We start from the raw sequence: 57,671 nt of genomic DNA on the forward strand, positions 1-57,671 counted from the left end.
TGTTATTTGCAACACTGTATATTCATACATATACTTGCAGTCACTATCATGAGGAGGACGCCACTATGGCCGTTGAGATCAAGTATGTTGTCGTGCGTGGGGGAGTGGAGAAGATGACCTTTGCCAGCAAGAAAGAGGCGGATGCCTATGACAAGCTGCTGGATACCGCCGATGAACTGATGACGCTGCTGGCCGGGGCACCTGTCCAGCTGGCGCCCGAGCAGCAGGAGAGCCTGGCCTTTTACCTGGCCGAGCAGCGGGATCTGCTGCAGAACGTGTTGCGCGGTGGCAAGGGGCAGGGGATCAGCCCCAGGGAAGACAAGGTGGACGCCGAGAAGCCCAAGGGAAAATCCCTCAAGAGCGTGGCCTGACAAGGGAAGGGCGGGGCAGGGCGTCCAGCCCTGGGCCCCGCACCACAATATTCATACAGGGTACATTTCAAGTCACTCTTGTCGCTATTTACCCCGAGAAATTTCCAACAAGAGTGCATATACATTGAATAATAACCATATTCTATCCTGAGCTGTGTCCGACAGGGGAAGCCTTGACGACTGATCCCCGGACCATCTGGCATCTCCTGATGCCGATAACCCCATTTATCGGCATCAGGATTGCGCGACACCAGGCCAGCCTCACTCAACAAGACTCACAAGCACCATCATGACTCATCCGTCACTGCCGCCCGCCATGCCGCTATTCGACAATCTGCTCCATCTGGAGGCGGGCAATCCTCAGGTCAACCAGTATCTGTCCACCCTCAGCCTGGGCAATGTCCCCGATGCCGGCCTCGTCTATGAGCTGGCCGTCGACTGGCTGCTGGAGCAACGCCACAGCGAGAACAACTACAAGACCTACCGCAGCGAGCTGACCACCTTCCTGCATTGGTGTTTCTGCGAGGTGGCCATCAGCCCCAAGGATCTCACCAGGCGCATCATGATGCGCTATCTCGACTACTGCCAGGCACCGCCACAGAGGCTTATCGCATACCGAAACGTGGCTCAGTTTGTGCTCGACAAGGAGTGGGGAGAGCGGTTGCCCAACCCCTTGTGGCGACCGTTTCTCGGCAAGCGGGAGCTGGGCCGCGAGTTGCCATACCGCCTGAGCGAGCAGGCGATGAAGACCAAGCTCGCCATACTGTCGGCCTTCTTCCAGTTCCTGATCCAGGAGGAGTACATGGATCGCAATCCGGCGCTCCTGCTGCAGCGGATCAAGCGACCGGACAATCAGGATGCCGGTGAAGAGGCCCAGTCCTTTACCGAATTGCAGTGGTCCTATGTGATGCAGGCCGCCGAGCGGCTGGCAACCGAATGCCCGGCCCAGCATGAGCGCAGCCGGTTTCTCATCTGCCTCATGTACGCCTGTTATCTGCGTATCTCCGAGGTGGCGGCCAGACCGGGCTTCAGCCCCGTCATGAGCCAGTTTCGCCGCGACAGCAAGACCGGGGTCTGGGGATATGACATTCCTCGCAGCAAAGGCGGCAAGCGTCGTACAGTGGCCGTCTCCCAGGCGTTGCTGGATGCATTGGCACGCTATCGCACCTTTCTTGGGCTCTCGCCGCTGCCAACCCCGGGCGAACAGACGCCGCTCTTCGTTCGCCACAAGGCGGCGGCCCATGGCCGGGAGCAAGGCGAGCTCAACGCCAATCTGGGGATCCGCCAATTGCGGGATCTGGTGATGGCGGTCTTTGAGCAGGCCGCCAACCTGGCCGAGCAAGATGGTTTTGATCAGGACGCCGCCGAGATGCGCACCCTGACGCCGCACTCCATCCGCCATACCGGCATCACCCACGACATCAACCTGCATGGCCGGCCGCTGTCACACGTACAGGCCGACGCGGGACACGACAGCATAGACACCACATCCAAATACCTGCATACCGGCAACAGCGAACGCCACGAGAGTGCCAGCCATAAGCCGCTGGATCGCCTGCATGAATGAGTACCCGTGTACAGACTGTGCAAAGTGTGGCCAAGTGCATCAGTTAAGCGTGAGGTGGCGGGAAAACATGCCCGCCAGTCGCCCCAGACAAAACCGCGCATAATGTATATTATGTTAAATGACATGTGCTTGTTTCCTGTTACCGCCAATTGAACTGTGTATAATGGAAACAATTGATCCTATCCCCGACCGGATGTCTTAAGTGGCTGAATTAACATCAGAACAATTAAAACCCGCTTTCACTATTGAGCAGTTCCCCACACTCAGCGAGCTCGAACCCATCCCTTTTGCCGCCCTGCAACCCAGAGCCATTTCCGGCATCAAGCGACTGGCCAGTTTTGATGGTGACTGCCTGGTCATGCTGCTCAACGGCTTCCCGGGTGCGGATTATGAGAGCGTCTGCCAGACCTTGATCGCCTCTTCCAATGGCAAGGATGGCGACCTGTTCGATCTCTGCTACACCGAGAACCTCAACAACCCGTTCAAGCCTATCTGGCTACGCCTGCAACCCGGTACCGGGTTTGAATTCTGCGAGATGGTTGGCGAGCTGCTCAAGCTGATGAGCCATCATCTGGATGCCGAGCGCCTGGTCACCCGCATCATCCGCAAGCAGGAAAATGACCCCAAGATCGTGGACTTTCTCTCCGATCTGGCGGCGCACGTGGCCCAGGGGCTCGAATTCCAGCACCCGGTGCTCATCAACCTGCTGATCCATCACGAAGAGCAGCAAGCGCCCGTCATCTATGGCCGGGATTTGAACTGGGACACTCTGTTTGGCTCCATCAACTACCAGACCGAGCAAGGCTCCGTCTATGCCAACCAGCACTTGCTGGAGCCGGGGCTGCTGCGGGAAGCCAACGGCGGCTACCTCATCTTGCAACTCGACGAGCTGCTCGATCAGCCCCATCTCTGGTTCAAGCTCAAGAACGCCATGCAAAAAGGCGAGCTGGACTGGAATGCCTATCAGGAAGGCAAGACCCTGACCCCCTTCTTCACCCCAGAGGCCACGCCTATCCGGTTCAAACTGATCCTAGTGGGTGACCGGCTGGATGTGGCCGAGTTCCAGATGCTGGACAGGGACATGTCCGAGCGTATCTTCCTGCGCGCCGATCTGGTGTCCGAGGTGAACATCGAAGAGGACTTGCCCGAGTTTCTGCAATACCTGGCCTGGCTGCGGCTGCGCTGGAACCTGCTGGACTTCACTCCGGGTGCCCTCCTCGCCCTGTGTCGCCATGCCAGTCGTCTCTGTGACCATCAGGAGTGGCTCTCCCTCTCGGAGGTGCAGCTCAGCGCCATCATGCGCATGGCTGACAGCCTGGCCCGGGAGCTGGAGGCGGAGAAGGTGACCGACGAGCACATACTGCTCGCCCTGGAGGAGCAGGATTACCGTCTCAACTACCTGGTGGAGCAATCCGATCAGGGGGTCATCGATGGCCAGATCCTGCTGCAGACCGACGGTGAAGAGGTGGGGCAGATCAACGGCCTCTCCGTCATCCAGGTGGCCGGTCATCCCTATGACTTCGGTGAACCGGTGCGACTGACCGCCACTGTGCATCTGGGGGATGGCGATGTGGCCGACATCGAGCGCAAGGCTGAGCTCGCCGGCCACATTCATGCCAAGGCGATGATGATCATCCACGGCTATCTCTCCAACAAGTTCGGCGCAGAGAACCCCTCGCCGCTCTCGGCAAACCTGGTATTCGAGCAGTCCTATCACGAGATTGACGGCGACAGCGCCTCCCTGACCGGTCTGTGCGCCCTGCTCTCTGCCCTCGCCCGCCAACCGATCTCCCAGCGTTTCGCGGTGACCGGTGCGGTCGATCAGTTCGGCAACGTGCAGGCTGTGGGTGGCGTCAACGAAAAGATCGAAGGCTTCTTCCGGGTGTGCAAGATCCACGGCATCACCGGCAAGCAAGGCATCATACTGCCCGGTACCAACGCCCAGCAGCTCAACCTCTCCGATGAGGTGATTGCCGCCGTCGAAGCGGGCCAGTTCCATATCCACCCGGTGGATCATGTGGAAGAGGCCATCGAATTGCTGACCGGCTGTGTGGCCGGCGAGCCTGACATGCCGGACACCCTGTTTGGCCGGATCCAGGACAGACTGGATGAACTCAATGGCACTGCCCCCAAGAGTGGCGTGCTGCGCAACCTGCTGGGCCGTCTATTCGGCCTCTAAATAAAGTGATCGGAGTTGTTTAGCGAACAACTGTAAGCTAAATTGGCCCGGCTTTGACCCATATGAAGGATAAACAGCGTGACCCTAGATAACGACACCACTAATACCCACCTCTCCCTGTGTGAACAAGGTAAAGAGTCGTTTACCCGTGAAGAGCTGCTTGCCTGCAGCCGTGGCGAATTATTTGGTGAGGGTAACAGCCAACTGCCCGCCCCCAACATGCTGATGATGGATCGCATCGTCAAGATCAATGACAACGGTGGTGAACACGGCAAAGGCGAAATCCTGGCCGAACTCGATATCACCCCGGATCTCTGGTTCTTCGACTGCCATTTCCCTGGCGACCCCGTCATGCCGGGCTGTCTGGGGCTCGATGCCATGTGGCAGCTGGTCGGTTTCTTCCTGGGCTGGAAAGGCGGTCCGGGCAAGGGACGCGCTCTGGGCGTTGGCGAGGTTAAATTCACCGGCCAGATCCTGCCGACCGCCAAGAAAGTGACCTACAAGATCACCTTCAAGCGCGTCATCAACCGCAAGCTGGTGATGGGCATTGCCGACGGCGTGGTCGAGGTGGATGGTCGTCCCATCTACAGCGCGACCGACCTGAAAGTGGGCCTGTTCAAAGACACCACCGCATTCTGATCTGCTCTGACCCTGTCAGAGAGTGACAACGTAAAGGGGCCGCCATGGCCCCTTTCCTTTTGTAATGAGTGATGAAGTCTCGGTTACTTCATGAAGAGGCCTGAGCCTCGCCCCTCCATGGCGTCGCGCCAACCACCAAGCCAGTGCCCTCTGGCATCCAGGCATTGATACGGACACGCTTCTTTCTGTTTGCCGACTACGCCAGCCTGATAACCACGAGCGCGAGCTCTCTCCAGACGGTCCCGTTTCTGTCTCTTCATCATCTACGACCCTCTTCGTGGAACAAAAAAAGCGACCAAGTTTTCACCGGTCGCTTTCATCTTTACCCCAGGGGGGGAGCAGGGTCAAACAAAAAATTCCATGCTATTCAGACGTTGTGACACAAGATACTGAACTGCATTAATTTTTGATGACACATTTTTATCGCTGGTAACGGCGCAGCCAGGCGAAGGGCAAGGCCAGCAGAGTCAACCAGAACAGGCTGCCACCACCGCCATCTTCACCATCCTGACCGGTCTGGTTGTTGACAGGCGCATTGCTGACCACGTAGTTGGCCGGCGTGTTGCCCTGATAGTCCGCCACGGCCGGCGTCAGCTTGACGGCGACCACGGTCGCGTTGGTGCGCAGGTTCAGATCGCTCTCGCTGTTGTAGCGATAGGCGGTGGCGGCTATGGTGCCATCACTGCTGATGCCGCTGGCATAGGCGATGTGGTAATACTTGCCATTCTGGGCACACTGCTTGGCGCCGGCATCATCCAGACCACAGATCAGGTCGTTCAGGTACCAGTTGTTGCTCGGGGACGCCGCATTGAGCAGGAAGGCTTCCTGCATGCGGTTGGTGCCGTTTGCCACAGGCTGGGTCTGATGACGGGAGTCACGCCAGCCGACCACCATGTTGTGATCGTTGATGGCCGCGCCCTCTGAGCCGGAGCCGGAGAGCGGCTTGTCCTGCAGGGGGATGCTGGCTGCCGTGCCCGGGTTGTTCAGATTGAACAGGAACATCTCGGTCGGCCGGTTCTGACCCTTGTTGATGCTGTAACGCTGGTTACCGATCACATAGCCATTCTCGTTGACAGACACGGCCCAGCTATTTTGCAGCACACCGTCATCCTTGCCCGGCTCGCCATCGGGCAGCGGGATGATCTTGGTGGCTCCCACAGTGCCGGCATCGAGGTCCAGGGTCCAGTAGCTGGCCAGGTTGCGGCCGTCGAGATCCCCCGACCCTACCTCACCGGTGGAGCTGTAGCCCACGCCGTACAGGGTGCCATTGAATGTCGCCGCACCGAATGCAGAGGCGGTCTGCAGCACTTCGTCGCGCTGACGACCATAGTCGGGGGCCTGTATCAGCTTGTTGAAGCCACCCGAGCCATTGAGCAGCCAGAAGCTGGCCTGGGTATCGACCCCGGGGCAGTAGCGGAATTCACCATACTCATCGTCATTGCCGGCGAAACACCAGTTATAGAAGTCACCGCCCACGTTGTGGCGGTACTTGCCGCTGGCGGCAGTCCCGGTCACCAGGTACTGGCCGTTGTCCAGCTTCTTGATGCTGGTCGGAACGCTCAGGCTGTGGGTGCCGGCGGCATCTTTCAGCTCGACCGGGTTGCCGTCATTGACGATGGCAAAGGCGGTGCGCATCTTGCCATCCATCTTGTAACCCGCGCGATCGGTCGGGGCATCCCCCAGAGCCGTCACCAGGCCATCGGTCTGAGTGGTGGCGACATAGCCGATGCCGCTGCGCTGATCGACACCATCGAGGAAATCGCGGCGCCACTGGTAGGCAAATCCGGGGTTGTCATCCCAGAAGGAGTCACAGACAGAGCTTGAAAGGAAGCAACCCTGCTCGAAGCGGAAGCGATCGACCAGGAAGTCGGCAGAGCGCACGGTCGAGAAGTACTCGGCCATGTTGTTCTTGGTGTTGATCCCGATGAGTCCGCTGCCATCGGTACTGATCCCGCTGGCATATCCTTTGACTTCGTCATCGACAATGGTGAAGAAGGAGCTTTGTGCCGCCTGCGCGTTGAGGCTGGCGCCGACCAGGATGGCCAGCATGGATAATTGCTTTTTCATCTACTTCCTTAGTCTTGATGTTTCAACGCTTCCAACTCCTCCCAACGGGAGAAGGCGTGTTCCAATGCGGACTCTGCCGCATGCAATGCATCCAGTTTGGACTGGGTCTGCTCCGCCGGCAGGGAGAAGAACCCGGGATGGTTGATCTCCGCCTGCAGGGCATCGAGTTCCGTTTCCAGCTGTTCCAGCCGGGCTGGCAGATTATCCAGCTCCAGTTGCAGCTTGTAAGAGAGTTTGCGTGTTTTTTTCACCGGCTCAGCCGCCAACGCGACAGGCTCTGCCACCTTGGCCGCAGCCGCCTTGGTCGCCTGTTGCTGACTCTGCAGAGCCCGGGTGGCCATCATGTCGGCATAGCCGCCCACGTAGTCGCTGATCCGCCCGTCCCCTTCAAACAGCCAGCAGCCGGTCACCGTATTGTCGATGAAGCGGCGATCGTGGCTGACCAGCAGCAGGGTACCGGGGTAATCGGTCAGCAGCTCTTCCAAAAGTTCCAGCGTTTCGACATCCAGGTCGTTGGTTGGTTCATCCAAAATCAACAAGTTACTGGGTTTGAGGAACAGCTTGGCCAACAGTAGACGGTTTTTCTCGCCCCCTGACAAGGCCTTGACCGGGGTCCGCGCCCGTTTGGGCTCAAACAGGAAGTCCTGCAGATAGCCCAGGATGTGGCGGGAGCGGCCACGCACCATCACTTCCTGCTTGCCCTCCCCCACGTTGTCCACCACGGTCTGCTCGGGATCGAGCTGCTCGCGGTACTGATCGAAATAGGCCACTTCCAGGTTGGTGCCGCCCTTGACCCGCCCGCGACTCGGCTCGAGCTGACCCAGCAAGAGCTTGATGAGGGTGGATTTGCCGCAGCCGTTGGGGCCGACCAGGGCAATCTTGTCGCCCCGCAGCACCTGCAGATCCAGCCCCTGGAACAGGGTGCGATCGCCAAAGTCCAGGCCGAGCCCTTCGGTCTCGAACACCAGCTTGCCGGAGCGGTTGACGTCGTCCAGCTGCAGCTTGGCCTTGCCCTGCAGCTCGCGGCGCTGGGAACGCTCCATGCGCATCGCCTCGAGGGCGCGCACCCGGCCTTCGTTGCGGGTGCGGCGGGCCTTGATGCCCTGGCGTACCCACACCTCTTCCTGGGCCAGCTTGCGGTCGAACTCGGCGTTTTTCAGCTCCTCGACCCGCAGCCACTCCTCCTTCCCTTGCAGGTACTGATCGTAATTGCCGGGCCAGGAGGTGATGGCGCCCCGATCGAGATCGATGATCCGGGTCGCCAGCTTGTGGATGAACTCCCGATCGTGGGAGATGAAGACGATGGCGCCGCGAAAATCCTTGAGGAACTCTTCCAGCCAGTTGATGGCGTCGATGTCCAGGTGGTTGGTCGGCTCGTCCAGCAGCAGCAGATCGGGGTCGCAGGCGAGCGCACGGGCCAGGGCCACCTTGCGCAGCCAGCCACCGGATAAACTGTCGAGGGTCACGTCGGGATCCAGCCCCAGCAGGGTCAGCACCTGATTGATGCGGGTCTCGAGCTGCCAGCCGTTCTGGTAGTCGAGCTGCTCCTGCAATTCGCTCATCTTGCGGATGTTGGCGTCGGAGGGATCGTGCCCCAGCTCCAGGGAGATGTGGTGGTACTGCTTGAGCAGCTCCCCCACCCCGGCCAGCCCTTCGGCGGCATAGTCGAACACGGTCAGCTCGCTCGAGGCGGGAGGATCCTGCTCGAGACGGGTCACCTTCAAGTCCTGCTGCAACACCAGACGGCCGTCATCCAGAGACAATTCGCCCGCGATGACCTTCATCAGGGTGGACTTGCCCGCCCCGTTGCGTCCCACCAGACAGAGGCGCTCGCCGCGCTCTATGGTCAGCTCGGCATTGTCGAGCAGCGGGAAATCACTGAACGACAGACAAGCGCCGTGCAATGTCAAAAGTGCCATGTTTGTTCCTTGTTACTTATGAAAAAACGGGCGGCAGACTCTGCCCCCGTTTCATCGTCAAATCAGTCTCACCCCTGATGGGCAAGCCAGTCCTTGAGCTGTGTCAGGGTGAAGGGCCAGCCCAGTTCGCGGCCGGCGTCATCCCGCAGCACCGGGATGCGCACCCGGTAGGCCGCAAGCCACTGCTCGTCCTCCAGAATGTCACACTGGCGAGTACTGGCGGCAAGGCCGGCCTCCTCCACCAGCGCCCAGGCCTGTTCGCACAGGTGGCAGCCGTCGGTGTGAAACAGGGTCAGCATCAGGCCTGCGTCTCGGCGTGGGTGATGATCCAGCAGTTGTGGATATGCTGGTTGCGCTCGAAATCCTTCGGCCGGGTCTTGCCGGTGATGTTCTGGGCCTTGAGGCCAGCGGCCTCGAGACCGGCCAGATCCATCTTGAAGTGACGCTTGTTGTTGGAGAACACCAGGGTGCCGTCCGCCGCCAGCAGGCGCTTGAGGTGCTGCATCAGCAGCAGGTGATCCCGCTGCACGTCGAAGCTCTCGTCCATCCGTTTGGAGTTGGAGAAGGTGGGCGGATCGATGAAGATGAGATCGTACTGCTCATCCGCTTCCGACAACCACTTCAGGCAGTCGGCCTGGACGAACTTGTGCTGGCGGCCCACCAGCGAGTTGAGCCGCATGTTGTCCTGCGCCCAGTTGAGGTAGGTGTGGGACATGTCCACCGTGGTGGTTTCGCTCGCCCCGCCAAGGCCTGCGTGCACGGTGGCACTGCCGGTGTAGGCGAACAGGTTCAGGAAGCGCTTGCCGCGGGCCATCTGACCCAGCATGCGACGGGTCTGACGGTGATCGAGGAAGAGGCCGGTATCCAGGTAGTCGTAGAGGTTGACCCACAGACGGGCGCCGTACTCCTGCACCTCCATCCGGTGCTGCTCTTCGGAGAGCTTCTGGTACTGCTGCTTGCCTTCCTGACGCTCGCGCACCTTGAGGATCACCTTCTCGCCGTCCATGCCGGTCACCTTGATGGCGGCCTGCACCATATCGAGCAGGCGCTGACGGGTCTTCTGGGCGGGGATGTCCTTGGGCGCGGCGTACTCCTGCACCACCAGGTAGTCCCGATAGCGGTCGATGGCGGCGTTGTATTCCGGCAGGTCGGCGTCATAGAGGCGATAGCAGTCGATCCCCTCCTTGCTGGCCCACTTCTCCAGGGTCTTCAGATTCTTGCGCAGACGGTTTGCAAAGTCCTGGGCGACCTCTTTCTGGGAGGCCACGGAGTCGAGGGCAATCTGGTAGTTGCGCAGCTGGCACTCCAGCGCTCCGTTGAACAGACGATACTGCTTGTCCGCCCGCAGGCGCAGGCAGCTCAGCAGCTCAGGGGAGGCAGACAGTATGGTGACCTTCCAGCCCTGGAAGCTGCGGCGCAGGGCATCGCCCAGGGCCTGGTGCACTTCCAGCAGGGCCGGGAACTCCCCCAGACGCTCGCCATAGGGCGGGTTGGAGATGAGCATGCCGATCTCGCGGGCCTCCCCTTCCACGGCAGACATCGGCAGCGGGTTCTCGAGCGCGGTCACGTCGGCCTGCTTGAAGGTGATGAGGTGGGCCACCCCGGCCGCCTTGGCGTTGTCACGGGCCTTCATCAGCACGCGAGGGTCGGCATCGCAGCCAAACAGCTTGGCTTCGCAGCGCTGCATGCCGCGCTTGGCACGCACCTGGGCTTCCATCATCAGGCTCTGCCACAGTTCGCCATCGTGTTGCAGCCAGCGATCGAAACCGAAGCGTTCCCGGCGCAGGGCCGGCGCCATGTCGGCGGCGATGAAGGCCGCTTCGATGAGCAGGGTACCTGAGCCGCACATGGGGTCCATCATGGGCTCGCCGGTCCAGCCGCTGCGGGCGATCATGGCGCAGGCCAGGTTCTCTTTGAGCGGCGCCTCGCCTGTGCCCTGACGGTAGAAGCGCTGGTGCAGCGCCGGGCCGGACAGGTCCAGGGTGATGTTGGCCTTGCACTTGCCCAGGTGCGCCATGATGCGGATGTCCGGCGACTTCTTGTCGACGTCCGGGCGCACGTGGCCACGCTTGGTGAAGCGGTCGACGATGGCATCCTTGATCTTGAGCGCGCCGTACTGGGTGTTGCGAATGGCCGGGTTGGTACCGGTGAAGTCCACGGCTATGGTGGCGGTGCCGGGGAAGTGCTCTTCCCAGGGAATGGTGTGGGCGCCGAGATAGAGATCCAGATCGTCGTTCATCTGGAATTCGGAGAGCACCAGCACGATGCGGGAGGCAAAACGGCTCCACAGGCAGGCCTTGTAGCCAATGGCCAGTTCGCCTTTGAAGTGGACGCCGGCCACGGTCTCACGGACCTGTTCCGCGCCCAGGGTGGTCAGCTCGACGGCCAGCAGGTTTTCCAGCCCCTTGGGGCAGGTTGCAAAAAATTCTTTCATCACGCTCACGGGGATGCCATAAAAATAGTGCCGCATTATACCTTATCGGCCCGCACTCGGCATCCGAACCTTGGGGTTCGCGCGAATATAAAGGGGGCTGGCCGGCGCAATTCCCCCCGTCCTTGCTCTTGTTGCAGGCACAGAGGGCGCGGGCAAGACGATGCAACTCAATATCCAGTGCAGAAGGGATCACGTCAAACGGCGACGAAGTGACCCAGGGAAGCTGCCGCAACGGTATGGGAGAGATGAGCAATAAATAACCGGTTTCGGTTATTTCGAGGGCGTATGAATATCAACCAAAAATAACGTGCAGAGGCAGTATCAGCTGACCTGTCGATATTGTGCCTGGGCACGGGTCCTGGTCTGCATCCGGTTATTCATCACCTTGATCACCGCGAACCTTGGCAGGATCTTGCTGGCGGTCAGCACCAATTCCTCGGTCAGGTTCAGGCAGACGCTCGCCTGATCGCCGGCCTCGATGACCATGAACTCTCCCCTGCCATGGGGAGTCTCCATCCACACCAGGGAGCCCATATCAGTCAAGCAATGAGCCTGCTGTTCATGAAAGAACCAGCTTTGTGGCATCAGGGGTTTATAAAAGCGGCTGACGGCGATGGCATTGAGTACCAGCTGAACCTGATGGGGAACACTCCAATCGAGTTCGGCGGCCTTGTCCATCAGCTGATAATAGAGGGCAGCATCGTCGACACAAAAAGGCTGGGTCGTGAAGGAGCTGGGGACGAGTTGTCGCCCCTTATATTCGGTGGCGAATATCATGCGATCGGATAAATCCAGCATCAGACGGTCATCCTGAGCATCATAATGCCACTGCCAATTGTCATTGGGTTGGATACACATGGAGTTGCCCTTACTTAAGCCGTTTCTCGACTTTATTCCATGTCGAGAATTTGAGCAACTTTAAATAAGGGCAACCGGTTATCTTTTAAATATGGGTAACGATCTCTTTGACCAGACTCGGGCCCTTATAAATAAAGCCACTGTAAATCTGGACCAGACTGGCACCCGCCGCTAATTTCTCCCGGGCGGCCATGGCGCTGTCAATACCGCCCACCCCTATGATAGGCAGAGCCCCATTGAGGGCCTTGGCCAGCAGGCGGATCACCTCTGTGCTCTTGTGCTGGAGCGGACGACCACTGAGACCCCCTGCTTCACCGGCATGGGGCATGTCATAAATCATGTCGCGCTCCAGGGTGGTATTGGTGGCGATGACCCCATCGATCCCGTTTTTGATCAAGGAGGCGGCAACCTGATTAATTTCATCCAGGCTGAGGTCGGGGGCAATTTTAACGGCTAGCGGCACGTACTTCTTATATTGCGCGGCCAGCTCCTGCTGGCGAACCTTGAGGGCAGCCAGCAATTCATCCAGCGCCTCGCCATATTGCAGCGAACGCAGCCCCGGGGTGTTGGGGGAAGAGATATTGACGGCAATATAACCGGCATGATCATAAACCTTGTCCATGCAGATCAGATAATCGTCCTTGCCCTGCTCGAGGGGGGTGTCCTTGTTCTTGCCGATATTGATGCCGATCACCCCCTGATATTTGGCCTCTTTCACCTTGGCCACCAGATGATCGACACCCTTGTTGTTGAATCCCATGCGGTTGATGATCCCTTCCGCCGGAATTACCCGGAACAACCGCGGCTTGTCATTTCCGCTCTGGGGCTTGGGGGTCACAGTGCCTACTTCAATAAAGCCGAACCCCATGGCACCAAATGCGTCGATACACTCCCCGTCTTTATCGAGGCCGGCCGCCAGTCCCACCGGATTGGCGAAATTAAGCCCCATGACAGTGACGGGGCGTTGGGGGAGTGAATGACGGAAGAAACAATCGAGCGGTGTACCGAGAAGGCGGGGCAAATACTTGATGGAGAGATCGTGTGCCTGTTCGGGATTGAGTTTGAACAGAAAATGCCTGGCGAGGGGGTACAGCATGTTTGCTCCTTAAAAAAGCCCCGGCAACTGGCCGGGGCTTTTGGGGTTATGCCGAGGTTCGGCAATTCAACTGGAGCAGGTTCAACTCTCGCAAGGCCACCGAGAACTTGGCGAACTCGTGGGTGCTGGTGGTCTTGAAGTCGGCCAACATATGGGTCCAACGGGACAAGAGTTGCTCATGCTCCGAAATCCAGTCGGCCAGTATGGTAGCGCATTCTCCCTGCTCTTTGCACCCTTCCAGTACCACTGAGGTGAGGCTGCGTTGCTGCCAGTCCAGATCCTCGCGGAAGGAGGCCCGCGCCATCGCCTGCCAGTGGTTGCCCACCGGCTGATGGTTGATCTGCTCGAGGAACCAGTGCAGATCCAGCTTGGCGCCGAGGCGATAGTAAACGTTGGCGGCGCGCAGGATGTCGGTCTTGTGCTCCGCGGCAATCTGCGCCAGATCCAGGCTGGAGAACAGGCTGCTCATGTGGGCCACCCGACGGGCGATGGCTTCCGGTACCTGTTTGGCCACCAGGGCGGCGACGGCCTGGCGATGCTCGGCCACTTCGCTCTCGTCCATCACCTCGTAGAGGTGCTCCCCCAGGGTCTCGAAGGCCGGGCGGAAGAAGGCGATGTTCTCGCCGATGCTCCAGCTGCGGTTGCGGGCACGCAGGAACCAGCGAGTGGCCCGGCGCACGATGCGGCGGCTGTAGAACATCAGCTCGAGCTGGGTGTTGGCGTCCACCAGGTTGTCACAGCCTTCGATGTCGCGCCACAGGGTACCCAGACCGAACACCTCCCGGGCCATGGCGAAGCAGCAAGCCACTTCGGCCACCGAGGCACCGGTCTCGTCCTTCATCCGGCTGGCGAAGTTGAGCCCCATGTCGTTGACCAGTATGTTGGCCACCCGGGTCGCGATGATCTCGCCCCGCAGCGGGTGCTGAGCCAGCTCGGCACCGAACTGCTGCTGCAACTGGGCCGGGAAGCTGGTGACCAGCATGTTGGCGAGGAAGGGCTCCTCGGTCACTTCCGGGCAGTTGAGCTGCTCTTTCAGTACCATCTTGCCGTAGGCCACCAGCACCGCCAGCTCGGGACGGGTCAGCCCCTGCCCTGCCGCCATCCGCTCGGAGAGCTCCTCGTCGGAGGGCAGGAACTCCAGCGCACGGTCAAGCTTGCCTTCGCGCTCCAGCCCCTGGATGAAGCGTTGCTGCTCTTTCAACTGCTCGGCACCACGGAAGGCGGTGACCGAGATGGACTGGGACTGGCGATAGGCGTTGGTGATGACGATCTGGGCCACGTCGTCGGTCATCTCGCACAGCATCTGGTTGCGCTGCTTGAGGGTCATGTCTCCTGCGGCCACCAGCTGGTTCAGCAGTATCTTGATGTTGACCTCGTTGTCGGAGCAATCCACCCCGCCCACGTTGTCGGTGAAGTCGGTGTTGATGTGACCGCCCTGGCTGGCGTACTCCACCCGGCCAAGCTGGGTGAAGCCGAGGTTGCCGCCCTCGCCCACGATACGGGCACGCAAGTCACGGCCATTGACCCGCAGCACGTCGTTGCTGCGATCCCCCACGTCGGCGTCGCTCTCGCGGGCGCTCTTCACATAGGTGCCGATGCCGCCGTTCCAGAGCAGGTCGACATTGAGGCAGAGCAGCGCCTTGATCAGCTCGTTCGGGGCCATGCTGGCCTTGTCGGTGCCGAGCAGGGTCTGAATTTGCGGGCTCAGCTTGATGGACTTGGCGGAGCGCAGGAAGATGCCGCCCCCTGCCGAGATGAGCTCCCGGTTGTAGTCATCCCAGCTCGAACCCGGCAGCTCGAACAGGCGCTTGCGCTCGACGAAGCTTTTGGCCGCATCGGGAGTCGGGTCGATGAAGATGTGCATGTGGTTGAAGGCGCCCACCAGCTGGGTGTGCTCGGAGAGCAGCATGCCGTTGCCGAACACGTCGCCGGCCATGTCACCTATCCCCACGCAGGTGAAGTCGGTGGTCTGGCAGTTGACGCCGATCTCGCGGAAGTGACGCTTGACCGATTCCCAGGCGCCGCGCGCCGTGATGCCCATCTTCTTGTGGTCATAACCGACCGAGCCGCCTGAGGCGAAGGCATCGCCCAGCCAGTGGCCGTATTCCTGGCTTATCTCGTTGGCGATGTCGGAGAAGGTGGCGGTGCCCTTGTCGGCGGCCACGACCAGGTAGTAGTCATCCTCGTCGTGACGCACCACGGATTTGGGCGGGATCACCTCCCCCTTGATGATGTTGTCGGTGACATCGAGCAGGCCGCGAATGAACAGGCGATAGCAGGCCTTGCCCTCTTCCTGGATGACGGCACGGGGCGCCCCCGCCGGCATCTGCTTGCAATAGAAGCCGCCCTTGGCGCCGACCGGCACTATGACGGTGTTCTTCACCTGCTGCGCCTTGACCAGACCCAACACCTCGGTGCGGAAGTCCTCCTTGCGATCGGACCAGCGCAGGCCGCCACGGGCCACCTTGCCCCAGCGCAGATGCACCCCTTCCACCCGCGGCGAGTAGACGAAGATCTCGAATTTCGGCAGCGGCAGCGGCATGTCGGTGATGCTGGAGGGGGCCAGCTTGAAGGAGATGTAGGGCTTGGCCTGACCCTCCTGATCCGGCTGGTAGTAGTTGGTGCGCAGGGTGGCGTCGATCATCTCCATGTAGCGGCGGATGATGCGATCGTCATCCAGGTTGGCCACCTGATCCAGCTTGGCGGCGAGCTGCTCGTGCAGCTTGGCCTGTACCTTGGCATCCTGCTTGATGGCGGGATTGAGGCGCTGCTCGAACAGGGTGAACAGCAGCTCTGCGATGTCGGGGTAACGGGTCAGCGTCTCCTCGATATAGGACTGGCTGAAGGAGACGCCGGTCTGGCGCATGTATTTCGCATAGGCGCGCAGCACAGAGACCTGACGACCGGTGAGGCCGGCCCCCAGCACCAGACGGTTGAAGCCATCATCTTCCAGGGTCTTGTTCCAGATGGCGGCGAAGGCCTGCTGGAAGCGCTGCTGGCTCTGGGCCAGATCGAATGGCTGATCGCCGCGCAGCAGCATGGAGAAGTCGAGGATCCAGAAGATCTCGCCGCTCGGGGTCCGTACCTGATAGGGCGTCTCACCGATGACGCGCAGCCCCATGTTTTCCAGCATGGGCAAGACGTCCGAGAGGTGGATGGGCTCGGTGCGGTGGAACAGCTTGAGGCGCACCCGGCGATCGTTCTCTTCTTCCTGGGCGCGGTAGAACAGCATGCCGAGGGGTTCGGCTTCACTCAGGCCATCGAGGGCCATGATGTCGGCCACGGCAGAGCCCGGCAGCACGTCTTCCTTGTAGGCGCGGGGGAAGGCGGTGCTGAAACGGCGGCGCAGTTCGTTGCCACGGGCCTCCCCATAATGGGAGAGCAGCACGGAATCCAGGCGGTCATCCCAGCTGCGGGCCGCTTCAATCAGGTTGTTCTGTACTTCGTTCACATCTACATCCACGTTGTTGTTGTTGACCCGCACTATGTAGTGGGTCCGAGCCAGCACGCCTTCGGTGAAGTAGACGTTGAACTCCACCTCTTCGCTGCTGCCAAAATACTTCTGCAAGATCTGCTGGGTCTTGATCCGCAGCGCCGTGTTGTAGCGCTCCTTGGTGACATAGACCATGCAGGAGAAGAAGCGGCCGTAGACATCCCGGCGCACGAACAGGCGCAGCATGTCGCGCTCCTGCATCTCCAGCACCCCAAGACCGGTGGCCAGCAGCTCCTCTTCCCGGGCCTGGATCAGCTCGTCGCGGGGATAGGTCTCCAGCACGTTGAGCAGCGCCTTGTAGGCGTGGGAGCCCTTCTCGTGACCGGAGGCGGCCATGATGCGCTCGAGGCGGTGGCTGATGAGGGGGATCTGGGTGGCGCTGGTGTTGTAGATAGAGGAGGCGTAGAGACCGATGAAGCGATCTTCCCCCACCACCTTGCCGTGTTCGTCGAAGCGCTTGATGCCGATGTAGTCCACATAGGCCGGGCGGTGTACCCGGGACTTGCTGTTGGACTTGGTGAGGATCAGCAAATCGGAGCTCAGGGCGGCGTGACGGGCGCTGGCGGGCATGTTGCCAAGGCGCTGCCCCTCGTCCTTGATGGAGTTCTTCATCAGCCCCAGGCTGGAGTCCGGCAGCGGCAGGATCTCGTGATCCCCCTCCACCGCCTTGACGTCATAACGGCGATAGCCCATCAGGGTGAAGTTGTGGGCGGCGACCCATTTCAGGAAGGCGACACAGGAGTCGACGTCTGCCTGACTGACCGGGTTCTTGCGCTTGGGCAGCTCCTCGATGATCTCGTTGAGGCGACCCAGCATGGGCTGCCAGTCCCCGACCGCCAGGGCCACTTCCCTCGCCACCGAGTTGAGCTCGGCGGTCAGGGCATCCATCTGTTCCTCATCCGTCAGATGATCGATCTCGATGAGGAAGGCGGTCTCGACCGAGGTCTGGGAGGCCGTGTTGTCGAGATCCAGGATGGCGCCTATCTTGCCATCGCCGCCGCGAATGAGGTGCAGCGGCTGGTGCAGCATCATGTGGGCCGTGATACCCCGGCGCTTGAGCGCCATGCGGATGGAGTCCACCAGGAAGGGAGAGTCCTGCAGGATGATCTCGACGATGGTATGGGGAGACTGCCATCCGTGGCGGGTCAGCTCGGGGTTGTAGACCCGGATATAGGGCTCTGTGCTGGTGCGCTGGTTGAGCGCATTCCACAGGCTGAGCGCCGCCCCGTAGAGATCGCTGTCATTGCGATCGTGCAGGTCGGTGCTCGCCATGTTGCCGTAGAACTTGGCGACGAAGCACTCGACCAGGGAGGCACTGTTCTTGGGCAATTTCTGATGGATCAGGCTGAGAACGTTTTCGAGCAGAACTGAGGTAGGGGCGTCTTTCAATGCCATTGCTAGTTTCCTTATCGGACGACATCACAGACACGGCGACATCCACCCAGGATGCGCGCCGGTACAGAGTTGCTGCGAAGTGTAATGACTTGGATCGCGGAAGGCGAGCAAAGGTGATAACGGGATGTTAAAAACAAGGGGCAGATCACGGCTTGGGTTGTGATAAATTTTGCCAAGTCGCTAAAATTTAGAAAATCGCACTGGTTGTAAGGCAATTTACCGGATAGATAGTGACTTAAAGCAGATATTTACCCGGAATATTGTTCATGTTTTGTTAATTTATGCGTTTTGGGCTGACGGAGCGCTCATCGTCCTGTATTTGGCGTCGCAAGCAGGCGTATTCCCCTCTACAGGAGGCTTACACGAGCGGTTCGACTACGGCAAGCGACCCTTTCGAGGCAGAGGCCACCGGGATGAGCCGAGAAGGGCGCCGCTCCCTTCGACTCGCCTCAGGCGAGCCTCTCCAGGCGAACAAAGCGGTGATCTTCCTGGGTGACCAGCCGAAAGTGACCGTGCACCCCGTTGACGCTGACGAAGGAGCGGATCTTTTCCAGGCCCAGCTCTATGGTCAACCCCTGCTCGGTGCGCACCACCAGGCGTCTGGCCTGGCCCTGGTACATCAGCATGATCTCGTCACGGCTGAGGGCCAGCCGAAAGGTGTACTGCCTCATTCCCCCTCCTCTTGATGAAAAACGGGCAGGAGAGCCTGGCTCCCCTGCCCGTGACCGGCACCCTTATTGCGCCAGTGCCTTGCTTACCTTCTCGAACAGATCCCGCGCCAGCCCCTCGAGGTTGGCCAGACGGGTCAGCTCGGCCCGGACGAGCGCCTTGCGCCCCTCATCCAGTCGCTTGAACTGGATGAGCGGGGTGATGAGGCGGGACGCCACCTGGGGATTGACCTCGTTGAGAGCGATCAAGAGATCGGTCAGGAAGCGATAGCCGCTGCCATCCACCGCGTGGAACTGCACCTGGTTGTTCATGGCGAAGCTGCCGATGAGCGCCCGCAGCCGGTTTGGGTTGCGGATGCTGAAGGTGGGGTGGCTCATCGCCTGTTTCACCTCATCCAGCACGTCGGCGGCAGGCTTGCAGCCCACCAGGCGCAGCCAGTTGTCCAGCACCAGGCCGTCATGGGCCCACTTGCCCTCAAAATCGGCCAGCAGTGCGGCGCGGCATGGCAGCAGATAGCCGTTGGCCACCTGCAGCGCCGCCAGGGTGTCGGTCATGTTGTCGGCGGTGGCATACTGCTCGCGCACCAGTGCATCGGCCTGCTCCGCATCCAGCGCCGCCAGATAGCCGAGCACCACCCCCTTGAGGACGCGCTTGGCGGTGTCGGCATGGATCACCCTGTACCCCGTCAGGCGCAGGCTCTCATAGGTAGCCGCCAGACGCGCGCCGAAGGCCTCGGCGAGCTGGCCATGGATGGCATCCCGTACCCGATGGATGGCATCGATATCGGCCACCTCGAACAGCTCGGCCAGGGTCGCCTCACCGGGCAGCGCCAGGATCTCCGCCTTGAGGGCCGAGTCCAGCTCGGCCTCGTCCAGAATGGCGACGAAGGCCGCCAGCAGGGTTGGGGAGAGCACAACCCCCTGCCCTTGCTGCACCCGTGCCACCCCGTCGATGACCGCCTTGTTGATCAGCATCTGGGCCGCATCCCAGCGGGCAAACTCGTTGCGGGCATGGCGCATCAGGAAGGCCAGGGCCTCGTCGCTGTAGTCATAGTGCAGCTTGACCGGGGCGGAGAAGTCCCGCAGCAGGGAGGGCACCGGCTTGACCTGCACCCGATCGAACAGGAAGGTCTGCTCTTCTTCCAGCACGTCGAGCACGTTGCCGATGGCCTTGCCCTGGTACTGCAGCGCAATGACGTCACCCTGCTCGTCATAGAGTTCGATGTCGAGGGGGATATGCAGCGGCAATTTTTGCGGCTGATCCTGAGTCGGCGGCGTGTGCTGACGCACGTGCAGGCGATAGACGCCACTGGCGGCATCGTAGTCGTCGGTCACGGTCAGCTCGGGGGTGCCGGACTGGCTGTACCAGCGGCGGAAGCGGCCGAGATCCACCCCGGAGGCATCCTCCATCGCCTGCACGAAGTCATCGCAGGTGGCGGCCGAGCCGTCGTGACGCTCGAAGTAGAGGCGCATGCCGGCCTGGAACTTATCCTCCCCCAGCAGGGTGTGCAGCATGCGGATCACTTCAGAGCCCTTCTCGTAGACGGTCAGGGTGTAGAAGTTGTTCATCTCTATCACCACATCCGGGCGAATGGGGTGAGCCATGGGGCCGGCATCTTCGGCAAACTGCGGACCGCGCACGGTACGCACGTTGTTGATGCGGTTGACGCCGCGTGAGCCCAGATCCGAGGAGAACTCCTGATCCCTGAACACCGTCAGCCCCTCCTTGAGGCTGAGCTGGAACCAGTCGCGGCAGGTGACACGGTTGCCGGTCCAGTTGTGGAAGTATTCGTGGGCGATGACCCGCTCTATGCCGTGGTAGTCGCCGTCGGTGGCGGTGGCCGGGTTGGCCAGCACGAACTTGGAGTTGAAGATGTTGAGCCCCTTGTTCTCCATGGCGCCCATGTTGAAGAAGTCCACCGCGACAATCATGTAGATGTCGAGGTCATACTCGAGGCCGAAACGCTGCTCGTCCCAGCGCATGGCGTTGATGAGGCTCTCCATGGCGAAACCGGCTCTGTCCAGGTTGCCCTTGTCGACGAAGATCTCCAGGGCCACCTTGCGGCCGCTTTGGGTGGTGTAGCTACCCCGCTCAACGTCGAAGTCGCCGGCCACCAGGGCAAAGAGGTAGCTCGGCTTGGGGAAGGGATCCTGCCACTGCACGAAGTGGCGACCGCCATCCAGCTCGCCGCTTGCAACCTTGTTGCCGTTGGAGAGCAGATAGGGGTATTTCGCTTTGTCTGCGGTGATCCGGGTGCTGTAACGGGCCAGGATGTCGGGCCTGTCCAGGTAATAGGTGATGCGGCGAAAGCCCTCCGCCTCACACTGGGTGCAGTAGGCATCGCCGGACTTGTAGAGCCCCTCCAGCGCCGTGTTGGCGGCCGGATCCAGATCCGTGACTATGGTCAGCACGCACTCGGCGGGCAGGTTGAACAGGGTCAGGCTGCTCTCCCCCTGCTCGAACCGGGTGAAGGGGACGCCGTCCACGCTGACGCTGTGCAAGACCAATCCTTCCCCGTCCAGCACCAGGGGCTCGTTGTGCTCGCCGCTGCGACGCAGCCGGGAGATGGCGGTCACCCTGGTCAGGGGCTCCTGCAGCTGAAAATCGAGATCGAGGCTGTCGATCCAGTAGAGGGGCGCCCGGTAATCCTGGCGATACTTGGCCGTCATGGCCTGGGAGTGATCGGTCATTATTGTCTGCTTCCACGCATTGTTATCAACGTGTCAGAGGCTGTCACAAGGATCCCGCAGGGTCAAATAGTTTGCATTCAGCCAAAAGAGAGGGCGACCTGAGTCGCCCTTGCATTCATGTGGATGTCACCCTGGACACTCAGCCCTTGCTGAGTCTCGCCAGATCCGCCGTGATGTTCGCGGCTTCGATCTGATACTCGTCGGGGGCCTCGAAATCGGCAGGCAGTTCATCCAGGCTCTTCACCGTCGGCTTGCCAAGGCGGGTCAGTCGCTCGTTGGCTCGCGCCAGCGCCTTCTCGTCCTGCTTGGCTTGATCCGCCAGTCGCTCGGCTTCGTTCAGGGAGACCGACTTCTTGTCCTTGTCCTCCTGATACTCCTTGATGTCCTGCATCACGTAGGCAAATTCAGGATCCTTGGCGATCCGTGCCTCGTGAGCCGACTTCAACCTGGGCAGCAGACTGGAGAAGTCCCCCAGCTTGTCGTAACTGGCCGAAGCTATCTTGTCCCAGGGCAGGGCGTTGAACTCCCGGCTCTCCCCGGTCTCGTCCGGCGAGACGGCGGTCGGGAAGTCTATGTCCGGCGCCACCCCCTTGTTCTGGGTGCTGCCGCCATCAATCCGGTAGAACTTGGCGATGGTGTACTGCACGTGACCCAGCGGCTGCTCGTAGAAGTCGTAGACCTTGGCGAGGCTGCGATGCTGCTGCACCGTCCCCTTGCCGAACGAGTTCTCGCCGAGGATCAGGGCGCGGCCGTAATCCTGCATGGCGGCGGCGAAGATCTCGGAGGCCGAGGCGCTGTAGCGGTCGATCATCACCGACATGGGACCGCCGTAGTAGACGTTGCCGTCATCGTCACCGTTGACGGTGATACGACCCATGTGATCACGAATTTGCACCACGGGACCACTGGCGAAGAAGAGACCGCTCAGGGCGGAGGCTTCCGTCAGGGCACCGCCGCCGTTACCGCGCAGGTCGACGATGAGACCATCGATCTTCTGCTTGTTGAGGCTGGAGAGCTCCTTGATGACGTCGTCATGGAGATTGACGTAGAAGCTCGGGATCTCGAGTACCCCTATCTTCTTGCCTTCGGCGTTGATCACCTTGGACTTGGCGGCCCTGTCTTCCAGGCGCACCTTGTCGCGGGTCAGCTCCACCAGCTCGGTCTTGGCGGTCGCGCCCTTGCCGCGCTGGATCTCCAGCTTCACCTTGCTGCCCTTGGGTCCCTTGATGAGTTCGACCACGTCATCGAGACGCCAGCCGATCACATCGACAATCTTGCCATCGTCCTGCCCTACCCCGGTGATCTTGTCATCGGGTTTGAGGTGGTTGGACTTGGCCGCCGGGCCGCCGGGCACCAGGGAGCGGATGACGGTGAAGTCATCTTCCGCCTGCAGCACGGCACCTATGCCCTCCAGCGAGAGGTTCATCTCGGTGTTGAAGCGATCGGCGCTGCGCGGCGAGAGGTAGCTGGTGTGGGGCTCGATGGCACGGGCGAAGGAGTTCATGAAGAGCTGGAACACATCCTCGCTCTCGGTCTGGGACATTCGCTTGATGGCGTTGTTGTAACGCTTGCCAAGCAGCTCCTTGATCTCGGGCCACTCCTTGCCGCTGAGCTTGAGGCTCAGGGCATCGAACTTGACCCGTTGACGCCACAGCTCGTTGAGCTCGGCCTCGTCTTTGGGCCAGGGAGCCCCTTCCCGATCGAAGATGTAATTGTCAGGCTGGGTGAAATCCAGGGGAGTGTCGAGCAGTTTGAGGGCGTATTCGAACCGCTCGTAACGCCGCTGCTGACTCAGGTTGAACATCTCGTAGGCCGGAGCCAGGCGCCCTCTCTCGAGGTCGGTGTCAAAACCGGTACGGTACTTTTCAAAACGACTGATGTCAGAGGCCAGAAACAGGTTGCGGCTGTAGTCCAGATTCTCCAGATATTTGTCAAATATCACGGAGGAAAAGGCATCGTCCAACTTGAACTGTTTGTAGTGAGAGCGGGTAAACAGATTGGCAATTCGCTTGCTGGCCGTAGCATGTTGGCTCTCCTGAGCCAACACAGGCAAATCACTTTCCTTGAGCACCGGCTCGATGGCCTGTGCGAGCCCGGCGAGCGCCAGGCTACAGGCAACGAGGGAAAAACGAATCACGCCATGCTTCAACATTCGTCTCCTTAGAGAACCAGATGCTCGAACTTGACCCGCAACATCATGCCGGTCTGCAATTGAACCTGTACGTCATCCTTGGTCACTTCCTTGATGGTCGCAGGCACGGGAGACTTGCCCAGCACGACGCGCACGCCCTGATCCACTTTCAGGGTGGCGGCATCCACTTTGACCAGGGGAGCATCGGCTACAGGCGCGGCCTTGGGGGCGGACCTGGGCTTGTCGGAGCGAGGAGCATCGGCCTTGCGCGGCGCGTTGCGGCGCGGCTGCTTGGGCTTGTCTTCCTTCTCCTTGGTGTTGGTGCGGCGGCTGGCAAAGACACGCTCTTTGCTCTCCTTGAGGGCCTGTTTGGCATGTTCGATGTGCTCTTCGGTCAGCAGCTCACCGGGGTTGCCATCCAGATCGACACGGGCCTGGCCAGCCTTGAGGCCATGCAGGTAACGCCAGCTGGAGGTGTATTGACGCAGAGCAGAGCGCAGCATGGTCTTGGAGACTCTCTCGTCATCAGCAAGACGCGCGGCCAGATCCTGGAAGATGCCAATCTTGAGTGGCTTGGCCTCTCCTTCAGCGATGAAGCAGGCCGGGAATTTCTCGACCAGGTAGGCAACGATCTCTTTACTGTTCTTCAGCTTTTCAGTGTTTTCCATGTATAACCTTGGCTTTCATATAGACGCACGGGCATGCCCGAACACAACAAAGGCCCTATTATAGAGAGCTTGGGACCTTTTGCGAACCATCTAGCAATGACTTAGAGCATGCTTTCCAAAATTTGCACCGTTTCTTCGAGGCCAATCCGGTCCTCCTGGTCGAAACGGTTAAAAATCGGACTATCCACGTCCAGCACCCCGATGATCTCACCACCGCGACGCAGCGGAATCACGATTTCCGAATTGCTGGCGCCGTCGCAGGCGATGTGACCCGTGAACTGGTGTACGTCGTCCACCAGCTGGGTCTTGCCCTCGGCCACCGCCGTACCGCAGACGCCGCGGCCCACCGGAATGCGCACGCAGGCCGGCTTGCCCTGGAAGGGGCCGAGCACCAGGGTCTCCCCTTGCAACAGGTAAAAACCGACCCAGTTGATGTCGGCCAGCTCCTGATTGAGCAGGGCAGACAGGTTCGCCAGGTTGGCAATCAGGTCGGGTTCACCCTCCAGCAGCGCCTGGGCCTGTTGGTTGAGGGTGCGATAAAATGCTTGTTTTTCAATCATGATTAAATGAACTTCACTCCTTGATAATGAATGCAAGGTACCGACCTGCCTGAAAAATTCAAATCAAATTTCACTTCTCCCCCCTCCTGGGCCGCAAACGGCAGCCTGCTGTCAGGGGGAAACCCCCAGCGCCAGTTGCTGGCGCTGGCCATTGCTCCACTCGATATTGAGCAGCCACTCCATGGCATCTGTGGTGCAACTTCCTACCTGAGCGGCCCCCTGCCAACCCCCCTCCTTCGCCTCGAGCTGCACCGGGATGACCCCCATGAACATGGTCCTGCCCTCCAGCCAGGCCTTGATGGGGGTGATGGCGGGGGAGCCCCCCTGAAGACGCAACACAAAGTCATGTTCAGGGCGGATCGGCAAGCCATCTATGCTGGCCGTCAGGGGCTTGTCACCGACCAGAAGGGCACAACTGCTGTGGGACAGATCACAAATCTGATCATTTGTTCCCGTCGTCTCCCCGCCCGGCGATGCCGAAAACCAGGTCCGATAGGCCATCAGGGAGAGTAAAATGGCCAGCACCATGGTCAAGTGCACGATTTTGCGTGAAGTGAGTCTCTCTTTCATGAAAAAACAGCCCTGTAAGGTACTTTAAAAATGCGATTTTCGTGATCTCGCGCAAGGTAAAAAACCAGGGAGCGCGGGACCCGCTGGAGCCAAATATATCACTGTTTGTACTGTTATTTTACCGGTCAGTTCAGTATCATTCTCAATGAATTTTCATTTAACCACCTTTTGCTTTTCCTTTTATTAACAGATGTTAACGGGAGGATTTGGCAAATCAGGGGTGAAAATGGCCCCGATTACCGGGCGAAAAACAAACAACAGCATCGGAAGCGGAATACAACGATGAGCCATACAACAAACCACCCTGAGTACAACTACACCGTTGTGCGCCAGTTCACCGTCATGACGATTGTCTGGGGAATTGTCGGTATGTCGGTTGGTGTACTGATCGCAGCCCAGTTGATCTGGCCTGCCCTCAACTTTGATACCCCCTGGCTGACCTACAGCCGCCTGCGTCCCCTGCACACCAACGCCGTCATCTTCGCGTTTGGCTGCAGCGCGCTGATGGCCACCTCCTTCTACGTGGTACAGCGTACCTGTCAGGTCAGGCTGTTTGGCGGCCCGCTCGCCTCCTTCGTGTTCTGGGGCTGGCAGGCGATCATCCTCGCCGCCGCCATCACGCTGCCACTGGGATACACCACTTCCAAGGAGTATGCCGAGCTGGAGTGGCCCATCGACATCGCCATCGCCGTGGTCTGGGTGAGCTATGCCATCGTCTTCTTCGGCACCCTGGTCAAGCGCACCACCTCCCACATCTATGTGGCGAACTGGTTCTTCGGGGCCTTCATCATCACGGTGGCGGTGCTGCACATCGTCAACAACATGGAAGTGCCGCTCTCGGGCATGAAGTCCTACTCCATGTACTCAGGTGCCATGGATGCCATGGTGCAGTGGTGGTATGGCCACAACGCGGTCGGCTTCCTGCTCACCGCCGGCTTCCTCGGCATGATGTACTACTTCGTGCCCAAGCAGGCGGGGCGCCCGGTCTACTCCTACCGCCTCTCCATAGTGCACTTCTGGGCGCTGATCTCCCTTTATATCTGGGCCGGTCCGCACCATCTGCACTACACCGCCCTGCCCGACTGGGCCCAGTCCCTGGGCATGGTGATGTCCCTCATCCTGTTCGTCCCCTCCTGGGGCGGCATGATCAACGGCATCATGACCCTGTCTGGTGCCTGGCACAAGTTGCGCTATGACCCCATACTGCGCTTCCTGATCGTCTCCCTGTCGTTCTACGGCATGTCCACCTTCGAAGGCCCCATGATGGCCATCAAGACGGTCAACGCCCTCTCCCACTACACCGACTGGACCATAGGTCACGTCCACTCCGGTGCCCTGGGTTGGGTTGCCATGGTCTCTATCGGCGCCGTGTATCACCTGATCCCGAACCTGTTCGATCAGGGCCGCATGTACAGCATCCGCCTGATCAACGTCCACTTCTGGCTGGCGACCGTGGGCACTGTGCTCTACATCGTCTCCATGTGGATTTCCGGGGTGATGCAGGGTCTGATGTGGCGTGCGGTCAACGATGACGGCACCCTGACCTACAGCTTCGTGGAGGCGCTGCAAGCTTCCTATCCCTTCTACTTCGTGCGCTTCCTGGGTGGCTGCTTCTTCGTCACCGGCATGCTGCTGATGGCTTACAACGCCTATCGCACCGTCACTGCGCCCAAGGGTTCCCTGGAACCCGTCGCACAGCCAGCCTGATCTGAAGGGGTTTAAAGCATGAGCAACAACAACCGTCACGAAATATTTGAAAAGAGCGTCCCCATGCTGGTGATAGGCATCATCTTTGCCATCAGCCTGGGGGGCCTGGTCGAGATCACGCCGCTGTTCTTCCAGAAGCAGACCAACGAGCCGGTGGAGGGCCTCAAGGCCTACACCGCCCTGCAGATGGAAGGACGCGACATCTACATCCGCGAAGGCTGCACCGTCTGCCACAGCCAGATGATCCGCCCGTTCCGCGCCGAGACCGAGCGTTACGGCCACTACTCGGTCGCCGGTGAGAGCGTGTGGGAGCACCCCTTCCTGTGGGGCTCCAAGCGTACAGGCCCGGATCTGGCCCGGGTCGGCGGCCGCTACTCCGACGACTGGCATCGCGCCCACCTCATCAACCCGCGCGACGTGGTGCCGGAATCCAACATGCCCGCCTTCCCCTGGCTCGAAACCAACGTCCTGACCGGTGAACTGACCGGCAAGAAGCTGGCGCTGTTCCGGGATCACTTCGGGGTGCCCTATACCGATGCCGACATCGAAGGTGCGGCCGAGGCAGTCAAGGGCAAGACCGAGCTGGATGCCCTGGTGGCCTATCTGCAATCACTGGGTCATGCCCTGAAATAAGGAGTCGGGATATGGATTACGGCACATTTCGCGGCCTGTACACCCTGCTGCTGATGATCATCATGATCGGCATCATCGTCTGGGCATACAGCAAGCGCCGCAAGGCCTCCTTCGATGAGGCTGCCAACCTGGTCTTTGCCGATGACGAGCAACCCAGTGCTGATAACAAGAACGCAGGAGCGAAGCAATAATGAGCACTTTGTTTAGCATTTTTGTGACCGTCATAAGTCTGGGCACCATACTCGGCTGCTTCCTGCTGCTGATGTGGTGCATGAGGGACAAGATGGGGACCGAAGAGGGCAAGCCCATGGGGCACACCTTCGACGGCATAGAGGAGATCAACAACCCCCTGCCGAAGTGGTGGTCCTATATGTTCCTCTTCTTCATCGTCACCGGTCTCATCTACCTGCTCGCCTTCCCGGGTCTGGGCAACTTCAAGGGGTTGCTGGGCTGGCAGAGCTCCAACCAGGACGTTCGCTCCCTGGCAGAATCCAAGGCGGCGGCAGCCTCTGCCAAGGATGAAGGGCGCGCGGTGGAGTACGATCGGGAACTGGCCAAGGCCGACGAGGTCTATGGCGCCAAGTTCCGCGAGCTGACCTACCAGGCCGATGGCAAGAGCTACAAGGAGATCACCGAGATCGCCAAGGACCCGGAAGCCCTGAAAGTGGGTCAGCGTCTGTTCCTGCAGAACTGCTCCCAGTGCCACGGCTCCGATGCCCGCGGTGGTCGCGGTTTCCCGAACCTGACCGACAGCGAATGGCAATGGGGCGGCGCGCCCGACCAGATCAAGACCACCATCATGGGCGGTCGCCAGGGGGTCATGGCCGCCTGGGGCGAGATCCTGGGTCAGGACGGAGTCAAGGAAGTGGCCTCCTACGTGCTGAGTCTCTCCGGCCGCAAGGTGGATCTGGTGGAAGCCAAGAAGGGTGAGGTGCGCTTCGCCATGTGCGCCGCCTGTCACGGCCCGGACGCCAAGGGCGGCATCGCCTTCGGCGCGCCGGATCTCACCAACAACACCTGGTTGTACGGCGGCTCCCGTCAGGTGGTCGAGCAGACCATCACCCACGGGCGTCACGGCGTGATGCCGGCCTGGAAGGATATCCTGGGAGAAGACAAGGTCCACCTGCTGGCGTCCTATGTCTACAGTTTGTCCCACCAGGCGCAGTAAAATAAGCAGTAACATGTGATAAGCACGTGATTACTCAGCAAAAAGCCTCGACTCTTCGAGGCTTTTTGTTATCTTGTGTTGGCTAGAATCCCTCCATTTCGTTAACCATTTGTTTCGGTAGCACCATGACTCAACCCTGGTATCGCCAATTCTGGCCCTGGTTCATCATCGCCCTCCCCTGTGCCGCCGTGGTAGGCAGCATCGCCACCGCCATCATCGCCAGCAAGGATGGGGTCAACCTGGTGGCGGAAGACTATTACAAGCAGGGCAAGGAGATTAATCAGGATCTCAGCAAGTTCAATCGCGCCGAGGCCCTCGGCATCCGGGTCGAGCTCTCGGTCAGCGACAAGGAGCTGACCCTGAAGCCGCTGTCGGGGGAGATCCCCGCCGGTCAGGCGCTTCACCTCTCCCTGTTCCACCCGACCCTGGCCGGCCTGGACAGCGATCATCTGCTCACTGCCGATGGCAAGGGAGTCTATCGCCTGATGCTGGACAAGCCCCTCAGCGGCAAGTGGCACATCCGGGTCGATGCCTTCAACCACGAGTGGCGCCTGCAAGAGACGGCGCAGCTGCCGACCAAGGCCCCGGTGGAACTCGATCCCAGGGGACGCTGAGCCCGGGATGAGCGGCAGCGTTCATCCAGGCATGACGGCGTCCTCCCTTATCTCGCCCGCACGGGCAGCTTCCAAGAGGGATAATGACCATGACCGGCTGTTTTCACTGTGGTGAACCGGTTCCCACTGGCAGTGACTTTACCCTGGAGATCAAGGGGATAGTGCATCCCATGTGCTGTCCTGGTTGCCAGGCCGTGGCACAGACCATTCTCGAATGCGGCCTTGCCAGTTACTACGAGCACCGCACCGCCCCCGGCATCAAGGGGGAGCTGGTCCCCAGCGAGCTGGCGGCCCTCACCCACTACGATCTGGCCGAAGTGCAGCAGGAGTTCGTCACCGAGACCGGCACCCTGCGGGGGATCCAGCTCAGCGTGGAAGGGCTGACCTGCGCCGCCTGCGCCTGGCTCATCGAGCGCCACCTGATGGGGCTCGCGGGTCTTCACTATGTCAACGTCAACACCACCACCCACCGCGCCCGCATCAAGTGGGATCCGGACAGGCTCTCGTTAAGCGACATCCTCAAGGGATTCGCCAAGATTGGCTATCGCGCCTATCCGTTCCAGACCCACAGCCAGGAGGCCCTCTACGCCCGCGAGGTGCGCAGCTACATGTTCCGCATGGCGCTGGCCGGCCTCGGCTCCATGCAGGTGATGATGTGCGCGGTGGCGCTCTACATGGACCTCTTCATCAGCGTGGAAGAGGAGTTCATGATCTACTTCAAGTGGATAAGCCTGCTGCTCTCCACCCCCATCATGATCTACTCGGCCCAGCCATTTTACGCAGGGGCCTGGCGCAGCCTGAAACAGGGCCATCTCTCCATGGATGTCTCGGTGTCGCTGGCCCTCATCGGCGCCTTCGTCGCCTCCATCTGGGCCACCGTCTTCAACACGGGTGAGGTCTATTACGACTCCATCACCATGTTCGTCTTCTTCCTGCTGCTGGGGCGCCTGCTCGAGTTGAGAGCGAGGCGCAAGGCATCCGAGTCCAGCTCCAACCTGGCGCGCCTGGTGCCCATCATGGCCACCCGCATCGATGCAGATGGCGAACACGAGGTGGCCGCCAAGACGCTGCGGGTGGGGGACAGGGTCCGGGTGCTGGCCGGGGCAACCCTGCCGGCAGACGGCATCATCACCCTGGGGCAGGCCAGCCTCAACGAAGCCATGCTGACCGGCGAGCAACTGCCCCTGCTCAAGCAGGCGGGGGATCCCGTCTTCGCCGGCACCATCAGCACGGATGCGCCGCTGGAGATCCGGGTCAGCCACCCCATCGAAGAGTCGCGCCTCGCCCAGATCATGCGGCTGCAGGACAGCGCGCTCGATGACAAACCAGCCATCGCCCAGCTGGCGGATGTGCTCTCCCGCCATTTCATCCTGGTGCTGCTGCTCATCGCCGCCGCGGTCTGGACCTTCTGGCACTTCCATGCCCCGGAGCGGGCCTTCTGGGTCACCCTGTCGGTGCTGGTGGCCACCTGCCCCTGCGCCCTGTCGCTGGCGACACCGACGGCGCTCACCTCGGCCACCGCCCACCTGACCCGCAGCGGCATACTGCTGCGCCGCGGCCATGTGCTGGACGTACTGACCCGGGCCAACCGCATCGTGATGGACAAGACAGGTACCCTGACCACGGGCAACATCAGCCTGGTGGCCATTCACCCCCTGGCCGGGATCGCTGAAACGGACTGTCTGGCCATCGCCCGCGCCCTGGAAGCCTACTCCGAACACCCCATAGCCCGCGCGTTTCGCAGCAAGGGGGCAGACGATGCCGTGCTGCCGGCAGCCAGCGAGGTGACCCCCGTCATCGGCCACGGCATCCAGGGCAGGATAGCGGGCAAGCATTACCGCATCGGCAGCGCCCGCTGGCTCGGGCTGGCTGATGAGCAGGAGGCGACCCAGGGGCTGGCCATCTATCTGGCCGACGAGACAGGGCCCCTGGCCCGCTTCACCCTGGCCGACACGCTGCGTGCGGATGCCGGTGCCCTGATCCAGGCCTTCAAGGCGGCCGGGCTGCAGACCACCATCCTCACCGGCGACAGCTCCCCTCAGGCCGACGCCGTGGCCCGTGAGCTCGGAGTCGATGAACTGGTGAAAGGGGTTACCCCCGATGGCAAGCTGGCCTACCTCAAGGCCCGGGAAGCGGCGGGAGAGATCAGCATCATGGTGGGGGATGGCATCAACGACGCCCCGGTACTGGCCGGTGCCCATGCCTCCTTCGCCATGGCGGGCGGCACGGATCTGGCGAAAAACAGCGCCGACGCCATACTGCTGGCGGACGATCTCTCCCGCCTGCTGGCCGCCCGCGCCCTGGCGCTGCGCACCCGCAGGATCATCCAGGAGAACTTCGCCTGGTCCATCGGATACAACCTGCTGGTGCTGCCGCTTGCGGCCAGCGGCTGGCTGCCCCCCTATCTGGCGGCGGCGGGCATGTCGCTGAGCTCCCTCATCGTCGTCACCAACTCCATGCGCCTCAATCGATGAGCCTGCGCTGGAAAATGCTGAAAATGTGGCCAGCCTCCGATGCAGGCCACATTTCTCGCCGATAGCGGCTGGCCCCTTGCCCGAACAGGGTTACCATGGGGGTCGATTGCCACGGATGAATGCCAAGGTAGCTCCCATGAACATCATTTTTGTCCTGATCCCCATCGCCATCCTGTTCGTCATCATCGCGGGGGCCGTCTTCTTCTGGGCCATTCGCTCGGAGCAGTTCGAGGATCTCGACCGTCAGGGCTCCAACATACTGTTTGACGAGGAGCAACCCGCCACCAAGGGCAAGGATCAGCCGAGCGATGACAAGCAGCCTTGATCTGATGGGAGCCCTGCTGGTGGGACTGGCGGGCTCAGGCCACTGCATCGCCATGTGCGGCGGCGTCTCCGCCGCCCTCTCCATGGCCATCCCCGCCGGGAAGCAGCACTTCTGGGGGCGCCTTGGCTACCTGCTCAACTACAACCTGGGGCGGATCCTGAGCTATGTGCTGGCTGGCGCCCTGGTGGGCGGGCTGCTGGCCACTACCAGCGAGCTCGGGGCTGGCAAGCACGCCATCGCCGGCTTGCGCCTCGTTGCGGCCCTGCTGATGATAGCCCTGGGCCTCTATCTGGCGGGCTGGTGGCAGGGAGTGCTGCTGCTCGAGCGCATCGGTGCGAAGTTCTGGCCTCTTATCAAGCCGCTGGCCGGCAAGTTCATCCCCTTCAGGTCAGCCTGGCAGGCCCTCCCCTTTGGCATGGTGTGGGGCTGGCTGCCCTGCGGTCTGGTCTACTCCATGCTGACCTGGAGCGCGGCGGCAGGCTCCGCCGGGGGCGGCGCACTCATCATGCTGAGCTTTGGTCTTGGGACCCTGCCGACCCTGTTCGCCCTGGGGGGGCTGGCAGACAGATTGCGCTATTGGCTGACCCTGCGCAGCCTGCGCCTCGGCGGTGCCTTGCTGCTCATTGCCTATGGCCTGCATACCCTCTGGATCGGGTTGGCATCCTTTTGAAACCCTATCCAAAACGGATGAGTTGGTGGTAAACTTGTTTGATATAAATCAATTATTCATATGAGCCTATGATCCCGGACAAGAAACCTGGCAGACGTATTCAGAGCGGTGGCTGTGCAATTCATTGCCAGGATTGCAGCATCAGTCAGCTCTGCATCCCCTTCACCCTGAACGACAGTGAGCTCGATCAGCTGGACAGCATCATCGAGCGCAAAAAGCCGATCCAGAAGGGCGAGGAATTGTTCAAGGCCGGCGATGAACTGAAATCGCTCTACGCCATCCGCTCCGGGACCATCAAGTCATACACCATCACCGAACAGGGTGACGAGCAGATCACCGCCTTCCACCTCGCAGGGGATCTGGTCGGTTTCGATGCCATCCACAAGCAGGCACACCCCTCCTTCGCCCAGGCGCTGGAAACTGCCATGGTGTGCGAGATCCCGTTCGATGTGCTCGACGATCTCTCCGGCAAGATGCCCAAGCTCCGCCAGCAGATCATGCGCCTGATGAGCAACGAGATCATGGGCGATCAGGAGATGATACTGCTGCTCTCCAAGAAGAACGCGGAAGAGCGCCTCGCCGCCTTCCTGCACAACCTCTCGGTACGTTTCTCCGAGCGCGGCTTCTCCGCCAAGGAGTTCCGTCTCTCCATGACACGGGGTGACATAGGCAACTATCTCGGCCTCACCGTCGAGACCATCAGCCGCCTGCTCGGTCGTTTCCAGAAGTCCGGCCTCATCAGCGTCAAGGGCAAATACATTACAGTGCTGGATCACGTGGCCCTCGGCGTCATGGCCGGCGCCACTCGCCCAGCCTGCGGCTGATCACCCCTTTCCCCTCTGTTGCCGGATCGGTTCACCCTGAAATTTGATCCGGCACACCTTCCCGTCTCCCCCCTTGGGCTAAGCTGTAATGGCTAAAGAGTTGCCATCATTGGCGTTTTTGCCAAGGAGGAGAACATGGTCAAGTACCGAAACATTCTGGTGGTGATCAACCCGGAAGAGGAGCGCCAGATCGCGCTCGAACGCGCGGTCAAGGTCGCCGAGCTGGACGAGGGCGCCCAGCTGACCCTGCTCCTGACGATTTACGACTTCTCGTACGAGATGACCGCCATGCTGTCCGTAGATGAGCGGGAAGAGATGCGCCACGGCGTCATTGCCCAGCGCCGGGAGTGGCTGGACGAGATACTGCAACCCTATCGTGCCAGGGGGCTGGAGTGCGAGATCAAGGTGCTGTGGCACAACCGTCCCTTCGAGTGCGTCATTCAGGAAGTGCTGGAGCATCGCCACGATCTGGTGGTCAAGGCGACCCACAAGCACTCCTTCCTGCAAACCTTCATCTTCACCCCCACCGACTGGCACCTGCTGCGCAAATGCCCCTGCCCCGTCCTGCTGGTCAAGGAGGGTCACTGGCAGCGGGGCGGCAACATCATTGCCGCCATCAACTGCTCGAGCGACGATCTGGAGCAGAAAGTCCTCAATGAGCGCATCACCCGCGAAGGGGTCGCCATCGCCGATCTGCTCGGCTCCAACCTCTATCTGGTCAACACCTATCCCGGCACGCCGGTGAATGTGGCCATCGAGCTGCCGGAGTTCGATCCCAACGCCTACAACGACGCCATCCGCAAGCATCACGAGGATCTGCTGCGAGAGCATGCCGATCAGTTTGGCATCAACCACATGTGGACCAAGGTGGCGGAAGGATTGCCGGAGGAGGTGCTGCCGGACATGGCGGACGAACTCAAGTCGACCCTGATGATCATGGGGTGTGTCGGTCGTACCGGTCTCTCCGCCGCCCTGCTCGGCAACACGGCAGAGCATGTGGTCGATCGGCTCAACTGCGACATCCTGATCCTCAAGCCCGATGATTACAGCTGCCCGGTAGATGACAGACGTCATCCTGCATAAGCGTTTCTTGCCCTCCCCCGGGACATGGCTATAATAAGCCGCTTATTTTTGTCCCGGGTTTGAGGCCATGCTAGAAGAGCTTAACGCCAAAGAGAAATACAGTTTCAACAAGCTGCAGAAACGCCTGCGGCGCAACGTGGGTCAGGCCATCGCCGACTTCAACATGATTGAAGAGGGTGACAAGATCATGGTGTGCCTGTCTGGCGGCAAGGACAGCTTCGCCATGCTCGACATCCTGATGAGCCTGAAGGCCAGCGCCCCCATCCATTTCGATCTCGTGGCCGTCAACCTGGATCAGAAGCAACCCGGCTTCCCCGAGCACGTGCTGCCGGAATACCTGGCCGCCCTCGGCGTCGACTTCAAGATCGTCGAGGAAGACACCTACTCCATCGTCAAGGACAAGGTGCCGGAAGGCAAGACCACCTGTGCGCTTTGCTCCCGCCTGCGCCGCGGCATTCTCTACCGCACCGCCCAGGAGCTGGGCTGCACCAAGATTGCCCTCGGCCATCACAGGGATGACATCCTCGAGACCCTGTTCCTCAACATGTTCTACGGCGGCAAGCTCAAGTCCATGCCCCCCAAGCTGGTGAGCGACGATGGCAAGAACGTGGTGATCCGTCCCCTGGCCTACTGCAAGGAGAAGGATCTGGTGCGCTATGCGGAGGTCAAGGCCTTCCCCATCATCCCGTGCAACCTGTGCGGCTCGCAAGAGAACCTGCAGCGCAAGGCCATCAAGCAGATGATGCAGGACTGGGATCGCCGCTTCCCCGGCCGGATAGAGACCATGTTCACCGCCATTCAGGACGTGATCCCGAGCCACCTGCTCGATCACAAGCTGTTTGACTTCAAGAGCATCAACCGCGACTCCGGCATCATAGATGGCGGCGACAAGGCATTCGATCCCCCCGAGCTGCCGACCGCGCCCCTGCTCAACATCGACGAGATGGACGTGCTGGATGTTATAGAGGTGCGCTGAGCGCCTGCCAGCCACCACGAAAAAGGAGCGCCATGCGCTCCTTTTCTTTACCTCTCCGGCACCCGCCGTCTTCAGCCCTTGTGCAACCAGGGGGTCAGTCGCAGTATCTCCCCCTCAAGCTGCAACCTGCCCGCCGCGAAGTCGGCGAGTTGCTCGTTGCGAAGCAGCAGCTGGCCACCCTGCCAGGAGAGAGGCTGCTGATGGGCACCATCGATGAGGTAGGCGGTGCCGCTCGGCTGCACCAGGGTCACCCGCACCCCCGCCATCTCCGGCAGGAAGTGCTTGCCGACCATGCCGGCCAGCTTGTCCAGCAGCGACTGCATCTCCTGCTGGCGTGTCACCACCTCGCTCACCCTGAACCCCTGGCCATCCGACACCGGGGGCGCATCGGCCATCACCTGTACCGACATGTCGCAGGCGGCGTGTGGTTCGGTCAGCTCCACCACCACGGTCGCCTTGTCGAGATTGAGATCGTCGTCATAGGGCAGGCGCAGCTCGCTGTCTATGGTCACCTCGGCGGCAACCTCCCTGTCCAGGGTCGAAACCCGGGCCGAGGCGAGTCCGCAGCGCTGGCCATTTTGCGGATCGGTCAGATAAAACCCCAACCTGGCATCACCAAACTCGCCCTTGGCAAAGGTCTTCATCTGGCTGTAGAAGGTGCTGTATTGCAGATCCAGCGAGGGCGCCGCCACGCACAGCGCCGGTAGTATCAGCAGACTTGCCCCCATGCCATGTCGAACCAGCTTCATATGCCATCCTTTTGCATCACGCGTTGAAATGATCGGGCCCCTGCCCGGTGGCGGCATTGTCCGCCACTTCGGTCACCTCCACGGCGACCCCGCACAGATCCCGATAGAGGATCCCCTTGAGATTGAAATAGAGGGGGGCCACCCAGATGAGGCCTATGCCCATGGGGATGATGGCCAGGAAAAACAGCGCCAGCATGACGCCATGCAGCAGCACTATGCTGGGCCAGCCGCGGGCGAACAACTTGAGGGAGACCAGGATGGCATGGGCCGGCGACAGGCCGCGCTCCAGCACCAGGGGCACGGTGAACAGCAGCCCCATGCCCACCAGGCCAGAGGGAATGAAGGCCAGCATCACCGGCAGGCCGAGCAGCTCGAACAGGGGGCCGAACAGGCTGGTGATGAGGCTGCCGAGCAGGCTCAGGGAGCCCAGACGCAGGAAGTGACGGAAGAAGTCGAACACCTGGTTCGGTCGGGCCCGCACCCCCACCGACTGCTGCAACCCCAGCATGTCGAGGGAAGAGGTCATGGGAGACATGATGACGGTGATGAGCAGGCTCAATATCAGGGCCATGTCCATGTCACCCCCTTCCTGGCTGACATAGGGGGCCAGCAGGGTGTTGCTCAGCAGGATCCAGATTGCCATGACTCCGGCGATGGCCAGCGTCAGACCGAAACCGGTGCGGCGGGTCTGTTGCCAGGCCTCCTTCAACACCCCTTGCAGGTCCAGACGGTATCCCTGGCTGAGGGACTGTTCGAGGGTTCCACCGATCCGCATTCTATTACTCAATTGACTATCCAACATTCAAAAGCGACTGTTCCAAGGTGGCACATTATAGCGGTTTGACCGGGCATGCGTAGTCGTTTTTCCTGTTATCTTCCGTTCAGAAAGCCATTGATTTCACTGACAGCCGTCCTGTCGTGCGGCCCTCTGCCAGCCCCTCCGTTACCTGGCTTGGCCCTGGCCCGCCATGGGCGTAGGATGGATGGCCAAGACTCGACAGACTCGCTCTCTCGCGCACTTCATCCCGGATCACCCACACAAGGAAAGCTGCAATGTCCGAACTGACGCTCTATCTCGCCCCCGGTACCTGTGCCATGGCGGTGCGCATCGCCCTGGTGGAAGCCGGTGCCCCGCACCAGATCAAGCGCCTCGATCTCGCCGCCGGGGAGCAACGCACCCCCGCCTACCTTGCCATCAACCCCAAGGGACGGGTGCCGGCCCTGGTGACGGAGCGCGGCGTGCTGACCGAAACCCCGGCCCTGCTGCTCTACGTGGCCCAGCGTTTCCCCGATGCCGGGCTCGCCCCCCTGGACGACCCCTTCCTGCTGGCCAGGATGCAGGAGGTGCACAGCTTCCTCGCCTCGACGGTGCACGTCTCCCATGCCCATGGCCGCCGCGGCAGCCGCTGGGCCGATGACGAACACGCCATCGCCGCCATGAAGGCCAGGATGCCCCAGAACATGCGCGAGGGATTTGCCGAGATAGAGCACCACTATCTGGCCGGTCCCTGGGTACTGGGGGAGCGTTTCAGCCTGGCCGACATCTACCTGTTCGTGGTGGCCAGCTGGCTCGAGAGCGACGGGGTCGCCATCGACGAGTTTCCCAAGGTGGCGGCCCACACCAGGCGCATGCTGGCGCGCCCCGCCGTGCAGCAAGCCCTCCTCCTCTGACCCTTTCTTCCCGTGGTACGGGTGCTCTTCTGGCACCCGTTTTTCCCTCCGACGGCCGGATCACTGAGATCGTTTTCACATTTTCGCCATCTGTTCCTAGACCCGTTAACGGTTAGCGCCTATCTTTCGCCTCAACGACGCAACCGGTTGCGTAACCGGTTGCCCAGATAAATATCCACATGCGGTCCCCATGCCGCCGAGGTGTTGTATGAAACGAGGCAAGCTGCTCAATGCTCCCCTGAGTGCCCTGGTGGCACAGATGGGCCACACCGACGAGATCACCGTCTGCGATGCGGGCCTGCCCATTCCGGCAGGGCCTGAGCGCATCGATCTGGCGCTGATGGCGGGCACTCCCAGCCTTGCAACCGTGCTGACCGCCCTGCTCACCGATCTGGTGGTGGAGAAGGTGATCATGGCGAGCGAAATAAAACTGATCAGCCCAGATGCCCATCAGGCGCTGGTGGATCAGCTGGAGGCGCATGCCCTGGCCCAGGGCAAGCCCATCGCCATCGAGTATTGCCTGCACGAGGCGTTCAAGACCCGCTCCCGTCAGAGCAAGGCTGTGGTACGCAGCGGCGAGGTGACTCCCTACGCCAACCTGATCCTCTGCGCCGGTGTGGCGTTTTAAGCCTCTTCAAGGAAGCTGCAAATGAGCACAACCTCCTCCCCCATGCCCCTTGCCGGGCTCACCGGGAGCGTCAATACGCCCCCCTCGCCCATTCTGGAGCTCACCGGGATCGTCAAGACCTTTCCCGGGGTGCGCGCCCTCGACGAAGCGGGACTGCGGGTCTATCCGGGCCAGGTGATGGCCCTGCTCGGTGAAAACGGCGCAGGCAAATCCACCCTGATGAAGGTGCTGACCGGCATCTATCAGGCCGATGCAGGCAGCGTCAGCTACCGCGGTCAGCCGGTCCACTTCAAGGGACCGCGCGACTCCCAGGATCAGGGGATCAGCATCATCCACCAGGAGCTGAACCTGCTGCCGGAGCTCTCCATTGCCGCCAACATCTTCCTCGGCCGCGAGCCGCGTACCCGCTTTGGCAACATAGACCACAAGCAGCTGCGCGAGCGGGCCAGCACCCTGCTGGCCCGTCTCGGGGTCAAACACGGACCGGACACCCGGCTCGGGGATCTCTCCATCGGCGAGCAGCAGATGGTGGAGATCGCCAAGGCGCTGTCGTTCGATGCCAGCGTCATCATCATGGACGAGCCCACCGATGCCCTGACCGACACCGAGACCGAGCAGCTGTTCGTGGTTATCCGCGAGCTGCGTGAGCAGGGCTGCGGCATCGTCTACATCTCCCATCGCCTGAAAGAGATCTTCCAGATCTGCGATCACGTCACCGTGCTGCGGGACGGCAAGTGGATTGGCGAGCAGGCGGTGAGCGAGCTCGACGAGGACAGGATCATCGAGATGATGGTGGGCCGCCGGCTGGAGGAGCAATACCCGCGCCTCGCCCGCGAGCTCGGCCCGGTCAGCCTGCAGGTCAAGGATCTGGCCGGCCCCGGCGTGCGCGGGGTGAGCTTCTCCCTGCGTCAGGGGGAGATCCTCGGCTTCAGCGGCCTGATGGGCTCCGGCCGCACCGAGCTGATGAAGCTTATCTACGGCGCCAGCCCCATCAGCAGCGGCGCTGTCGAGGTCGATGGCAAGGTGCTGGTGCCGCGCACCCCGGCCGACGGTCTGGCCGCCGGCATCGCCTATATCTCCGAGGATCGCAAGGGGGATGGCCTGGTGCTGGAGCTGTCGGTGCGTGAAAACATGAGCCTCTGCGCCCTCGGCGAATTCATCACTCACGGCAAGATAGATGGCAAGGCCGAGCGCCAGGCGGTGAGCGACTATGTGCGCCTGTTCAACATCAAGACCCCGAGTCAGGATCAGCTGATAAAACTCCTCTCCGGCGGCAACCAGCAGAAGGTGGCCATCGCCAAGGGGCTGCTGACAAGGCCCAAGGTACTGATCCTGGACGAGCCGACCCGCGGCGTCGACGTGGGGGCGAAGAAGGAAATTTATCAGCTCATCAACCAGTTCAAGAAGGAGGGGATGAGCATCATCTTGGTCTCCTCCGAGATGCCGGAAGTGCTCGGCATGAGTGATCGCATCCTGGTGATGCACGAAGGGCGCATCAGCGCAGAGTTCAACACCCGCGAGGCCAATCAGGAGAAGCTGATGGCGGCGGCAGTCGGCAAACAGTGGCAAGCAGAGCAAGAGGCAGCACAATGACAACCCAAACCCTTCCCCGCCGTGGCGTCATGAGCAAGGCCTGGTGGATCGAGAACAAATCCCTGGTGGCGCTGCTGGTCCTGATCGGCGTGGTCTCCTTCCTGAGTCCCAACTTCTTCACCGCCGACAACCTGCTCAACATACTGCGTCAGACCTCGGTCAACGCCATCATGGCGGTCGGCATGACGCTGGTCATCCTGACGGCCGGTATCGATCTGTCGGTCGGCTCTGTGCTGGCCCTGTGCGGTGCGCTGGCCGCGACTATGGTCGCCATGGAGCTGCCCATCGCCCTGGTAGTCCCCCTCACCCTGGGGGCCGGTGCCCTGCTCGGCGGCGTCAGCGGCCTCATCATCGCCAAGGGCAAGGTACAGGCCTTCATCGCCACCCTGGTGACCATGACCGCCCTGCGCGGCGTCACCATGGTCTACACCGAGGGGCGCCCCATCTCCACCGGCTTCAGCGATGGCGCCGATCACTTCGCCTGGCTCGGGACCGGCTACCTGTTCGGCCTGCCGGTGCCCATCTGGCTGATGGCCATCGTCTTCCTGCTGGCCTGGTACCTGCTCAACCACACCCGCCTCGGCCGTTACATCTATGCCCTGGGCGGCAACGAGTCGGCCACCCGCCTCTCCGGCATCAACGTGGCCCGGGTCAAGCTCGCCGTCTATGGCCTGTGCGGCATGCTGTCGGCCCTGGCCGGCCTCATCGTCACCTCCCGCCTCTCCTCGGCCCAGCCGACCGCCGGCATGGGGTACGAGCTGGATGCCATCGCCGCCGTGGTGCTGGGGGGTACCAGTCTGATGGGGGGCAAGGGCCGCATCATGGGGACCCTCATCGGGGCCCTCATCATCGGCTTCCTCAACAACGCCCTCAACCTGCTCGACGTCTCCTCCTATTACCAGATGATCGCCAAGGCCAGCGTCATTTTGCTCGCCGTGATGATCGATAACAAAAGCAAGTAAGCACACACAAGGAATGAAATGATGAAAAAGCTCAATACCCTGCTCGCTGCCGCCATCATGTCCGTGCTGGGCACCGCCCAGGCCGCCGATCAGACCCTGGCCATGGTGGTCTCCACCCTCAACAACCCCTTCTTCGTCACCATGAAGGAGGGAGCCGAAGCCAAGGCCAAGGAGCTTGGCTACGAGCTGGTGGTACTGGACTCCCAGAATGATCCGGCCAAGGAGCTCTCCAACGTGGAAGATCTCACCGTGCGCAAGGTCAACGCCATCCTGATCAACCCCACCGACTCCGAAGCGGTCGGCAACGCCATCCGCCTGGCCAACAAGGCCAATATCCCGGTGCTGACCCTGGACCGCGGCGCCGCCCAGGGTGAGGTCAAGGCCCACATCGCCTCCGACAACGTGGCCGGTGGCAAGCTGGCCGGTGACTTCATCACCGAGAAGCTGGGGGCCGGCACCAAGGTGATCCAGCTCGAAGGGATAGCCGGCACCTCCGCCGCCCGTGACCGTGGCGAGGGCTTCGCCCTGGCGGTCGCCGCCAACAAGCTGCAGGTGCTGGCTTCCCAGCCCGCCGACTTCGACCGCACCAAGGGTCTGAACGTCATGGAGAACCTGCTGGCGGCCCACCCGACCGTGCAGGCGGTGTTCGCCCAGAACGACGAGATGGCGCTGGGTGCCATCCGCGCCGTGCAGGCGGCCGGCAAAGAGGTGATGATCGTCGGCTTCGACGGCACCGACGATGGCAAGGCGGCGGTGGCCAAGGGTAAACTGGCCGCCACTGTGGCCCAGCAGCCGGCGCTGATCGGTGCCATCGGCGTGGAAACCGCCGACAAGGTGCTCAAGGGCCAGCCGGTGGAGCAATCCATCCCGGTGCCGCTGCAAATCGTCAGCAAGTAAGCATCACGGGGGAGGCTTGCCTCCCCCTTTGTCTCCGGTGCGCAGGCAGAGCCTCCCGGCTTGGGCTCACTCAAGCCAAGATGTTCTCAATCAAGGGTGATCGATATGAATCGTCTCGTAGTTCTCGGCAGCGTCAATGCGGATCACGTGCTGCGCGTCCCCCACTTTCCCCGTCCCGGTGAAACCCTGACCGGCCACAGTTACCAGGTCGTCCCCGGTGGCAAGGGGGCCAACCAGGCGGTGGCCGCCGCCCGGTTAGGTGCAGAAGTCTCCTTTATCGCCCGCATCGGCGACGACGCCATCGGCCGCCAGATGAAGGCGGGCTTCGCCGCCGATGGCATAGAGGTGAGTGCGGTGGAGCAGGACGAGCGCCTCCCCACCGGCATCGCCATCATCTATGTGAGCGACGAGGGGGAGAACAGCATAGGCCTCTCCACCGAGGCCAACGGCGCCCTCGACACCGCCATGGTCAGACGCCATGAGGCACTGATCGCGGGCGCCCATACCCTGCTGCTGCAGCTGGAAGTGCCGCTCGACAGCGTGCTGGAGGCTGCCCGTCTGGCCCGTGCCCACGGCACCCGGGTGGTGCTCAACCCGGCGCCCGCCCAGCCGCTCTCGCCCGACCTGCTGGCGCTGGTGGATCTCATCACCCCCAACCAGACCGAAGCCGAGCTGCTGACCGGCGTCAAGGTCACCGACGAGGTCAGCGCGGCCCAGGCGGCGGCCCGTTTCCACCAGATGGGGATAGCAGACGTGATGATCACCCTGGGGTCCCAGGGGGTCTATTGCAGCAACGGCCGGCAGCAGGTGCTCATTGCGGGCTTTCGGGTCGAGGCGGTGGACACCACGGCCGCAGGCGATACCTTCAACGGCGCCCTGCTGGCGGCCGAGCTGGCCGGTGCCAGCTTTCAGGACGCGGTGCGCTTCGCCCACGGGGCAGCCGCCCTCTCGGTGACCCGCTTCGGGGCCCAGAGCTCGATCCCGGGCAAGCAGGAGGTCGACACCTTCCTCCAGTCCCAAGCGGCGCAGGGACACTGATGGCCAATATCAAGGAGGTGGCGGCGCGGGCGGGGGTCTCCACCACCACAGTCTCCCACGTCATCAACGAGACCCGCTTCGTGGCCGAGGAGACCCGGGAGCGGGTCTTCGCCGCTATGCGCGATCTCAACTATGCCCCCAGCCTGGTGGCCCGCAGCCTCAAGGTGAAGGAGACCAACAGCATCGGCATGCTGGTCACCACCTCCAGCAACCCCTTCTTCGCCGAGGTGGTGCGCGGGGTGGAGCGCTACTGCTTCGAGCAGGGCTACAACCTGATGCTGGGCAACACAGAGGGGCAGGCCGAGACCGCCCTCTCCTACCTCAAGATGATGCTCAGAAAACGAGTGGATGGCCTGCTCATCATGTGCAGCGAGGGGCAGCAGGAGGTGTTCAACCAGCTCGACTGGCTCAAGAGCCTGCCTGTGGTGGTGATGGACTGGGGCATGGAGAACAAGGAGGTGGATCTCATCGCCGACAACTCCCATCGCGGCGGCTATCTGGCGACTCGCCACCTGCTGGCCCTGGGTCACACCGAGATCGGCTGCATCACAGGCCCCCACAGCCGGGCCCCGGCCAATCAGCGCCTGGCGGGTTTCGAGCAGGCGATGGGAGAAGCGGGGCTCACCGTCAATCCGCACTGGATCCAGGAGGGGGACTTCGACTGCGCCAGCGGCGCCGCCGCCATGACCCGCCTGCTGGCATTGCCCAGGCGCCCCAGCGCCCTCTTCGTGTGCAACGACATGATGGCCATGGGGGTGATCAGCGCCGCCCACCAGGCGGGGCTTGTCATTCCACGGGATCTCTCCCTGGTCGGCTATGACAACGTGGCACTGGCCGAGTTTATGTGCCCCCCGCTGACCACCATCAATCAGCCCAAGGAGGAGCTGGGTCGCCTCGCCGTCACCCGGTTGCTGGCGCGGATCAACGGCGAGCAGATAGATAATCGCATGATCACCGTGGACCCAGACCTGGTGATCAGACACTCCTGCGCTCCCTTGCCGCCCTCCACTGCCCCCCACCAGCCCTGATAGGCACAATGACAAGGGCGGCCGAGGCCGCCCTTGTCATGCTCTATCCGCCACCAGCGGCTCAGCGGGGCTCCCGCTGTCTCCTTATCTCCCCTTCCTGCGCCTCTGCCGGACGTCCCAGGCGCAGCAGCCCCAACTGGTGCGCCAGGGGCTGCAGCAGGGCATCGTGATCCGAGGGGTCGGGCAACCAGTAGCGCACCGGCCAGCCCGCGCGCAAGAGTGCGGGGGCGCGACTGCCCAGCTCACGCAGGGCCAGCACGCAACCCCGCTGGTTCAGCTTCTCCAGCAGCAGGGTATCTTCCGTCAGGGTCGGCAACGCCAGGATGAGCGTCCGCTCTCCCAGGGGGGGCAGATAGGCCAGCACATGGGCCAGCTGGGACTGCTGATGGAGCACCAGGAGCAGCGGCAGCCGCTGCTCGGCCTCCGTCAGCAGCCGAGCCACCACGGGGCCCAGGATACCGCGCTCCTGCATCCACTCCATGTCGCACCCCTGCTGCCCCACCCGCCAGCGCAGCGTGATGCCCAGCACCTGTTGCCCCCGCTCGTCCTCCAGGGTCTCCGAGAGGGTCTCCAGCGGCGAGGGCGCCGCCCCTGCCAGCCACTCCCGCAGTTGATGCAGCTGGCGCTGGCCCATGCTCAGGGAGGCCTTCATCGCCGGCTGGTACCAGATCAGGGTCGCATTGTCCCGCTTGGCCTGATTCAGCGCCAATATGGCCTGCTCCAGCAGCTGATCCCCATCCTCCCCCTCCCCGGCCCTGGCCACTCCGAAGCGACAGGCCAGATCGAAGCTGCTCTCCCGGGTCACGAACTCGAACTGCAGCAGGTCCACCATGGCCTCCATGCGGGAGGTGATCGCCTCCTGCCCGGCGGCCAGCACCACGGCAAATTCATCCCCTCCCAGCCGGTAGGCCCGACCTGGATAGGCTTGCCGAAGCCTGGCGGCGACCGCCTGCAGCAGGCGATCACCGACCTGATAACCGAGCAGATCATTGACCTGCTTGAACCGCTTCAGATCGAGCACCACCAGGGCCTGGACATTGTTGCGCTGCAGGGACTGCCTGAGCTGGCCCTGCAAGGCGCGGCGATTGCCGAGCCGGGTCATGGGGTCGAGCAGGGAGAGACGGCGGTTCTGCAGATTGGTGCGGATCAGGGCGAAGACCAGCACGCCCCCCATCACCAGCAGGATCAGTTGCCAGATCTGGATCCAGAACAGGCTCTGGCGCAGCTGATTGAGGGAGGCTTCCCGCTCCTGCCCCGAGAGGATCTGATCCCCTATCTGCTCCACCTGGCGGGTCAGCTCGGCAATCCGGACCAGCGACCGATCGAGGGCTTCCCCCTGTTGCAGCACACCGGCCTGCATCTGGGGCTCGAGCGCCTTGATCTCGTCAAACAGCCCGGCCAGCACAGTCCCCAGCCCGTGACGGGCGCGCGCATCTGCGGTCTCGCTGCTGATCAGGAACACATCCAGCCGGTTCCACAGCAGATCGTAATCCAGGCTCAGGGTCTCCATCTCGAGGGCACCCGCCCGATAGAGGCGCAAATCGTAGAGAAAACGCTGGGATTCCTGCATCACCTGGCTGATGTTCCAGTGGATGTTGCGGTAGAAGATATCGACCAGCTGCTCGTGGCGGCTTTGCAGCAGCAGGCCCCAGACGGAGGAGAACAGAAACAGCAGAGAGATGGCTGCGAGCAACAGATTGTGGCGCTGTCGGCGGGTCACTTGACGACCTCGATGCGGATCGTCTGCCAGACCATGTTGTTGTGGATGGCGGAGACATCCATCTCGGGATGGGCCGAGAGCGGGATCAGCAGCCAGAGCGGCCCCTTGTTGCGGCGGGTGAGCGGCTTGTCATCCTGATAGCGCACCAGGGTCAGCGGCACCTTGGCAAACAGGGAGAGATCGACCCGTTGCCGATAGCCATTGAGCGCCACCACATCGAGTACCCTGGCCTCGGCGACCCCTTGCGCCGCCAGCATCGCCATCAGGTCCGGGCCACGATAGCGGTGCACGCCGACCGTCCAGGGGGTCGCCGTCTCGAACTCGGTCTGCGGCAAGGCGGCCAGCGCCGCCTCATCCAGGCGGACCTCCCGCTTGTCTGGCAGGATCAGGTGCAACAAAGGTGAAGAAGAGGTTGCCTGAGTGCCGAACGCCGTCAGCACCAGCAGAAGAAAAGCGGTTCCATGCTTGAAAATATTCATATCCCTTGCGCCAGCTGCATCCTTTATTTTACGGGTCAGTTTGGCGGCTTCATGGAGCCAATGCAACTATGTCATTTCTCAATAGCTATGGCCCACGCATCTCCATCCAGTTATGACCGTCGATCTGTTTGGGCTGGTGTACACCGCAGCGTTGCAGCAATTCGTCCACGAAGGCTGGCACCAGCAGGGAGGCCGGGCCATAGCGCTTCTCGTCAAACTGGCTGCCTACCTCGCTCGGCTCCAGGTTGAGCTCGACGGTGTGGGCACCGTTGAGGCCCGCCTCATGGACAAAGCCTGCCGCAGGATAGACGGCCCCCGAGGTGCCGATGGAGATGAAGAGATCGCATTGCGCCAGCGCCGAGTAGATGCGATCCAGCCCGAGGGGCATCTCGCCAAACCAGACCACATGAGGCCGCAACGGCTGGGGCAGCTGGCAGCAGGAGCAGAGCTCCTCCTGGTGGAGCTCCCCACGCCACTCGATCACCTGCCCGGACACCGGACAGCGGGCCTTGAGCAACTCGCCGTGCATGTGGATGAGGTGCTTGCTGCCCGCGCTCTCGTGCAGGTTGTCGATGTTCTGGGTGATCAGGGTCACGCGCCCCGGCAGCAGGCGCTCGAGGCGCGCCAGGGCATAGTGGGCAGGATTGGGGTGGATCTCGGCCCGTTGCAACTGATGGCGCCGCGCGTTGTAAAAACGCTGAACCAGTTCGGGATCCCGGGCGTAGCCCTCGGGGGTGGCCACGTCTTCCACCCTGTGCTCCTCCCACAGGCCGTCGCAGGCCCTGAAGGTCTTGATACCGGATTCGGCCGAGATGCCGGCGCCGGTGAGGATCACGATATGTTTGGCTGACTGCACCATGGTTGATTTCCTCCAACGGATCACAGGCTGACCTTAGCACAACCGGCTGGCCCGGCACATTCGCCCTTGGTCTTAGGAATGCCGGGGCACCAGGGCGTCGAGAACGCTCAAGTCCAGCCGCACAAACACCATCTCCCGCCCCGTCACCAGGGTCAGCGGCAACCCCAGCCCCTTCAGCAGGGCCAGCATGGGCCTGTTCTGGCCGAGCACCTCGGCGGTCCACTCGCGGATCCCCTCCCCGTGCGCCAGCAATGCCAGCGCCAGCAGGATGCGGCGACCGGCCCCCCTATGCTGAAAATGATCCGCGACTATGCAGGAGAACTCCGCCCTGTCGGGATGCAGACGCCGCCGGATGGACTGGGCCATGGCCAGCGGTGCGCCCTGCTCGTCGGTGAGCAGCAGCCCTATCTGGGGCGCTCTGGGGTAGTCGAGGAAGAAGGCGAGCTGATCGGCGGTGGCAGGCTGCTTGGCGCGCATGAAGCGCAGGTAGACACTCTGCTCGCTCAGCGCCTCGTAGGCCGCCTTCAGCCGCTCGGGATCGGATCCTGCCAGCTCCTGCAGCCGGCAGGGAATGCCGCCCACCTCCATCATCAGGGGCAGAGATGCCCGCGAGCCGGGGTGTACCCAGCCCGCCAGCGCCCGGTGCAGGCGCGCCTCATCGGGGGGCCAGCAGAGATAGCGCGGCACGGGCTACCAGCGCCCCGCCATGCCGAGCTCCTGCCACTGGGCGGCATCCTGCAGGTTGAAGGGGTCGTCGAGATAGAGGGCCATGCCGAGCTCGCGAGCACGCCCGATGAAGCGGGCCAGCAGGGCGTCGGCGGCCATCGCCTCCAGCTCCGGCAGCAGATGCTGCCCCAGCAGCAGGCTCTGGATTGGCAGCCGCTCCAGCTGATCGAAAGGCAGGTGCTGGGCATTGTCGAGCAGCAGGGCTAGCCTGGCCCCGGCAAGACTCGCCTGCAGCACCAGGGCGAAGCGATCCGCCTGGTTCAGCAAGTTATCCCGCCGATGGATGACCAGGGTCAGCTCGTTCGCCTGCCTGCCATGCTGCTCCAGCCATGCCTTGAGGGGATCCCAGTGAGGGGGCAGGCTGCTCACGGCCAGCCAGATTGGCAGGGGGCTGGAGGCCGCATCCGCCTGCAGGCCAAGCTGACCCCGCGCCTCTCCCTGCCAGCTGCGAATGGTGCGCTTCAGGCCACCCAGCCTGCGCTGGCGCTGCGGCCCCAGGTAGAGCGCCTTGAGCAGCCGCAGCAGATCGTCGCTCTGCAGCGGCTTGGCCAGGGCGGCCAGCACGTTGAAGCCGGCGTCGTGCAGCAGTCGCCTGGCGCCGTCGATCAGGGTCTGATCGTGAGCGGAGAGCAGTATGATGGGCAGGCCGCTGTGACGGTACTGGGGATGGCTCATCAGGAGACTGATGGCATCCTGCTCCGCCAGGCTGAGATCGCAGACCAGCAGCCCCACCGCCCCCTCTTCCAGCGCCTTGAGGCAACCTTCGCCGTCCTGCACCCAGTGGCAGGGCAGCCCCAGCGCCTGGATCTCCTGCTGGATGCAGGCCCCCTGGAAGGGGTGATCCTCGAGCAGCAGGATCTGGAGCCGGGCGAGCCAGTCCCGCCACCCCTGCTCCCGCGCCTGCAACCCCTCAAGCCAGGGATCCGACAGGGGGTAGATCCCCACCCCCGGGGTCTGCAGCCGCGGCAGATAGTCGGCCCCCTCGTGGGAGGCGGGATCGAACAGGGCGATGGCCCCGGCGGCGAACAACCCCTCCCACTGCCAGCTCGCGTCCGGCCGGGTACGGTGCAGACTGGCATAAGCCGGCAAGCCCGCCTCCTTTGCCGCCTGATGGGAGACGGCGTCCAGGGCATAGACGCTGACGGGGTGAAATACCGGCTCCTGGCTGACATCTGACTCCAGCAGGGCCAACAACTCTTCATCTGTGATGATCATCTCATGCTCTCTCGCCCAGTTGCCGGCAGACCTCTTCCACGGCCTGCTGCAATTCTTCCACCAAGGGGTGCCCGGGGGCTCGCTGCCAGCGCTCGATCACCTGTACCAGGGCGGCGGCCCCCACCATTTTGGCGGCCCCCTTCATCTTGTGTAAAGCCGTATTGAGGGCGCCTTCATCCCCTGCCGTGACGCACCCCTCAATCTCGGCCAGATCCTGACGAGCCGACACCAGATAGAGGTTGATGAGCGCCGGGTTGAGCAGTGTCGTCATGGGGGTGATCTTGACCGAGCTCTCCACCAGGGGCGCACTGCTGCGACCGGAGACGGTGCGCAGCAAGATGGCCAGCTCCTTCAGCAGGACGGGTTTGTCCAGATGGCCCTGGCAGCCGCAATCCGCCAGACGCTGGGCCGCCTGCTCACTGAGATCGGCGGTGATCACGTAGACCGGCAGCTGCTGCCAGCGCGCCGAGGCCCGCAACTGCTTGCAGAGCTCGGCACCGTCCATCACCGGCATCTGCAGATCGGTCAGCACCAGATCGACAGATTCCCGCGCCAGGATCTCGAGGGCCAGACGGCCATTGGCGGCGCTCAGCACCCGGGCGCCCAGCTGACTCAGCTGCATGCTGATCAGCACCCTGTTTACCTCGTGATCTTCCACCAGGAGGACCCGCATACCGGCGCCCGGCAGATCCGCGACCTCCCCGCTCCCCTGAACCAGCCTGGGTTGCAGCAGACTCACCACGGCGCCCGGGATCCAGGGCTCTCCCTGCCAGGACCAGGCACGCAGTCCCTGTTCATCCTGGGTGGCGGCGAGGGCGGGCGCCGTCGCCTCCTCGGTCACGCCAAACTCGGCGAGCCAGGCCCGCACGTACGCCAGCTCCTCGGGGGGAAGCTGCAGGGACATCTGTTTGAACCTTGGCTGCCAGGGCGCCTTCTCCTGCGTCCCTTCGAGGGGCCATGCGCAGATGAAGCGGCTGCCGCCGGTGGCCACCGGCTCGACCCGGATCTCCCCTCCCATCTGCTCCATCAGCTGGCGACAGATGGCCAGCCCCAAGCCGGTACCCTGGGCCCTGAGCTGACCCAGCTCCTCCCCTTGCTCGAAGGGCTGGAACAGCCGGGGCAGCAGCTCGGCACTGATGCCGGGGCCCTGATCGTCCACCCCGCACCAGACCCAGTCCCCGTGCCGGCGGGCCCAGAGCACCACCTCCCCCCGCTCGCTGAACTTGATGGCGTTGGAGAGCAGGTTGTGCAACACCTGCTGCACCCTGTGGGGATCGAGCGCCATCAGGGCGGGCAGCGCAGGATCCAGATTGAGGCGCAGCTGCAGGTGTTTGGAGCGCGCCTTGGACCAGTGCACCGCCGCCACATGCTCGCACAGCTCCACCAGATCGGTCGGCTGCAGGGAGAGCCGCAGCTGGCGGCTCTCATTGCGGCTGAAATCGAGCACGTCGTTGAGCAGCCCGAGCAGCTCGTTGCCCGCCTGCCTGACGTGTGCCAGCACCGAGGCCTGCTCCGCGGAGAGCTCGGTCTGATCCAGCCACTCCAGCAAGCCCAGGATGGCGTTCATGGGGGTGCGGATCTCGTGGCTCACGGCGGCGAGGAAACGCCCCTTGGCGAGCACGGCCTGCTGGGCCTGCTCGTGGGAGAGCTGCAGGGAGTGCTCCTGCTCGACCCGCCTGGTGACATCCTGCACCACTCCAAAGACGCGCCACCCCTCCCCCTGACGGCGCCCTCTGCCGGAGAACTGCAGCCAGCGCGTGCCCTTGGTCGGATGCTGGTAGCGCAGCAGGTGGGAGAAGGGGCGCCCGGCCTGCAACATGGCCAGCATGGGGGCGCGCATCTCCCGCCTGTCCTGGTGGGAGATGCGGGTCAGGGTCTCGTTGGGATTGAGGCGGATCTGCTGGCTGGCCAGCCCCAGCAGCTCATGGCTGCCGCGACTGACGAACTCCACCCGGGTGATGGCGCCCCCTTGCAGGGTGAACTGCAGCACCACCCCGGGCACCGTATTGGTGAGGGCCCGCAGGCGGCGCTCCGCCTGGCGCAGCAAGCGGGTGCGCTCGCGCAAGGCGCTGATGTCGGACAGGGCGATGAGATCCCCGGCCGGGGCCTGGGGCCCCAGCCGCAGCGGGATCTGGGCATAGGAGTAGACCTGATCCCGCAGGGCTATCTCCCCCTCAGCCCCCTGCAACTGCGGGGACGGCAGGACGAGATCGGTGGCGTAGCGCGCCTCCATCCGCTTGGCCCGCTTGTTGCGCTTGATCACCTCCCCCTTGTCATTGCGCAAGAACACCGGCACCGGCAGCGCCTGGAACAGGGACTCCCTGAACTTGCTCTCCAGCGCCAGCGCCTGCTCCGCCCTCTGGCGTTCGCGCGCCTCCTGGGCCAGCTGCTGGCGGGAGCGCCAGACTGACCAGATCACCCCAGCGCTGATCAGGAGAGCCAGCAGGACAGAGCCAAGCCAGAAGCCGTAACTGACCCCCTCTTGCTGGTTCAGGACCAGGCGCCGCCAACGCTGGACCAGCTCGCTCACCTGGCGATCGTTGATCGTCGTCAGGCTCTGCTCCAGCACCCCGGCAAGCCTTGGCTGATCCCGCCTGATGGCAAAGCCGAGGCCAAACACCTCAGGCAGCTCCGTGATGCTCAGCTCGCTCAGCTGGTTGTTGCGCAGCGGATATTGCAGCTGATAGAGCTCGGCCAGCATGGCATCGGCCTCACCGCTCTGCACCGCCGCCAGCCCTTGCAACAGGCTGTCGGTCACCCCCCAGTCCTGTTGCCCGAACCGGGCCAGCAGGCTGGGGTCGTACAGCATACGGGGCACGACCACCCTGCCCTTGACCGCGGCAAGGGCTTGATAAGCCCCCCGCTTGCGGCTGACCAGGGCATAGCGACTGGTTGCCACCGCACGGGTGAACTCGAACTCCTCGTGCAGTGCCGGCGACTCCAGCAGACCGGCCATCATGGCGGCCTCCCCGCTGCGCAGCCTGGCGAGCGCCTCCTCCTTGCTGGCAACGGGGATCAGCTCGAAATTCAGCCCCGTCTGGCGGCTCACTTCCCGCAGTACATCGCCGCTCCAGCCGATGAGCTCACCCTGCTGGTTGACGCCGCTGTAGGGCATGAAGTCGGGATCCGCCACCAGCTTGATGGTGCGCGCGCTGCCGACCAGCCAGGCCTGCTCCTTGTCGGTGAAGTGCAAGGGGTTGATGTCCTGCTCGCTCTGGGGCAGATAGCGCCCCAGATCCCGGTAGAGGCTGCCCGGCGGCAGGAAGCGGATCGCCGTGTCTATCAGCTCCTGCAACTGCGGCTTGTCGTCCATCATCAGCCGGTAGCTGATCACCAGATCGTCGCTGCGCAGCCGCCGCAGGCGCAGCCCCTCGTTCGGGAACTCCCGCATCAGGTAACGCAGTTGCAGATAGTCACCGAGGTAGGCGCTGCCCCTGCCCGCTACCAGGGCCGCGTACCAGTTCTCCGCATCGGTCAGGAGCCGCTGGGACGAGTGCGGATAGAGCCGCTGCAGAGTCTCCTCTGCCTGCCAGATGGGCGAGACCAGGAAGGTCGCCTGCTCGAGCTCCCCCCGATAGAGGATGGCGGATTCCGCCTCCAGCATGGCCCGGCTCAAGGCCATGCCGGGCAGGGTCTCCCGGGTTGGGCCCACATGGGGGATGAGATCGCACTGCCCGCGCTGCAAGCCCTGCAGGGTCGCCGCCCAGTTGGGCAGTTTTTCAAAGCGCAGCGGCACCGGCAGTTGCCGGGCCAGGCGTTTCATCTGATCGATGAGCAGGCCCCCCTGCGCTTCCAGATAGGGAGGACGCTGCAGGGCCGGGTAGCAGAAGGTCAGCCCGGTGAGCGTATCGGCATAGGCCTGGGTCTCGGCTGACAGGGGGAGCGTGGCGGCACGCAGCGGCAAGGCCAGCAGCGCACCAAACAGGAAGAGGGTCTTTATCATCGAAACGCAAAAGCCAGGCATTTGCCTGGCTTTTCTTTACTCATTGGGTTCAACATTTTCTACCCTGGCCTTGAGCTTCTGGCCAGGCCGGAAGGTCACCACACGACGGGCGCTGATGGGAATATCCTCGCCCGTCTTGGGGTTACGTCCGGGACGCTGGTTCTTCTCACGAAGATCAAAGTTACCGAAGCCTGAAATCTTGACTTGTTCACCGCGCTCGAGCGCTTGTCTGATTTCCTCAAAGAAGGCTTCCACCATGTCTTTGGCTTCACGCTTGCTCATCCCGAGCTGGGTGAACAGGTGCTCTGCAATGTCGGCTTTGGTAAGCGCCATAGATCAATCCCTCAAGGATGCATTCAACTCTTCACCAAGGGCCCGCACGACATTGTCTACGGTCTCGGCAATCTCTTTCTCCTCCAGGGTGCGCTGGGTGTCTTGCAACACTAGACTGATGGCCAGGCTCTTCTTGTCCTCTGCCATACCAGCACCCTGGTATACGTCGAACAAGTTTATTCCAACTAACTGATTTCCGCCAACTTTTTTAATTACTGCCAGGACGTCACCGGCCAGAACCGCAACGTCGACCACCACGGCGATGTCACGGCGGTTGGCCGGGAAGCGGGAAACTTCGGCCGCAACCGGCACCTTGGCAGGGGTCAGCTTGTCCAGCTCCAGCTCGAACATCACGGCACGGCTCTTGAGACCCAGCTTCTTCTCGAGGCTCGGGTGGATCACGCCGATGTGGCCGATGACGGCGCCATTGCGCAGGATGGCGGCGCTCTGGCCCGGGTGCAGGGCGCTGTGCTCGGTACGCTCGAAGCTGAAGGTGGCCCCTTCGGCGGTGAGATCCAGCACGGCTTCCAGATCCCCTTTCAGATCAAAGAAGTCGCTGCCACGGCTCTTGACGTCCCAGTGCTCGTCGCTCTGGTTGCCGGTGATGATGCCGGCCAGCATGGGCTCCTGACGGATGCCGTTCTCGGCGCTCGCGTCCTTGATGAAACGCAGGCCCTGCTCGAACAGACGCACACGGCCCTGCTGACGGTTCTGGTTGTAGACCACCGCCTGCACCAGACCCGGGAACAGGGAGACACGCATGGCGGACATCTCGACCGAGATGGGGTTCGGCAGCACGATGGCGTCGCTCTGGGGGAACAGGGTCTGCTGGGCCTTGGGATCCACGAAGCTGTAGGTGATCGCTTCCTGGAAACCGCGATCGACCAGCAGGTCACGCACCCGCTTCAGGGTCACCTGGCCTTCGGCCTGCTCCACCATCGCCAGGGAGGCGGCGGGTTTGAGGTTCGGGATGTTGTTGTAGCCGTAGATGCGGGCCACTTCCTCGATGAGGTCTTCCTCGATGGCGATATCGAAACGCCAGGAGGGTGCCAGCGCGGTCCAGCCGTCGGTGTCCACGGTCACCTGCATGCCGAGGCGGGTCAGGATCTCGAGCACCTGGGCGTCGGCCACGCTGATGCCGATCACCTTGTCGAGCTTGGCACGACGCAAGCGGATGGGGGCAGCCTTGGGCAGATGGGCATCGGATTTGACCTCGATGACGGGGCCCGCTTCACCGCCGCACTCTCCGCCACAAATGTCCAGCAGCAAACGGGTGGCTCTGTCCATCACCTTGGCTTGCAGCTCGGGATCCACCCCGCGCTCGAAGCGGTGGGAAGAGTCGGTGTGCAGGCCGTAGGCACGGGCACGGCCGGTGATGGAGAGCGGCGCGAAGAAGGCGCACTCCAGCAGGATGTCGGTGGTGGTCTCGGACACACCGGTGCGATCGCCGCCGAAGATACCGGCCATGCAGGCAGGGCCTTTGGCATCGGCAATCACCAGGGTGTTGTCTTTGAGCTTCACCTCGGTACCGTCGAGCAGGGTCATCGGCTCATCGCTACGGGCGCGGCGTACCACCAGTTCCCCTTCCAGCTTGGCCAGATCGAAGGCGTGCATCGGCTGACCGTATTCCAGCAGCAGGTAGTTGGTGATGTCGACGATGGCGTCGATGGAGCGGATGCCGCCACGGCGCAGCTTCTCCTGCATCCAGAGCGGGCTCTGGGCGCGCAGGTTCAGCCCCTTGATGACGCGACCCAGGTAACGGGGGCAATCGGCGGACGCCTCGACCCGGATCGGGAAGCTGGCGTCAATGGTGGCGGCGGCAGGCGTCCAGCTCGGCTCGACCACGTCCACACTGTTGAGCACGCCGATCTCGCGTGCCAGACCCGCGATGCCGAGGCAATCGGCACGGTTCGGGGTCAGATCCACGTCGATAGAGACGTCGTTCAAATTGAGGTAGTCGCGAATATCGGTGCCGATGGGGGCGTCGAGCGGCAGCTCTATGATGCCGTCCGCCTCGACGTCGATACCTAGCTCGCTGAAGGAGCAGAGCATGCCGTGGGACGGCTGGCCACGCAGCTTGGCTTTCTTGATGGTGAAATCGCCCGGCAGGGTCGCGCCCACCTTGGCCACGCACACTTTCAGGCCCTGACGGCAGTTCGGCGCGCCGCAGACGATGTCCAGCAGCTCGGCCTCGCCCACGTTGACCTTGGTCACCCGCAGCTTGTCGGCGTCCGGGTGCTGGGCGCACTCGACCACTTCACCCACGACCACATTGTTGAACTGGCCGGCGACCGCTTCCACGGCGTCCACTTCAAGACCGGCCATGGTGATCTGCTCGGCCAATGCATTGTCACTCAACTCGGTGCGGACCCACTCCATCACCCAGGATTTACTGAATTTCATGTTCTCTCGCCCTTACTTGAACTGCTTGAGGAAGCGCAGATCGTTTTCGAAGAAGGCACGCAGGTCGTTGACCCCGTAACGCAGCATGGTCAGGCGCTCAACGCCCATGCCGAAGGCAAAGCCGGAGTATTTTTCCGGATCGATGCCGACCGAACGCAGCACGTTCGGGTGCACCATGCCGCAGCCCAGCACTTCCAGCCACTTGCCGTTCTTGCCCATCACGTCCACTTCGGCGCTCGGCTCGGTGAACGGGAAGTAGGAGGGGCGGAAGCGAATGGTGAGATCTTCCTCGAAGTAGTTGCGCAGGAAGTCGTGCAGTATCCCCTTGAGCTCGGTGAAGCTGGCATGCTCGTCCACCAGCAGGCCTTCGACCTGGTGGAACATGGGGGTGTGGGTCATGTCGTAGTCGTTACGATAGACGCGACCCGGCGCTATGATGCGGATCGGCGGCTGCTGATGTTCCATGGTGCGGATCTGCACGCCCGAGGTGTGGGTTCGCAGCATCAGATCAGGATTGAAGTAGAAGGTATCGTGATCGGTACGCGCCGGGTGATGAGCCGGGATATTCAGCGCATCGAAGTTGTGGAAGCCATCTTCAATCTCGGGACCGCGCTCGACCTTGAAACCCATCTCGCCAAACAGGCGCTCGATGCGTTCAATGGTGCGGGTCACCGGGTGCAGGCCACCGTTTTCGATACGACGACCCGGCAGGCTGATGTCGATGGTCTCGGCCGCCAGCTTCTGGTTCAGCACGGCAACTTCGAGGGCTTCACGACGCGCGTTCAAGGCATCCTGAACCAGCTGCTTGGCCTGGTTGATCACCGCGCCTGCGGCGGGACGCTCCTCAGGCGAAAGGGCGCCCAGGCCCTTCATCTGCTCGGTAAAAAAGCCCTTTTTACCCAGATATTTGACCCGGATTTCGTCGAGGGCGGCGATGTCGCTTACGCCCTCAATTTCGGCCTTGGCCTGGCCGACTACTTCTTCAAGCTGTTGCATGTCTTCCTCGTCACCACTCCCGAAACAGGAGCCTTTAGGCTAAATAAGGTCAAGAGGGGAATAATACAAAAAAAGCCCCTTCGCTGACCATAGTTATGGCGGGCTTTTCTCCCTATAAATCATTTTGTTATATCAAGCGAGTCTCAAGCCCTTCCCCGCTCGCTTCAATTTTTGATGTCAGGCCTTGGTTTGTTGGCATATCAGACATTTTCGCGTCGGCCACCAGGGCGGATGGCGCTGTACGGCACAACACACTGAAAGCAAAAAACGGGCAACAAAAAAGGAGGCCTGAGCCTCCTTTTATCTTTCATAACAGAACCGGATTAAACCAGCGCTGCTTTGGCCTTTTCAACCAGGGCTGTGAAAGCCAGCTTGTCGTGAACGGCGATATCGGACAGGATCTTGCGATCGATCTCGATGGAAGCCTTCTTCAGACCGTCGATCAGACGGCTGTAGGACAGACCGTTCTGACGGGCTGCAGCGTTGATACGCGCAATCCACAGCTGACGGAACTGACGCTTCTTCTGGCGACGGTCACGGTAGGCATACTGACCAGCTTTGGTTACCGCTTGTACCGCTACGCGGTAGACACGGGAACGGGCGCCGTAGTAACCCTTGGCGGCTTTCATTACTTTCTTGTGACGAGCGCGA

48 protein-coding genes (1 of these 48 only partly in view) are annotated in these 57,671 nt (G+C 62.0%); 22 read left to right on the plus strand and 26 right to left on the minus strand.

What is annotated here, in order from left to right:
- Positions 1-65 precede the first annotated feature (65 nt).
- The 4 genes from HB860_RS06800 to fabA all read left to right on the plus strand — a co-directional run bounded on the left by HB860_RS06800 (position 66) and on the right by fabA (position 4,756).
- Positions 66-371, plus strand: a complete 306-nt coding sequence (locus HB860_RS06800; protein WP_139434480.1) for a YebG family protein — start codon at positions 66-68, stop codon at positions 369-371.
- Between the two features lie 289 nt (positions 372-660).
- On the plus strand, positions 661-1,938 hold the full coding sequence (locus HB860_RS06805; RefSeq protein ID WP_247626148.1) for a tyrosine-type recombinase/integrase: 1,278 nt from the start codon (positions 661-663) through the stop codon (positions 1,936-1,938).
- A gap of 202 nt (positions 1,939-2,140) precedes the next feature.
- The gene (locus HB860_RS06810) at positions 2,141-4,117 is read left to right on the plus strand and encodes a Lon protease family protein (RefSeq protein WP_247626149.1); all 1,977 of its coding nucleotides are present in this window, start codon (positions 2,141-2,143) and stop codon (positions 4,115-4,117) included.
- A gap of 78 nt (positions 4,118-4,195) precedes the next feature.
- Positions 4,196-4,756 carry a 3-hydroxyacyl-[acyl-carrier-protein] dehydratase FabA gene (gene fabA, locus HB860_RS06815; protein WP_042648253.1) on the plus strand — a complete coding sequence of 187 codons (561 nt, stop codon included), beginning with the start codon at positions 4,196-4,198 and terminating at the stop codon, positions 4,754-4,756.
- An 83-nt stretch (positions 4,757-4,839) separates the two neighbouring features.
- Here fabA and rmf read toward each other — a convergent pair whose 3' ends face one another.
- The 14 genes from rmf to HB860_RS06885 all read right to left on the minus strand — a co-directional run bounded on the left by rmf (position 4,840) and on the right by HB860_RS06885 (position 25,306).
- A complete protein-coding gene (gene rmf, locus HB860_RS06820) occupies positions 4,840-5,019 on the minus strand; it encodes a ribosome modulation factor (protein ID WP_005315693.1) in 180 nt (59 codons plus the stop codon).
- Between the two features lie 157 nt (positions 5,020-5,176).
- Positions 5,177-6,823, minus strand: a complete 1,647-nt coding sequence (locus tag HB860_RS06825) for a DUF3466 family protein (RefSeq protein ID WP_247626150.1) — start codon at positions 6,821-6,823, stop codon at positions 5,177-5,179.
- An 8-nt stretch (positions 6,824-6,831) separates the two neighbouring features.
- Entirely contained in the window at positions 6,832-8,742 is a 1,911-nt protein-coding gene (gene uup, locus HB860_RS06830; protein ID WP_247626151.1) for an ATP-binding cassette ATPase Uup, read from the minus strand.
- Between the two features lie 68 nt (positions 8,743-8,810).
- Entirely contained in the window at positions 8,811-9,041 is a 231-nt protein-coding gene (locus tag HB860_RS06835) for a glutaredoxin family protein (protein ID WP_247626152.1), read from the minus strand.
- The gene (gene rlmKL / locus HB860_RS06840; protein ID WP_247626153.1) at positions 9,041-11,212 is read right to left on the minus strand and encodes a bifunctional 23S rRNA (guanine(2069)-N(7))-methyltransferase RlmK/23S rRNA (guanine(2445)-N(2))-methyltransferase RlmL; all 2,172 of its coding nucleotides are present in this window, start codon (positions 11,210-11,212) and stop codon (positions 9,041-9,043) included. The genes HB860_RS06835 and rlmKL overlap by 1 nt, the downstream gene beginning before the upstream one ends.
- A gap of 285 nt (positions 11,213-11,497) precedes the next feature.
- Complete coding sequence (locus tag HB860_RS06845; protein ID WP_247626154.1) at positions 11,498-12,034, minus strand: cell division protein ZapC; 537 nt, start codon at positions 12,032-12,034, stop codon at positions 11,498-11,500.
- Positions 12,035-12,119: 85 nt separating this feature from the next.
- On the minus strand, positions 12,120-13,130 hold the full coding sequence (gene pyrD / locus HB860_RS06850) for a quinone-dependent dihydroorotate dehydrogenase (RefSeq protein ID WP_247626155.1): 1,011 nt from the start codon (positions 13,128-13,130) through the stop codon (positions 12,120-12,122).
- 46 nt (positions 13,131-13,176) lie between these two features.
- Complete coding sequence (locus tag HB860_RS06855) at positions 13,177-18,018, minus strand: NAD-glutamate dehydrogenase (RefSeq protein ID WP_247626156.1); 4,842 nt, start codon at positions 18,016-18,018, stop codon at positions 13,177-13,179.
- A gap of 449 nt (positions 18,019-18,467) precedes the next feature.
- On the minus strand, positions 18,468-18,689 hold the full coding sequence (locus tag HB860_RS06860) for a DUF2835 family protein (protein ID WP_139434462.1): 222 nt from the start codon (positions 18,687-18,689) through the stop codon (positions 18,468-18,470).
- A gap of 63 nt (positions 18,690-18,752) precedes the next feature.
- Positions 18,753-21,377 (minus strand): aminopeptidase N, encoded by a 2,625-nt coding sequence (pepN, locus tag HB860_RS06865; protein WP_247626157.1) that lies wholly within the window; start codon positions 21,375-21,377, stop codon positions 18,753-18,755.
- 139 nt (positions 21,378-21,516) lie between these two features.
- Positions 21,517-23,529 carry a carboxy terminal-processing peptidase gene (gene prc / locus HB860_RS06870; protein WP_139434458.1) on the minus strand — a complete coding sequence of 671 codons (2,013 nt, stop codon included), beginning with the start codon at positions 23,527-23,529 and terminating at the stop codon, positions 21,517-21,519.
- 8 nt (positions 23,530-23,537) lie between these two features.
- Complete coding sequence (proQ, locus tag HB860_RS06875) at positions 23,538-24,176, minus strand: RNA chaperone ProQ (protein ID WP_139434456.1); 639 nt, start codon at positions 24,174-24,176, stop codon at positions 23,538-23,540.
- Positions 24,177-24,277: 101 nt separating this feature from the next.
- Complete coding sequence (locus HB860_RS06880; RefSeq protein ID WP_005329612.1) at positions 24,278-24,736, minus strand: GAF domain-containing protein; 459 nt, start codon at positions 24,734-24,736, stop codon at positions 24,278-24,280.
- Positions 24,737-24,847: 111 nt separating this feature from the next.
- Positions 24,848-25,306, minus strand: coding sequence for a hypothetical protein (locus HB860_RS06885; RefSeq protein ID WP_247626158.1), 459 nt, complete (start codon positions 25,304-25,306; stop codon positions 24,848-24,850).
- Between the two features lie 282 nt (positions 25,307-25,588).
- On the opposite strand from HB860_RS06885, the gene ccoN reads away from it, so the two are divergent.
- From ccoN to ttcA, 11 genes are all read left to right on the plus strand, one after another.
- Positions 25,589-27,013 carry a cytochrome-c oxidase, cbb3-type subunit I gene (gene ccoN, locus HB860_RS06890; protein WP_106886751.1) on the plus strand — a complete coding sequence of 475 codons (1,425 nt, stop codon included), beginning with the start codon at positions 25,589-25,591 and terminating at the stop codon, positions 27,011-27,013.
- Positions 27,014-27,031: 18 nt separating this feature from the next.
- A complete protein-coding gene (gene ccoO / locus HB860_RS06895) occupies positions 27,032-27,646 on the plus strand; it encodes a cytochrome-c oxidase, cbb3-type subunit II (protein WP_106886750.1) in 615 nt (204 codons plus the stop codon).
- An 11-nt stretch (positions 27,647-27,657) separates the two neighbouring features.
- Entirely contained in the window at positions 27,658-27,837 is a 180-nt protein-coding gene (locus HB860_RS06900) for a cbb3-type cytochrome oxidase subunit 3 (protein WP_005329633.1), read from the plus strand.
- A complete protein-coding gene (gene ccoP, locus HB860_RS06905) occupies positions 27,837-28,814 on the plus strand; it encodes a cytochrome-c oxidase, cbb3-type subunit III (RefSeq protein ID WP_247626159.1) in 978 nt (325 codons plus the stop codon). Before HB860_RS06900 ends, ccoP begins: the two co-directional genes overlap by 1 nt.
- A 125-nt stretch (positions 28,815-28,939) precedes the next feature.
- Positions 28,940-29,428, plus strand: coding sequence for a FixH family protein (locus HB860_RS06910; protein WP_247626160.1), 489 nt, complete (start codon positions 28,940-28,942; stop codon positions 29,426-29,428).
- A gap of 89 nt (positions 29,429-29,517) precedes the next feature.
- Positions 29,518-31,902: a heavy metal translocating P-type ATPase gene (locus tag HB860_RS06915; protein WP_247626161.1), complete on the plus strand. Its 2,385-nt coding sequence runs from the start codon at positions 29,518-29,520 to the stop codon at positions 31,900-31,902.
- A gap of 136 nt (positions 31,903-32,038) precedes the next feature.
- Positions 32,039-32,227 carry a cbb3-type cytochrome oxidase assembly protein CcoS gene (ccoS, locus tag HB860_RS06920; RefSeq protein ID WP_111910629.1) on the plus strand — a complete coding sequence of 63 codons (189 nt, stop codon included), beginning with the start codon at positions 32,039-32,041 and terminating at the stop codon, positions 32,225-32,227.
- Complete coding sequence (locus HB860_RS06925) at positions 32,211-32,897, plus strand: sulfite exporter TauE/SafE family protein (protein WP_247626162.1); 687 nt, start codon at positions 32,211-32,213, stop codon at positions 32,895-32,897. The genes ccoS and HB860_RS06925 overlap by 17 nt, the downstream gene beginning before the upstream one ends.
- A 68-nt stretch (positions 32,898-32,965) precedes the next feature.
- Complete coding sequence (locus HB860_RS06930; protein WP_025327016.1) at positions 32,966-33,721, plus strand: FNR family transcription factor; 756 nt, start codon at positions 32,966-32,968, stop codon at positions 33,719-33,721.
- A 135-nt stretch (positions 33,722-33,856) separates the two neighbouring features.
- A complete protein-coding gene (uspE, locus tag HB860_RS06935; protein ID WP_025327017.1) occupies positions 33,857-34,804 on the plus strand; it encodes a universal stress protein UspE in 948 nt (315 codons plus the stop codon).
- 67 nt (positions 34,805-34,871) lie between these two features.
- Entirely contained in the window at positions 34,872-35,780 is a 909-nt protein-coding gene (gene ttcA, locus HB860_RS06940) for a tRNA 2-thiocytidine(32) synthetase TtcA (protein WP_025327018.1), read from the plus strand.
- A gap of 71 nt (positions 35,781-35,851) precedes the next feature.
- On the opposite strand, the gene HB860_RS06945 is transcribed toward ttcA, so the two are convergent.
- Both HB860_RS06945 and HB860_RS06950 read right to left on the minus strand, forming a co-directional pair.
- Positions 35,852-36,529: a DUF2987 domain-containing protein gene (locus HB860_RS06945; RefSeq protein WP_247626163.1), complete on the minus strand. Its 678-nt coding sequence runs from the start codon at positions 36,527-36,529 to the stop codon at positions 35,852-35,854.
- A gap of 16 nt (positions 36,530-36,545) precedes the next feature.
- A complete protein-coding gene (locus HB860_RS06950) occupies positions 36,546-37,304 on the minus strand; it encodes a hypothetical protein (protein ID WP_247626164.1) in 759 nt (252 codons plus the stop codon).
- Between the two features lie 278 nt (positions 37,305-37,582).
- Between HB860_RS06950 and HB860_RS06955 the strand changes: the two genes are divergently transcribed.
- The 7 genes from HB860_RS06955 (at position 37,583) to HB860_RS06985 (ending at position 44,346) form a co-directional block, all read left to right on the plus strand.
- Positions 37,583-38,200 (plus strand): glutathione S-transferase family protein, encoded by a 618-nt coding sequence (locus HB860_RS06955; RefSeq protein WP_025327021.1) that lies wholly within the window; start codon positions 37,583-37,585, stop codon positions 38,198-38,200.
- A gap of 208 nt (positions 38,201-38,408) precedes the next feature.
- On the plus strand, positions 38,409-38,828 hold the full coding sequence (gene rbsD / locus HB860_RS06960) for a D-ribose pyranase (protein WP_139434432.1): 420 nt from the start codon (positions 38,409-38,411) through the stop codon (positions 38,826-38,828).
- 42 nt (positions 38,829-38,870) lie between these two features.
- A complete protein-coding gene (gene rbsA, locus HB860_RS06965; protein WP_247626209.1) occupies positions 38,871-40,421 on the plus strand; it encodes a ribose ABC transporter ATP-binding protein RbsA in 1,551 nt (516 codons plus the stop codon).
- Positions 40,418-41,383 carry a ribose ABC transporter permease gene (gene rbsC / locus HB860_RS06970; protein ID WP_205641723.1) on the plus strand — a complete coding sequence of 322 codons (966 nt, stop codon included), beginning with the start codon at positions 40,418-40,420 and terminating at the stop codon, positions 41,381-41,383. Before rbsA ends, rbsC begins: the two co-directional genes overlap by 4 nt.
- A 21-nt stretch (positions 41,384-41,404) precedes the next feature.
- Positions 41,405-42,280 (plus strand): ribose ABC transporter substrate-binding protein RbsB, encoded by an 876-nt coding sequence (gene rbsB / locus HB860_RS06975; protein ID WP_041205808.1) that lies wholly within the window; start codon positions 41,405-41,407, stop codon positions 42,278-42,280.
- A 105-nt stretch (positions 42,281-42,385) separates the two neighbouring features.
- Positions 42,386-43,318, plus strand: coding sequence for a ribokinase (gene rbsK, locus HB860_RS06980; protein WP_247626165.1), 933 nt, complete (start codon positions 42,386-42,388; stop codon positions 43,316-43,318).
- A complete protein-coding gene (locus HB860_RS06985; protein ID WP_247626166.1) occupies positions 43,318-44,346 on the plus strand; it encodes a substrate-binding domain-containing protein in 1,029 nt (342 codons plus the stop codon). The genes rbsK and HB860_RS06985 overlap by 1 nt, the downstream gene beginning before the upstream one ends.
- A gap of 61 nt (positions 44,347-44,407) precedes the next feature.
- On the opposite strand, the gene HB860_RS06990 is transcribed toward HB860_RS06985, so the two are convergent.
- The 10 genes from HB860_RS06990 to rplT all read right to left on the minus strand — a co-directional run.
- On the minus strand, positions 44,408-46,066 hold the full coding sequence (locus HB860_RS06990; protein ID WP_247626167.1) for a GGDEF domain-containing protein: 1,659 nt from the start codon (positions 46,064-46,066) through the stop codon (positions 44,408-44,410).
- Positions 46,063-46,545: a hypothetical protein gene (locus tag HB860_RS06995; RefSeq protein ID WP_247626168.1), complete on the minus strand. Its 483-nt coding sequence runs from the start codon at positions 46,543-46,545 to the stop codon at positions 46,063-46,065. Before HB860_RS06995 ends, HB860_RS06990 begins: the two co-directional genes overlap by 4 nt.
- Positions 46,546-46,630: 85 nt before the next feature.
- Positions 46,631-47,404 (minus strand): Sir2 family NAD+-dependent deacetylase, encoded by a 774-nt coding sequence (gene cobB, locus HB860_RS07000; protein ID WP_202045789.1) that lies wholly within the window; start codon positions 47,402-47,404, stop codon positions 46,631-46,633.
- 72 nt (positions 47,405-47,476) lie between these two features.
- On the minus strand, positions 47,477-48,091 hold the full coding sequence (locus HB860_RS07005) for a GNAT family N-acetyltransferase (RefSeq protein ID WP_247626169.1): 615 nt from the start codon (positions 48,089-48,091) through the stop codon (positions 47,477-47,479).
- 3 nt (positions 48,092-48,094) lie between these two features.
- Positions 48,095-49,345 carry a response regulator gene (locus tag HB860_RS07010; RefSeq protein ID WP_247626170.1) on the minus strand — a complete coding sequence of 417 codons (1,251 nt, stop codon included), beginning with the start codon at positions 49,343-49,345 and terminating at the stop codon, positions 48,095-48,097.
- Between the two features lies 1 nt (position 49,346).
- Positions 49,347-53,270, minus strand: a complete 3,924-nt coding sequence (locus tag HB860_RS07015) for an ATP-binding protein (RefSeq protein WP_247626210.1) — start codon at positions 53,268-53,270, stop codon at positions 49,347-49,349.
- Positions 53,271-53,324: 54 nt separating this feature from the next.
- A complete protein-coding gene (gene ihfA, locus HB860_RS07020) occupies positions 53,325-53,621 on the minus strand; it encodes an integration host factor subunit alpha (protein WP_005300715.1) in 297 nt (98 codons plus the stop codon).
- 3 nt (positions 53,622-53,624) lie between these two features.
- On the minus strand, positions 53,625-56,024 hold the full coding sequence (pheT, locus tag HB860_RS07025) for a phenylalanine--tRNA ligase subunit beta (protein WP_247626171.1): 2,400 nt from the start codon (positions 56,022-56,024) through the stop codon (positions 53,625-53,627).
- A gap of 12 nt (positions 56,025-56,036) precedes the next feature.
- A complete protein-coding gene (gene pheS / locus HB860_RS07030; RefSeq protein ID WP_139434408.1) occupies positions 56,037-57,020 on the minus strand; it encodes a phenylalanine--tRNA ligase subunit alpha in 984 nt (327 codons plus the stop codon).
- A gap of 323 nt (positions 57,021-57,343) precedes the next feature.
- Positions 57,344-57,671: the 3' portion of a 50S ribosomal protein L20 gene (gene rplT, locus HB860_RS07035; RefSeq protein WP_010674800.1), read on the minus strand. 29 nt of this gene lie beyond the right edge of the window; the window shows 328 of its 357 coding nt (coding positions 30-357); its start codon lies beyond the right edge, outside the window; it ends in the stop codon at positions 57,344-57,346.

Origin of the sequence: Aeromonas genomosp. paramedia, from assembly GCF_023093515.1 — a bacterium.
GTDB lineage: Bacteria > Pseudomonadota > Gammaproteobacteria > Enterobacterales > Aeromonadaceae > Aeromonas.

Coding starts and splice junctions, on each gene's coding strand:
- ttcA (WP_025327018.1), top strand. CDS start 34,872: ATGCTAGAAGAGCTTAACGCCAAAGAGAAATACAGTTTCAACAAGCTG.
- rbsK (WP_247626165.1), top strand. CDS start 42,386: ATGAATCGTCTCGTAGTTCTCGGCAGCGTCAATGCGGATCACGTGCTG.
- HB860_RS06835 (WP_247626152.1), bottom strand. CDS start 9,041: ATGCTGACCCTGTTTCACACCGACGGCTGCCACCTGTGCGAACAGGCC.
- HB860_RS06995 (WP_247626168.1), bottom strand. CDS start 46,545: ATGAATATTTTCAAGCATGGAACCGCTTTTCTTCTGCTGGTGCTGACG.
- HB860_RS06845 (WP_247626154.1), bottom strand. CDS start 12,034: ATGTGTATCCAACCCAATGACAATTGGCAGTGGCATTATGATGCTCAG.
- HB860_RS06805 (WP_247626148.1), top strand. CDS start 661: ATGACTCATCCGTCACTGCCGCCCGCCATGCCGCTATTCGACAATCTG.
- proQ (WP_139434456.1), bottom strand. CDS start 24,176: ATGGAAAACACTGAAAAGCTGAAGAACAGTAAAGAGATCGTTGCCTAC.
- uup (WP_247626151.1), bottom strand. CDS start 8,742: ATGGCACTTTTGACATTGCACGGCGCTTGTCTGTCGTTCAGTGATTTC.
- ccoN (WP_106886751.1), top strand. CDS start 25,589: ATGAGCCATACAACAAACCACCCTGAGTACAACTACACCGTTGTGCGC.
- cobB (WP_202045789.1), bottom strand. CDS start 47,404: ATGGTGCAGTCAGCCAAACATATCGTGATCCTCACCGGCGCCGGCATC.
- HB860_RS06855 (WP_247626156.1), bottom strand. CDS start 18,018: ATGGCATTGAAAGACGCCCCTACCTCAGTTCTGCTCGAAAACGTTCTC.
- ccoP (WP_247626159.1), top strand. CDS start 27,837: ATGAGCACTTTGTTTAGCATTTTTGTGACCGTCATAAGTCTGGGCACC.
- pepN (WP_247626157.1), bottom strand. CDS start 21,377: ATGACCGATCACTCCCAGGCCATGACGGCCAAGTATCGCCAGGATTAC.
- HB860_RS06860 (WP_139434462.1), bottom strand. CDS start 18,689: ATGAGGCAGTACACCTTTCGGCTGGCCCTCAGCCGTGACGAGATCATG.
- HB860_RS06800 (WP_139434480.1), top strand. CDS start 66: ATGGCCGTTGAGATCAAGTATGTTGTCGTGCGTGGGGGAGTGGAGAAG.
- HB860_RS06955 (WP_025327021.1), top strand. CDS start 37,583: ATGTCCGAACTGACGCTCTATCTCGCCCCCGGTACCTGTGCCATGGCG.
- uspE (WP_025327017.1), top strand. CDS start 33,857: ATGGTCAAGTACCGAAACATTCTGGTGGTGATCAACCCGGAAGAGGAG.
- HB860_RS07010 (WP_247626170.1), bottom strand. CDS start 49,345: ATGATCATCACAGATGAAGAGTTGTTGGCCCTGCTGGAGTCAGATGTC.
- rbsC (WP_205641723.1), top strand. CDS start 40,418: ATGACAACCCAAACCCTTCCCCGCCGTGGCGTCATGAGCAAGGCCTGG.
- HB860_RS06910 (WP_247626160.1), top strand. CDS start 28,940: ATGACTCAACCCTGGTATCGCCAATTCTGGCCCTGGTTCATCATCGCC.
- HB860_RS06930 (WP_025327016.1), top strand. CDS start 32,966: ATGATCCCGGACAAGAAACCTGGCAGACGTATTCAGAGCGGTGGCTGT.
- pyrD (WP_247626155.1), bottom strand. CDS start 13,130: ATGCTGTACCCCCTCGCCAGGCATTTTCTGTTCAAACTCAATCCCGAA.
- pheS (WP_139434408.1), bottom strand. CDS start 57,020: ATGCAACAGCTTGAAGAAGTAGTCGGCCAGGCCAAGGCCGAAATTGAG.
- rbsB (WP_041205808.1), top strand. CDS start 41,405: ATGAAAAAGCTCAATACCCTGCTCGCTGCCGCCATCATGTCCGTGCTG.
- ccoO (WP_106886750.1), top strand. CDS start 27,032: ATGAGCAACAACAACCGTCACGAAATATTTGAAAAGAGCGTCCCCATG.
- pheT (WP_247626171.1), bottom strand. CDS start 56,024: ATGAAATTCAGTAAATCCTGGGTGATGGAGTGGGTCCGCACCGAGTTG.
- HB860_RS06825 (WP_247626150.1), bottom strand. CDS start 6,823: ATGAAAAAGCAATTATCCATGCTGGCCATCCTGGTCGGCGCCAGCCTC.
- rmf (WP_005315693.1), bottom strand. CDS start 5,019: ATGATGAAGAGACAGAAACGGGACCGTCTGGAGAGAGCTCGCGCTCGT.
- ccoS (WP_111910629.1), top strand. CDS start 32,039: ATGAACATCATTTTTGTCCTGATCCCCATCGCCATCCTGTTCGTCATC.
- HB860_RS06880 (WP_005329612.1), bottom strand. CDS start 24,736: ATGATTGAAAAACAAGCATTTTATCGCACCCTCAACCAACAGGCCCAG.
- prc (WP_139434458.1), bottom strand. CDS start 23,529: ATGTTGAAGCATGGCGTGATTCGTTTTTCCCTCGTTGCCTGTAGCCTG.
- rbsA (WP_247626209.1), top strand. CDS start 38,871: ATGCCCCTTGCCGGGCTCACCGGGAGCGTCAATACGCCCCCCTCGCCC.
- HB860_RS06900 (WP_005329633.1), top strand. CDS start 27,658: ATGGATTACGGCACATTTCGCGGCCTGTACACCCTGCTGCTGATGATC.
- ihfA (WP_005300715.1), bottom strand. CDS start 53,621: ATGGCGCTTACCAAAGCCGACATTGCAGAGCACCTGTTCACCCAGCTC.
- HB860_RS06925 (WP_247626162.1), top strand. CDS start 32,211: ATGACAAGCAGCCTTGATCTGATGGGAGCCCTGCTGGTGGGACTGGCG.
- HB860_RS06915 (WP_247626161.1), top strand. CDS start 29,518: ATGACCGGCTGTTTTCACTGTGGTGAACCGGTTCCCACTGGCAGTGAC.
- rbsD (WP_139434432.1), top strand. CDS start 38,409: ATGAAACGAGGCAAGCTGCTCAATGCTCCCCTGAGTGCCCTGGTGGCA.
- HB860_RS06885 (WP_247626158.1), bottom strand. CDS start 25,306: ATGAAAGAGAGACTCACTTCACGCAAAATCGTGCACTTGACCATGGTG.
- HB860_RS06950 (WP_247626164.1), bottom strand. CDS start 37,304: ATGCGGATCGGTGGAACCCTCGAACAGTCCCTCAGCCAGGGATACCGT.
- HB860_RS06985 (WP_247626166.1), top strand. CDS start 43,318: ATGGCCAATATCAAGGAGGTGGCGGCGCGGGCGGGGGTCTCCACCACC.
- rlmKL (WP_247626153.1), bottom strand. CDS start 11,212: ATGCGGCACTATTTTTATGGCATCCCCGTGAGCGTGATGAAAGAATTT.
- HB860_RS06945 (WP_247626163.1), bottom strand. CDS start 36,529: ATGAAGCTGGTTCGACATGGCATGGGGGCAAGTCTGCTGATACTACCG.